Annotated in this window: 53 protein-coding genes and 1 pseudogene (2 of these 54 only partly in view); 34 read left to right on the forward strand and 20 right to left on the reverse strand. The window is 71.0% G+C overall.

From position 1 onward, the window contains the following. Nucleotides 1–3,036, reverse strand: the 5' portion of a protein-coding gene (locus QM772_RS09280) for a carboxyl transferase domain-containing protein (protein WP_415135723.1). It extends 207 nt beyond the left edge of the window; the window shows 3,036 of its 3,243 coding nt (coding positions 1–3,036); the start codon lies at nt 3,034–3,036; the stop codon falls past the left edge of the window. A gap of 358 nt (nt 3,037–3,394) precedes the next feature. Here QM772_RS09280 and QM772_RS09285 point away from each other — a divergent pair, with 358 nt between their 5' ends. From QM772_RS09285 to QM772_RS09310, 6 genes are read left to right on the forward strand one after another with little or no spacing between them, the layout of a single operon-like run. Beyond that, nucleotides 3,395–3,997 (forward strand): TetR/AcrR family transcriptional regulator, encoded by a 603-nt coding sequence (locus tag QM772_RS09285; RefSeq protein ID WP_415135725.1) that lies wholly within the window; start codon nt 3,395–3,397, stop codon nt 3,995–3,997. Continuing rightward, nucleotides 3,994–5,022 carry an ABC transporter ATP-binding protein gene (locus QM772_RS09290; RefSeq protein WP_415135727.1) on the forward strand — a complete coding sequence of 343 codons (1,029 nt, stop codon included), beginning with the start codon at nt 3,994–3,996 and terminating at the stop codon, nt 5,020–5,022. Before QM772_RS09285 ends, QM772_RS09290 begins: the two co-directional genes overlap by 4 nt. Nucleotides 5,023–5,035: 13 nt before the next feature. Then, nucleotides 5,036–6,016 (forward strand): ABC transporter ATP-binding protein, encoded by a 981-nt coding sequence (locus QM772_RS09295; protein WP_415135729.1) that lies wholly within the window; start codon nt 5,036–5,038, stop codon nt 6,014–6,016. A gap of 56 nt (nt 6,017–6,072) precedes the next feature. Further along, on the forward strand, nt 6,073–7,641 hold the full coding sequence (locus QM772_RS09300) for an ABC transporter substrate-binding protein (RefSeq protein WP_415135731.1): 1,569 nt from the start codon (nt 6,073–6,075) through the stop codon (nt 7,639–7,641). A gap of 19 nt (nt 7,642–7,660) precedes the next feature. Next, a complete protein-coding gene (locus tag QM772_RS09305) occupies nt 7,661–8,620 on the forward strand; it encodes an ABC transporter permease (protein ID WP_415135733.1) in 960 nt (319 codons plus the stop codon). A 1-nt stretch (nt 8,621) separates the two neighbouring features. Continuing rightward, nucleotides 8,622–9,485, forward strand: coding sequence for an ABC transporter permease (locus tag QM772_RS09310; RefSeq protein ID WP_415135735.1), 864 nt, complete (start codon nt 8,622–8,624; stop codon nt 9,483–9,485). 86 nt (nt 9,486–9,571) lie between these two features. Here the strand turns inward: QM772_RS09310 and QM772_RS09315 are convergent, their stop codons facing one another. Then, nucleotides 9,572–11,089: a CoA-acylating methylmalonate-semialdehyde dehydrogenase gene (locus tag QM772_RS09315; protein WP_415135737.1), complete on the reverse strand. Its 1,518-nt coding sequence runs from the start codon at nt 11,087–11,089 to the stop codon at nt 9,572–9,574. 69 nt (nt 11,090–11,158) lie between these two features. Further along, nucleotides 11,159–12,520, reverse strand: a complete 1,362-nt coding sequence (locus QM772_RS09320) for an aspartate aminotransferase family protein (RefSeq protein WP_415135739.1) — start codon at nt 12,518–12,520, stop codon at nt 11,159–11,161. Nucleotides 12,521–12,784: 264 nt separating this feature from the next. On the opposite strand from QM772_RS09320, the pseudogene QM772_RS09325 reads away from it, so the two are divergent. Further along, nucleotides 12,785–13,327: pseudogene (locus tag QM772_RS09325) on the forward strand (TonB-dependent receptor domain-containing protein); the annotation flags it as partial. Between the two features lie 145 nt (nt 13,328–13,472). On the opposite strand, the gene QM772_RS09330 reads toward QM772_RS09325, so the two are convergent. The 6 genes from QM772_RS09330 to trpE form a co-directional block, all read right to left on the reverse strand. Continuing rightward, nucleotides 13,473–14,825 (reverse strand): OprD family outer membrane porin, encoded by a 1,353-nt coding sequence (locus QM772_RS09330; protein ID WP_415135741.1) that lies wholly within the window; start codon nt 14,823–14,825, stop codon nt 13,473–13,475. Beyond that, nucleotides 14,807–16,000, reverse strand: coding sequence for a DUF1624 domain-containing protein (locus tag QM772_RS09335; RefSeq protein WP_415135743.1), 1,194 nt, complete (start codon nt 15,998–16,000; stop codon nt 14,807–14,809). The genes QM772_RS09330 and QM772_RS09335 overlap by 19 nt, the downstream gene beginning before the upstream one ends. A gap of 38 nt (nt 16,001–16,038) precedes the next feature. Then, nucleotides 16,039–16,851, reverse strand: a complete 813-nt coding sequence (locus QM772_RS09340) for a metal ABC transporter permease (protein ID WP_415139533.1) — start codon at nt 16,849–16,851, stop codon at nt 16,039–16,041. A gap of 38 nt (nt 16,852–16,889) precedes the next feature. After that, nucleotides 16,890–17,594 (reverse strand): metal ABC transporter ATP-binding protein, encoded by a 705-nt coding sequence (locus QM772_RS09345; RefSeq protein ID WP_415135745.1) that lies wholly within the window; start codon nt 17,592–17,594, stop codon nt 16,890–16,892. Beyond that, nucleotides 17,579–17,716, reverse strand: coding sequence for a hypothetical protein (locus QM772_RS09350; protein WP_415135747.1), 138 nt, complete (start codon nt 17,714–17,716; stop codon nt 17,579–17,581). The genes QM772_RS09345 and QM772_RS09350 overlap by 16 nt, the downstream gene beginning before the upstream one ends. Nucleotides 17,717–17,852: 136 nt before the next feature. Then, nucleotides 17,853–19,352, reverse strand: coding sequence for an anthranilate synthase component I (trpE, locus tag QM772_RS09355; protein WP_415135749.1), 1,500 nt, complete (start codon nt 19,350–19,352; stop codon nt 17,853–17,855). Between the two features lie 771 nt (nt 19,353–20,123). On the opposite strand from trpE, the gene QM772_RS09360 reads away from it, so the two are divergent. Continuing rightward, nucleotides 20,124–20,981, forward strand: a complete 858-nt coding sequence (locus QM772_RS09360; RefSeq protein WP_415135751.1) for a transglutaminase-like domain-containing protein — start codon at nt 20,124–20,126, stop codon at nt 20,979–20,981. 200 nt (nt 20,982–21,181) lie between these two features. After that, entirely contained in the window at nt 21,182–21,811 is a 630-nt protein-coding gene (locus QM772_RS09365; RefSeq protein WP_415135753.1) for a chalcone isomerase family protein, read from the forward strand. A gap of 19 nt (nt 21,812–21,830) precedes the next feature. On the opposite strand, the gene QM772_RS09370 is transcribed toward QM772_RS09365, so the two are convergent. The 3 genes from QM772_RS09370 to rpe all read right to left on the reverse strand — a co-directional run bounded on the left by QM772_RS09370 (nt 21,831) and on the right by rpe (nt 24,399). Continuing rightward, entirely contained in the window at nt 21,831–22,766 is a 936-nt protein-coding gene (locus QM772_RS09370; RefSeq protein ID WP_415139535.1) for a succinylglutamate desuccinylase/aspartoacylase family protein, read from the reverse strand. A gap of 29 nt (nt 22,767–22,795) precedes the next feature. Then, on the reverse strand, nt 22,796–23,518 hold the full coding sequence (gene gph / locus QM772_RS09375) for a phosphoglycolate phosphatase (protein ID WP_415135755.1): 723 nt from the start codon (nt 23,516–23,518) through the stop codon (nt 22,796–22,798). A gap of 197 nt (nt 23,519–23,715) precedes the next feature. After that, entirely contained in the window at nt 23,716–24,399 is a 684-nt protein-coding gene (gene rpe / locus QM772_RS09380) for a ribulose-phosphate 3-epimerase (RefSeq protein ID WP_415135757.1), read from the reverse strand. A 54-nt stretch (nt 24,400–24,453) separates the two neighbouring features. On the opposite strand from rpe, the gene apaG reads away from it, so the two are divergent. From apaG to QM772_RS09490, 22 genes are all read left to right on the forward strand, one after another. Further along, complete coding sequence (gene apaG / locus QM772_RS09385; protein WP_415135759.1) at nt 24,454–24,846, forward strand: Co2+/Mg2+ efflux protein ApaG; 393 nt, start codon at nt 24,454–24,456, stop codon at nt 24,844–24,846. 12 nt (nt 24,847–24,858) lie between these two features. Continuing rightward, a complete protein-coding gene (locus QM772_RS09390; RefSeq protein WP_415135761.1) occupies nt 24,859–26,910 on the forward strand; it encodes a recombinase in 2,052 nt (683 codons plus the stop codon). Between the two features lie 43 nt (nt 26,911–26,953). Beyond that, complete coding sequence (locus tag QM772_RS09395) at nt 26,954–28,213, forward strand: cation:proton antiporter (protein ID WP_415135763.1); 1,260 nt, start codon at nt 26,954–26,956, stop codon at nt 28,211–28,213. Further along, on the forward strand, nt 28,210–29,388 hold the full coding sequence (locus QM772_RS09400) for a YbdK family carboxylate-amine ligase (RefSeq protein WP_415135765.1): 1,179 nt from the start codon (nt 28,210–28,212) through the stop codon (nt 29,386–29,388). Before QM772_RS09395 ends, QM772_RS09400 begins: the two co-directional genes overlap by 4 nt. A 67-nt stretch (nt 29,389–29,455) precedes the next feature. Continuing rightward, entirely contained in the window at nt 29,456–30,286 is an 831-nt protein-coding gene (locus tag QM772_RS09405) for a gamma-glutamyl-gamma-aminobutyrate hydrolase family protein (RefSeq protein ID WP_415135767.1), read from the forward strand. 8 nt (nt 30,287–30,294) lie between these two features. Next, a complete protein-coding gene (gene thiL, locus QM772_RS09410) occupies nt 30,295–31,314 on the forward strand; it encodes a thiamine-phosphate kinase (protein ID WP_415139536.1) in 1,020 nt (339 codons plus the stop codon). A 153-nt stretch (nt 31,315–31,467) separates the two neighbouring features. Then, complete coding sequence (locus tag QM772_RS09415) at nt 31,468–32,247, forward strand: enoyl-CoA hydratase/isomerase family protein (protein ID WP_415135769.1); 780 nt, start codon at nt 31,468–31,470, stop codon at nt 32,245–32,247. Next, a complete protein-coding gene (locus QM772_RS09420) occupies nt 32,244–33,575 on the forward strand; it encodes an AMP-binding protein (protein ID WP_415135771.1) in 1,332 nt (443 codons plus the stop codon). The genes QM772_RS09415 and QM772_RS09420 overlap by 4 nt, the downstream gene beginning before the upstream one ends. After that, complete coding sequence (locus QM772_RS09425) at nt 33,508–33,789, forward strand: AMP-binding enzyme (protein ID WP_415135773.1); 282 nt, start codon at nt 33,508–33,510, stop codon at nt 33,787–33,789. The genes QM772_RS09420 and QM772_RS09425 overlap by 68 nt, the downstream gene beginning before the upstream one ends. Before the next feature lie 2 nt (nt 33,790–33,791). Beyond that, nucleotides 33,792–34,769, forward strand: coding sequence for a tripartite tricarboxylate transporter substrate binding protein (locus QM772_RS09430; protein ID WP_415135774.1), 978 nt, complete (start codon nt 33,792–33,794; stop codon nt 34,767–34,769). 1 nt (nt 34,770) lies between these two features. Next, nucleotides 34,771–35,550: an enoyl-CoA hydratase/isomerase family protein gene (locus QM772_RS09435; protein ID WP_415135776.1), complete on the forward strand. Its 780-nt coding sequence runs from the start codon at nt 34,771–34,773 to the stop codon at nt 35,548–35,550. 5 nt (nt 35,551–35,555) lie between these two features. Further along, the gene (locus QM772_RS09440) at nt 35,556–36,371 is read left to right on the forward strand and encodes an IclR family transcriptional regulator (RefSeq protein ID WP_415135778.1); all 816 of its coding nucleotides are present in this window, start codon (nt 35,556–35,558) and stop codon (nt 36,369–36,371) included. A gap of 53 nt (nt 36,372–36,424) precedes the next feature. Next, nucleotides 36,425–36,901, forward strand: a complete 477-nt coding sequence (locus QM772_RS09445) for a glutathione S-transferase family protein (RefSeq protein WP_415135780.1) — start codon at nt 36,425–36,427, stop codon at nt 36,899–36,901. 2 nt (nt 36,902–36,903) lie between these two features. Beyond that, on the forward strand, nt 36,904–37,143 hold the full coding sequence (locus QM772_RS09450) for a helix-hairpin-helix domain-containing protein (RefSeq protein ID WP_415135782.1): 240 nt from the start codon (nt 36,904–36,906) through the stop codon (nt 37,141–37,143). Between the two features lie 228 nt (nt 37,144–37,371). Then, nucleotides 37,372–38,016 carry a phosphatidylglycerophosphatase A gene (locus tag QM772_RS09455; protein WP_415135784.1) on the forward strand — a complete coding sequence of 215 codons (645 nt, stop codon included), beginning with the start codon at nt 37,372–37,374 and terminating at the stop codon, nt 38,014–38,016. A 34-nt stretch (nt 38,017–38,050) separates the two neighbouring features. Next, the gene (locus tag QM772_RS09460; protein ID WP_415135786.1) at nt 38,051–38,545 is read left to right on the forward strand and encodes a CinA family protein; all 495 of its coding nucleotides are present in this window, start codon (nt 38,051–38,053) and stop codon (nt 38,543–38,545) included. A gap of 69 nt (nt 38,546–38,614) precedes the next feature. Further along, nucleotides 38,615–40,474 (forward strand): FMN-binding glutamate synthase family protein, encoded by a 1,860-nt coding sequence (locus QM772_RS09465; RefSeq protein ID WP_415135788.1) that lies wholly within the window; start codon nt 38,615–38,617, stop codon nt 40,472–40,474. Nucleotides 40,475–40,657: 183 nt separating this feature from the next. Next, nucleotides 40,658–41,431 carry an ABC transporter ATP-binding protein gene (locus tag QM772_RS09470; protein WP_415135790.1) on the forward strand — a complete coding sequence of 258 codons (774 nt, stop codon included), beginning with the start codon at nt 40,658–40,660 and terminating at the stop codon, nt 41,429–41,431. 1 nt (nt 41,432) lies between these two features. Then, the gene (locus QM772_RS09475) at nt 41,433–42,143 is read left to right on the forward strand and encodes an ABC transporter ATP-binding protein (protein WP_415135792.1); all 711 of its coding nucleotides are present in this window, start codon (nt 41,433–41,435) and stop codon (nt 42,141–42,143) included. 37 nt (nt 42,144–42,180) lie between these two features. Next, complete coding sequence (locus QM772_RS09480) at nt 42,181–43,401, forward strand: ABC transporter substrate-binding protein (protein ID WP_415135794.1); 1,221 nt, start codon at nt 42,181–42,183, stop codon at nt 43,399–43,401. 39 nt (nt 43,402–43,440) lie between these two features. Further along, nucleotides 43,441–44,325, forward strand: coding sequence for a branched-chain amino acid ABC transporter permease (locus tag QM772_RS09485; RefSeq protein WP_415135796.1), 885 nt, complete (start codon nt 43,441–43,443; stop codon nt 44,323–44,325). A 3-nt stretch (nt 44,326–44,328) separates the two neighbouring features. Beyond that, nucleotides 44,329–45,273, forward strand: a complete 945-nt coding sequence (locus tag QM772_RS09490; protein WP_415135798.1) for a branched-chain amino acid ABC transporter permease — start codon at nt 44,329–44,331, stop codon at nt 45,271–45,273. A gap of 122 nt (nt 45,274–45,395) precedes the next feature. Here QM772_RS09490 and QM772_RS09495 read toward each other — a convergent pair whose 3' ends face one another. Continuing rightward, a complete protein-coding gene (locus tag QM772_RS09495; protein ID WP_415135800.1) occupies nt 45,396–45,839 on the reverse strand; it encodes a putative toxin-antitoxin system toxin component, PIN family in 444 nt (147 codons plus the stop codon). A 269-nt stretch (nt 45,840–46,108) separates the two neighbouring features. On the opposite strand from QM772_RS09495, the gene QM772_RS09500 reads away from it, so the two are divergent. Both QM772_RS09500 and QM772_RS09505 read left to right on the forward strand, forming a co-directional pair. After that, entirely contained in the window at nt 46,109–46,840 is a 732-nt protein-coding gene (locus QM772_RS09500; protein WP_415135802.1) for a helix-turn-helix transcriptional regulator, read from the forward strand. A gap of 88 nt (nt 46,841–46,928) precedes the next feature. Then, a complete protein-coding gene (locus tag QM772_RS09505) occupies nt 46,929–47,732 on the forward strand; it encodes a hypothetical protein (protein ID WP_415135804.1) in 804 nt (267 codons plus the stop codon). A gap of 105 nt (nt 47,733–47,837) precedes the next feature. On the opposite strand, the gene QM772_RS09510 is transcribed toward QM772_RS09505, so the two are convergent. The 6 genes from QM772_RS09510 to QM772_RS09535 all read right to left on the reverse strand — a co-directional run bounded on the left by QM772_RS09510 (nt 47,838) and on the right by QM772_RS09535 (nt 54,900). Next, nucleotides 47,838–48,821: a Bug family tripartite tricarboxylate transporter substrate binding protein gene (locus QM772_RS09510; protein ID WP_415135805.1), complete on the reverse strand. Its 984-nt coding sequence runs from the start codon at nt 48,819–48,821 to the stop codon at nt 47,838–47,840. Continuing rightward, nucleotides 48,818–50,626: an acyclic terpene utilization AtuA family protein gene (locus QM772_RS09515; protein ID WP_415135807.1), complete on the reverse strand. Its 1,809-nt coding sequence runs from the start codon at nt 50,624–50,626 to the stop codon at nt 48,818–48,820. Before QM772_RS09515 ends, QM772_RS09510 begins: the two co-directional genes overlap by 4 nt. 104 nt (nt 50,627–50,730) lie before the next feature. Continuing rightward, nucleotides 50,731–51,519: an enoyl-CoA hydratase/isomerase family protein gene (locus tag QM772_RS09520; protein ID WP_415135809.1), complete on the reverse strand. Its 789-nt coding sequence runs from the start codon at nt 51,517–51,519 to the stop codon at nt 50,731–50,733. Next, on the reverse strand, nt 51,516–52,763 hold the full coding sequence (locus QM772_RS09525) for a CaiB/BaiF CoA transferase family protein (protein ID WP_415135811.1): 1,248 nt from the start codon (nt 52,761–52,763) through the stop codon (nt 51,516–51,518). The genes QM772_RS09520 and QM772_RS09525 overlap by 4 nt, the downstream gene beginning before the upstream one ends. Next, on the reverse strand, nt 52,760–53,743 hold the full coding sequence (locus QM772_RS09530; protein WP_415135813.1) for a Bug family tripartite tricarboxylate transporter substrate binding protein: 984 nt from the start codon (nt 53,741–53,743) through the stop codon (nt 52,760–52,762). Before QM772_RS09530 ends, QM772_RS09525 begins: the two co-directional genes overlap by 4 nt. After that, nucleotides 53,740–54,900 (reverse strand): CaiB/BaiF CoA transferase family protein, encoded by a 1,161-nt coding sequence (locus QM772_RS09535; protein ID WP_415135815.1) that lies wholly within the window; start codon nt 54,898–54,900, stop codon nt 53,740–53,742. The genes QM772_RS09530 and QM772_RS09535 overlap by 4 nt, the downstream gene beginning before the upstream one ends. Before the next feature lie 350 nt (nt 54,901–55,250). On the opposite strand from QM772_RS09535, the gene QM772_RS09540 reads away from it, so the two are divergent. Then, complete coding sequence (locus QM772_RS09540; RefSeq protein WP_415135817.1) at nt 55,251–56,135, forward strand: LysR family transcriptional regulator; 885 nt, start codon at nt 55,251–55,253, stop codon at nt 56,133–56,135. Here the strand turns inward: QM772_RS09540 and QM772_RS09545 are convergent. Beyond that, a protein-coding gene (locus QM772_RS09545) for a THUMP domain-containing class I SAM-dependent RNA methyltransferase (protein WP_415135819.1) crosses the window boundary here: on the reverse strand, nt 56,124–56,645 show its final stretch. It continues 855 nt past the right edge of the window; the window shows 522 of its 1,377 coding nt (coding positions 856–1,377); its start codon lies beyond the right edge, outside the window; the stop codon is at nt 56,124–56,126. The two genes, QM772_RS09540 and QM772_RS09545, sit on opposite strands and share 12 nt — an antisense overlap.

Genomic DNA, 56,645 nt, shown 5'->3' on the forward strand with positions numbered 1-56,645 from the left:
CTCGATCTCGGCACGGAAGGCCGCCTCGATGCCGCCGCGCGCGGGCAGCGAACCCCAGTCGCCCGAAGGCCAGGCCCAGCCGCGGTTGGCGCGGTGCCGGTTCACGATGCCCGCGCCGCCCACGCCGTAGACGCGCCGCAGGATGATCTCGGCCTGCGGCACGCGCGCCTGGTACACGGCCGCGATCGCGCGCGCGCCAGCGCGGATGGTGGCCTGCCGCTCGGCCGCCGCGCCGATGCTGACCCCGGCCTGGTCGCTCAGGCTGACCAGCGGCAGGTGGAAGGTCTCGCACAGATCGACCAGGCGGCCGATGGCCTGCGCCCCCTGCACCGACATGGCGGCCCCCTTCATCGGGTCGGAGGCGACCACGCCCACCGGATGGCCGTCGAGCCGCGCCAGCGCCGTGAAGGTGCTGTCGCCGTACTCGGCGTAAGGGAAGACCGAGCCGGCATCGAAGATCGCGTCCAGGATCGGCGCCAGCGCGTAGGGCCGGCGCTTGTTGCGCGGGACGGCACCCAGCAGCGCTTCCTCGCGCCGCGCGGCGGGATCGGCGCATGGGCGCACGGGCGGCAGCTCGAAGACACTGCCCGGCAGGTAGCCCAGGAAGTCGCGGATCACGGCCAGCGCGGCGGCCTCGTCGGGCACGATGCGCTCGGCCGAGCCGTTGCTGCGGTGCACGCCGGCGCCGCCCAGTTCCTCCTTGCTCAGCGTCTCGCCGGTGCCGCCGAAGACCACCGGCGGCCCGGCGGTGAACAGCTGCCCCAGCCCTTCCACCAGCACGGCCAGGTGCGACATCACGAAGCGCGCCGCGCCCAGCCCCACGGTGGGGCCCAGCGCCGCCGCCGCGACCGGCACCAGCGACATGTTCTGCACCACCGCGTCCCAGCCCGGGTTGACCGGGATGTAGGTGAAGCCGGCGTCGCGCGCCATCTTGACGCTGCCGCCGCCGCTCTGCCCGTCGAGCAGGCGCACGATGGGCAGGCGCATGTCGCGCGCGTATTCCTCCAGGAAGATCTGCTTGGCATGGATGGCCGCGTCGCCGGAGCCGCCGCGCCGGGTGAAGTCGTCCACCCCCAGCACCACCTTGCGGCCGTCCACGCGCGCCGTGCCGGCGACGAAGTTGGCCGGCAGCACCTCGATGGCATGGCCCCGCGCGTCGCGGTGGGCGAAGCCGGTGAGCGCGCCGATCTCCTGGAAGCTGCCGGCGTCGGCGAAGGCCTCGATGCGCTCGCGCGCCGTCAGCTTGCCCTCGCGGTGCTGGCGCGCCACCTTGTCGGGGCCGCCCATCGCGCAGGCCATGGCGCGGCGGCGCGCGATCTCGGCGACCTCGGCAGACCAATCCTCGTCCTCCGGCAACCGGTCGGCAGTGTCCAGTGCGGCCTCGTCGCCCTGCAGCGGCGTGCCGTGCACCAGCAGCTCGCCCTGCGCCAGGATGTCGCCGACCCGCGCGCCGAGCGCCTCGATGCGCAGCGCCTGCGGCGCGCGGATCAGGTGCTCCATCTTCATGGCTTCCAGCACCGCGACGGTGGCGCCCGCAGCCACCGTGTCGCCCACGGCCACGGCCAGGCTGACCACCACGCCGCTCATCGGCGCGAAGACGCCGCAGGCGCCCTCGGGCAGCGTGGCGCGCGCCTGTCCGTCGTCGGCGGCGGCCGCCGTGGCCGGGCTGGCCGCGCCGGGGCGCCGGTGCGCCAGCAGCGCACCCAGGTGCGTGGCGATGTAGCCCGTGTCGAAGCGGCCCGCCACGAAATCGGCCTCGCTCAGGATGGCGTGCGTCAGGTCCAGGTTGGTGGCGACGCCGCCGATGTCGAACTCGGCCAGCGCCGCGGCGGTGCGCTGCGCGGCGGCGGCGAAGCTGTCGCCCTGCCCGATCACCTTGGCCACCAGCGAGTCGTAGCGCGGGCTGACCCGGTAGCCGGCGTAGCCGTAGGTGTCCACGCGCACGCCGGGGCCGGAAGGCAGCGCGAAGCTGCGGATCGTCCCGGCGCTGGGGCGCGGCGTGCCGTCGGCCTCCAGCGACTCGAGGTTGATGCGCGCCTGGATCGCGAAGCCCCGCGCGGCCGGCGGCTGCGCCAGACCCACCTCTGCCAGCGAGGCCCCGGCCGCGATGCGCAGCTGCGCCGCCACCAGGTCCACGCCCGTGACGGCCTCGGTGATGGTGTGCTCCACCTGCAGCCGCGGGTTGGCCTCCATGAAGAAGAAAGCGTCGCCATCGACCAGGAACTCGAAGGTGCCCAGGCTGCGGTAGTCCAGCGCGCGAGCCATGCGCAGCGTCGCCGCCAGGATGCGGCCGCGCAGGCCGTCCGACAGCGCGGGGCTGGGCGCCACCTCGATCAGCTTCTGGTGGCGGCGCTGCACGCTGCAGTCGCGCTCGCCCAGGTGCTGCACGGCGCTGCCGTCGCCGACGACCTGGATCTCGATGTGCCGGGGCCGCAGGGCCAGCCGCTCGACGTACAGCGCGTCGCTGCCGAAGGCCGCGCGCGCCTCCGAGCGGCAGCGCTCGAAGGCCTCGGGCAGTTCGCGCGGATCGGCCACGGCACGCATGCCGCGCCCGCCGCCGCCGGCCAGGGCCTTGACCATGATCGCGCCGTGCTCGGCGGCGAATGCCTGCGCTGCCGGCAGCGTGGTCGCGCCGGTGGTGCCGGGCATGACCGGCACGCCCTGTTCCACCGCGAAGGCGCGCGCCTGCGCCTTGTCGCCCAGCATGCGCAGCGTGTGCGGCAGGGGCCCGACGAACACCAGGCCGGCATCGATGCAGCGCTGCACGAAGTCGGCGTTCTCGCTCAGGAAGCCATAGCCCGGGTGGATGGCCGAGCAGCCGGTGCGCAGCGCCGCTTCGACGATGGCCGCCGCGTCCAGGTAGGCCGCCACGCCTTCGCCGGACAACTGCACAGCTTCATCGGCGCGGTGTACATGCAAGGCATCGCGATCGTCGGCGGGGTGAATCGCCACCGCCCGCGCGCCCAGTTCACGGATGGCGCGGATCAGCCGGATGGCGATTTCGCCGCGGTTGGCGATCAGGATCTTCTGGAACAAGGGAGCTCCTCTGACTTGTAGGTTCGTTGACGTGTGGGGCATGTATCCGCGAGAGATCGCGGATGCCGCTCCCGGCTCGGGCGCGGTTCAGGTTCGGGGCAATCCAGCTCCTTGGCGCGATCAAGTACCACTGCGTGACGCTTCTCGTTCGTTGTCTCCATGGAGTCATTCCAAGGGTTTGCCCCAACCCCTTGTCCATCAAGCTCTCTTGCCACTATATACCGATCGGTACATACTTGTCAGCAGAGATACGTGTGAGTCGATGAAGCCACGCAACACACCCGCGAAACCACCGTCGCGCCGCACGGCCGCCCCTGCGGCGCGCGCGGTTCGCGCGGCGCCGAGATCGTCTGCCGAGGTGGACAAGGCTCGCGAGGACAAGCGCGAGCGCATCCTCAAGGCCGCCGAGCAGTTGTTCGCGAAACAGGGCTACGCCCACACCACGATGGAGCAGATCGTGGACGCGCTGGGTGTCACCAAGCCCTTCGTCTACCACTACTTCAACAGCAAGCTGGAAATCTTCGAGACCCTGTCCTGGAAGCCGACCGTGGCCTGCTTTTCGGCCATGGACTTCGCACCTGACGACACGCGCCCCGCCCACATCAAGGTGGTCGAGGGGCTCGAGCGGCTGGTGCGCCTCGCGCTAGAGCACAACCCCTCGACCTTCTTCGCCTACCGCGAGCCGCAGGTCTACCGGCCCGAATACATGGCCGCGCAGAAGCGGGTCGCCAATGCCTTCTACGCCAAGCTGTGCGCCCTGCTGGAAGAGGGACGGGCCGACGGCATGCTGGACTTCGAGGACACCAAGGTCACCGCGCTGGCCGCCTGCAGCCTGACGGGCTTCCTCTTCTATTGGTACCGGCCCGATGGCCGCCTCCCGCCGGAGGCCATGATCAAGAAACTGACGGAGGCCTCGTGCCGCGTGATCGGCCTGCGCCGCCGCAGAAGAGCTCAGCGATGAGGGAAACCGCCTTGCCCGATGCCTCGTCCGCTACGCCGCTGCTCGACGTGCGCCACCTGCAGGTCTCGTTCCAGACGCGCCAGGGCGTGCTCGGCATCACGCGCGACGTCTCCTTCTCTGTCATGCCGGGCGAGCGCCTGGGGCTGGTCGGCGAAAGCGGCTGCGGCAAGAGCGTCACCGGCCTGTCGCTGATGCGCCTGCTGCCCGCCGACGTGGCCCGGGTCCAGGGGCAGGTGCTGCTGGAAGGCACCGACCTGATGCGCCTGAGCGAGCGGCAGATGCGCGCCGTGCGCGGGCGCGACGTGGCGATGATCTTCCAGGAGCCCATGAGCGCGCTCGACCCGGTCTTCACCGTCGGCGAGCAGATCGCCGAGGCCTGGCGCGTCCACTTTCCGGCCCGCGCCCGGGAAGCGCGCGAACGCGCGCTGAAGGTGCTCGATCAGGTGGGCATCCCGCTGCCGCAGCAGCGCTACAACGAGTACCCGCACCAGTTGTCCGGCGGCATGCGCCAGCGTGTGATGATCGCGATGGCGCTGATCTGCGAGCCCAAGCTGCTGATCGCCGACGAGCCCACCACCGCACTGGACGTGACCGTGCAGGCGCAGATCCTGCGGCTGCTGCGCGAGCTGAGCGAGCGCACCGGCACGGCCATGCTCTTCATCACCCACGACCTGGGCGTGGTGGCCGAGATCTGCACCCGCATGGTCACCATGTACGCCGGCGAGGTGGTCGAGGACGCGCCCGTGGACGAGGTGCTGCTGCGCCCGCGCCACCCCTACACCTCGGGCCTGCTGCGCTCGCTGCCCCGCTTCAGCCCGCGGCGCGAGCCGCTCGCATTCATCCCGGGCCGCGTGCCCGCGCCGGGCCGCATGCCCGAGGGCTGCCGCTTCAGCCCGCGCTGCGCCCACGCGGCCGACCGCTGCCAGGGCCCGCAGCCGCTGCAGGACCTGGGCCCAAGCGGCCATCGGGTGCGCTGCATCCGCACGCCCGAGCTGCAACTGCCGGGCGTGACGACCCATGACTGAGTCCATCGCATTCATGCCAGCCTCCCAGCCAGACGCCGAGCCCGTGCTGCAGGTGCGCGACCTGCGGGTCGAGTTCCCGCTGCGCCGCCAGCGCAAGACGCTCAAGGCGGTCAATGGCGTGAGCTTCGACGTGCACCGCGGCGAGACCTTCGGCGTGATCGGCGAATCGGGCTCGGGCAAGACCACCCTGGGGCGCACCCTGGTCGGACTGATCGCGCCCAACGGCGGCCAGTTGCTGCAAGGCGGCACCGACCCGGCCACGCTGAGCCGGCGCGCCCTGCGCGAGCACCGGCGCGACTTCCAGATCATGTTCCAGGACCCGAACGCCGCGCTCAATCCGCGCATGCGCATCATCGATTCGGTGATGGAGCCGCTGGAGATCGGCAGGCAGGGCGACCGCACGTCGAACCGCGAGGCGGCGCTGCAGGCGATGGCGCGCGTGGGCCTGCCGCCGGAGTTCGCGCAGCGCTACCCGCACCAGCTCTCGGGCGGGCAGAAGCAGCGCGTCATCATCGCGCGCACGCTCACGCTCAAGCCGCGCCTGATCGTGTGCGACGAGGTGGTGGCGGCGCTCGACGTCTCCATCCGCGGCGAGGTGCTCAACCTGTTCGCCGACCTGCAGCGCGAGTACGGCCTGACCTACGTCTTCATCACCCACGACCTGTCCGTGGTGTCGCACGTCAGCGACCGCATCGCGGTGATGTACCTGGGCTGCCTGATGGAGCTCGGCCCGGCGGACACGCTGGCCGAGCAGCCCCTGCACCCCTACACCCAGGCCCTGCTGTCGGCCGAGCCCATTGCGCTGCCGCTGTCGATGCGCCGGCAGGCGCAGATCGAACTCAAGGGCGAGATCCCGAGCCCGGTCGATCCGCCCTCGGGCTGCGCCTTCCGCACGCGCTGCCTGCATGCCACCGAGCGCTGCGCCGCGCAGCGCCCGGCCTGGGAAGAGCGCCGGCCGGGGCACTGGGTGGCCTGCCACCACCCCCTTGCCTAGCGCTTTCCCGCTTTCCTTCACGTCCTTCCATCGTCAGAACCCAGGAGACCCTCGCCATGAGCACCTTCGAAACACCGTCCTTGCATCCATCGCTGCCCTCGCTGCCGCGCCGGCAGGCCCTGGCCTGGATGGGCGGCCTGGCGATGGGCGCCACCGCGCCGGCCTGGGCCCAGGGTGCGGCAGGCGCCGGCAAGGTGCTGCGCATCGCGGCCCCGACCAACCCCTCCAGCCTCGACCCCGCCACCGGCGGCGCCGGCACCGACCACTCCTTCCTCTGGACGCTCTACGACACGCTGGTGGACTGGGACTACGACACCCTGCGCACGCGCCCCGGCATGGCCGAGTTCCGCTTCAGCGATCCGAAGACGCTGGTGCTCGACATCAAGCCCGGCATCAGCTTCCACGACGGCACGCCCTGCGACGCCGAGGCCGTCAAGTTCAACCTCGACCGCAACCGCCAGGACGCGCGCTCCAACGTCAAGGCCGACCTGGTCGCCGTCGAGTCGGTCGGCGTCACCGGCCCGCTGCAGGTCACCGTCAAGCTCAAGGCCGCGGACGTCACCATTCCCGCCGTGCTGTCCGACCGCGCCGGGATGATGATCTCGCCGAAGGCCGTGAAGGAGCTGGGCAACGACTCCGACCGCAAGCCCGTGGGCACTGGCCCCTGGAAGTTCGTCAGCTGGGCCGACAACCAGAAGCTGGTGGTGGCGCGCCACGAGAAGTACTGGCGCGCCGGGCTGCCGCACATGGACGGCATCGAGTTCTCCATCATCACCGACCAGGCCACCGCGCTGCGCACGGTGACAGCGGGCCAGAACGACTTCGCCTACGCCCTGTCGGCGCGCTACAAGCCGCTGATCGAGCGCGCCAAGAACCTGACGCTGATCACGGCCCCCACCCTGTTCGTCTACCAGCTCTACCTGAACTGGTCGCGCGGCCCGCTGTCGAACCAGAAGATCCGGCAGGCCATGAACTTCGCCATCGACCGCCAGGCCTTCATCAACGCGGGCATGGGCGGCCTGGGCGAGGTCGCCGGCATGCAGCTGCCGAGCAGCCACTGGGCGCACGACAAGGGCGTGGCCTCGATGTACGGCTACGACCCCGAGCGCGCGCGCAAGCTGGTGGCCGAGGCGGGCCTGGGCAGCAGCGTCGAGATCACCGTGTGCGGCTGGAACGACCAGGACAGCCTGCGCCGCAACGAGATCGTCATGGAGCAGCTGGGCAAGGTCGGCATCCGCTGCAAGTTCACGGTGGGCACGGTGCCCGAGGTCTCGGGCCAGTTCTTCGGCAACGAGAAGAAGTTCGACGCGGCGCTGTCGGCCTGGACCGGCCGCCCCGACCCGAGCATGACCTACGCGCTGATGTACGCCAAGGACGCCTACTACAACGCCGGCCGCGCCGACACCACGCCCCAGATCAACGCCCTGCTGGCCGAGAGCCGGCAGAAGACCGCCCTCGAGGAGCGGCGCCAGATCTTCGCCAAGCTCCAGCGCCTGGTGATGGAACAGGCCTACAGCGTGCCGCTGGCCTTCCAGTTCGAGGTCGACGCGGCCGGCCCGAAGATCAAGGGCTACAAGCCGGACCTGCTGGGCAAGCCGAAGTTCATCGACATCGCGCCGGCCTGACGCCCGGCAAGGAGACACCTTGTCCACACCGATGGCAGGCGCCTTCGGCCTGCTGGGCCGGCGGCTGGTGCAGGCCCTGCCCGTGATCCTGCTGGCGACCTTCCTGGCATTCGGCCTGCTCAAGCTCGTGCCCGGGGACATCGCCGTCACGCTCGCGGGCGACAACGCCACCGACGCGCGCATCGCCGAGATCCGCCAGCTCTACGGCCTGGACAAGCCCTTCCTCGTGCAGTACCTGGACTGGCTCTGGCGCGTGGTGCAGGGCGACCTGTCGCGCTCGCTGCTCACCGGCGAGGCGGTGCTGGTCTCCATCGCCCGCTGCCTGCCGCCCACGCTGCTGATCGTGACGATGGCCGTGCTGCTGTCGGTCGCCATCGGCGCGCCGCTGGGCGTGCTGGCGGCCAGCCGCCGCGGCGGCTGGATCGACAGCGCCGTCATGACGCTCGGCTCGCTGGGCATCGCCATTCCCAACTTCTGGCTCGCGATGCTGCTGATCGCCGCGCTGGCGATGGCCAACCCCTGGTTCCCGGTGACGGGCTCGGTGCCCCTGCTGGAAGACCCGCTGGGCGCCATCCACCACGCGGCCCTGCCCGCGCTGGCGCTGGCCGCCGCGGGCGTCGCGGAGATCTCGCGCCAGCTGCGCGGCACGCTGATCGAGCTGCTGTCGTCGCAGCAGGTGTGCACGCTGCGCGCCAAGGGCCTGTCGCCGATGGTGATCCTGTGGAAGCACGGGCTGCGCAACGTCGGCATCGACCTGCTGACGGTGGTCACCCTGCTGGCCAACCGGATGCTCGCGGCCACCGTGGTGATCGAGGCCGTCTTCGCCATCTCCGGCATGGGCAGCCTGATCATCAATGCCGCGCTGCAGCGCGACTTCCCCGTGGTGCAGGGCGTGATCCTGGTCATGGTGCTGATCGTGCTGCTGATCAACCTGAGCGCCGACATGCTGTACGGCTGGATCGACCCGAGGGTGCGTTGACATGGGTGCCACAGACGCCTCCCCGCGCGGCCTGGGCGCCGTGGCCGACTGGCTGCGGCGCGACCGCCGCGCCGCCGTGAGCCTGGCCTTCCTGGTGCTGCTGGTGCTGGTGGCGCTGCTCGCGCCGTGGATCAGCCCGCACGTGCCGTCCGAGCAGAACCTGTCGAACACGCTGGCGTCGCCTTCCGCCGCGCACTGGCTGGGCACCGACGACCTGGGCCGCGACGTGTTCAGCCGCCTGCTGTACGGCGCGCGCGTGGCGATCTACGCCAGCTTCCTGGCCGTGGGCATCGCCCTGTGCCTGGGCGTGCCGGTGGGCATCCTGGCCGGCTTCATGGGCGGCTGGGTGGACGAGGTCTTCGGCCGCGTCATCGACACCCTGCTGTCCTTCCCCGCGATCGTGCTGGCCATCGCCGTGACGGGCGCGCTGGGCATCGGCCTGACCAACGCGATGGTCGCCGTGGGCATCGTCTTCGCGCCCCAGCTGGCGCGGCTGGCGCGTGCCCGCACGCTGGTGGTGCGCCAGCAGCTGTACGTGGACGCCGCCCAGTGCTTCGGCGCCTCCAGCGGCCACATCCTCTGGCGGCACATCCTGCCCAACGCCATCCAGCCGGTGCTGGTGCAGGTCACCATCCTGCTGGCCGGCGCGCTGCTGGCCGAGGCCAGCCTGAGCTTCCTGGGCCTGGGCATCCAGCCGCCCAACCCGAGCTGGGGCGCCATGCTGGCGCGCGCCTACCAGAGCATGGAGATCGCGCCCGAGCAGATGTACGCTCCGGGCGTCGCCATCCTGCTGACGGCGCTGGCCTTCAACAGCGTGGGCGAGTCGCTGCGCCGGGAACTGGATCCGACCAACAAGAGGCTCTGAGAGCGGCTCGTCGGATCGCGGGCGCACCGCCGGACGACATATGGCGCGCACTCCTCGCCGGCGAGGGCGCAGGCCCTCCGGGCCGCTCAGCGGCTGCTCGGAAAGCTGAACACCGCCCCTTCGCGCACGCCCGCCGACGGCCAGCGCTGCGTGATGGTCTTGCGCTTGGTATAGAAGCGCACGGCGTCCGGGCCGTAGGCGTGCAGGTCGCCGAACAGGCTGCGCTTCCAGCCGCCGAACGAGTGGTACGCCACCGGCACGGGCAGCGGCACGTTCACGCCCACCATGCCGACCAGGATGTGGTCGGTAAAGTAGCGCGCCGCCTCGCCGTCGCGGGTGAAGATGCAGGTGCCGTTGCCGTACTCGTGGGCGTTGATGAGGTCCATGCCCTCTTGCAGCGTCTTCACGCGCACGATGCCGAGCACGGGGCCGAAGATCTCCTCCTGGTAGATCTTCATGCCCGGCTTCACGTGGTCGAACAGGCAGGGGCCCAGGAACCAGCCGTCCTCGTGGCCGGGCACCTTCAGGCCGCGGCCGTCCACTAGCAGCTTGGCGCCTTCGGCCACGCCGGCATCGACGTAGCCCTTGACCTTCTCGAAGTGCGGCTGGGTCACCAGCGGGCCCATGTCGTTGCCGTTGTCGGTGCCGGGGCCGACCTTCATCCTGGCGATCTCGGTCTTCAGGCCGGCGATCATCTGCTCGGCCACCTCGTCGCCCACGCAGACGATCAGCGGCACGGCCATGCAGCGCTCGCCGCAAGAGCCGTAGGCGGCGCCCATCATGGCGCTGACGGCGTTGCCGACGTCGGCGTCGGGCATCACGATGGCGTGGTTCTTGGCGCCGCCCAGCGCCTGCACGCGCTTGGCCTGACGGCAGCCTTCCGCATAGATGTACTCGGCGATGGGCGTGGAGCCGACGAAGCTGACGGCCGCCACGCGCGGGTCGGTCAGCAGCGTGTCCACGGCTTCCTTGTCGCCGTTGACCACGTTCAGCACGCCGGGCGGCAGGCCGGCTTCCAGCGCCAGTTGCGCGATGAACAGGGCCGACGACGGATCGCGCTCCGAGGGCTTGAGCACGAAGGTGTTGCCGCAGGCCACGGCCATGGGCCACATCCACAGCGGCACCATGGCCGGGAAGTTGAACGGCGTGATGCCGGCGGTGACGCCCAGCGCCTGGAACTCGCTCCACGAGTCGATGCCGGGGCCGGCGTTGCGTGAGTGCTCGCCCTTGAGCAGCTCGGGCGCGTAGCTGGCGTATTCCACGTTCTCGATGCCGCGTTGCAGCTCGCCGTGCGCGTCGGCCAGCACCTTGCCGTGCTCGGCGGTGATGAGGGCGGCGATCTTGTCGGCGTTCTCTTCCAGCAGCACCTTCAGTTTGCTCATGACCCGCGCGCGCTTGAGCGGCGGCGTGTCGCGCCAGGCGGGGTAGGCCTTGGCGGCGGAGGCGATGGCGGCCTCCACGGTGGCTTTGCCCGCCAGCGCCACGTGCGCGCTGACCTGGCCGGTGGCGGGGTTGAACACGGGCTGGGTGCGCGCCGTGTCGGCGACGAGCCGGCCGTCGATGAGGTGGCCGATGGTCTGGGTGACGGATTGGTCTTTGTGCATGGTGTTTATGAGTTAAATTGGCCGACAACGCCCGTGCAGCAAGCGCCGGCAGCTATTGAATCAGGAGTTTCAGGCCGCTTCCGCCAGCGCGTCGCCCAGCGCGTTCACCAGCCGGTCGATCTCGGCCTTCTCGCTGACGAAGGGCGGCGCGAGCTGGATGGTGTCGCCGCCGTAGCGCACGTAGAAGCCCTTCTTCCAGCACGCCATGGCGATCTCGTACGGGCGCCGGGCCGGCTCGCCCGGCAGCGGCGCGATGGTGAGGCCGGCCGCGAGGCCATAGTTGCGGATGTCGAGCACGTGCCGGGCGCCCTTCAGGCTGTGCACGGCGGCCTCGAAGTGGGGGCTGAGGGCCTTCACGCGGCCGGGGCCGTCCTCCTGGTCCAGCAGGTCCAGCGCGGCCAGGCTGGCGGCGCAGGCCACGGGGTGGGCAGAGTAGGTGTAGCCGTGCGCGAACTCCAGCATGTAGTCCGGCCCGCCGGCGGCCATGAAGGTGGCGTAGATGTCCTTGCCGGCCACCACGCCGCCCAGCGGCTGCACGCCGTTGGTCACCTGCTTGGCGAAGGTCATGATGTCGGGCACGACGCCGAAGGCGTCCGCGCCGGTCATGGCGCCGCAGCGGCCGAAGCCGGTGATCACCTCGTCGAAGATCAGCAGGATGTCGTGCTGGGTGCAGATCTCGCGCAGGCGCTGCAGGTAGCCCACGGGCGGAATCACCACGCCGGCCGAGCCGCTGAAGGGCTCCACGATGACGGCGGCGATGTTGCTGGCGTCGTGCAGCGCGATCAGGTCCAGCAGCCGGTCGGCGAGCAGCACGCCGCCCTCGGCCGGCTGGCCCTTGGCGAAGGTGCCGGCCGGCGGCTGCGTGTGCGGCAGGTGGTCGGCCGCCACGCCGGGGCCGTAGAGCTTGCGGTTGGCCACCATGCCGCCGACCGAGATGCCGCCGAAGTTGACGCCGTGGTAGCCCTTCTCGCGCCCCACCAGCAGCTGCTTGCCGGCCTGGCCCTTCAGGCGCCAGTAGGCGCGCGCCATCTTCAGCGCCGTGTCGGCGGCCTCGGAGCCGCTGGCGGTGAAGAACACGTGGTCCAGCCCGGCCGGCGTGCGCTGCTTGATGGCGTTGGCCAGCTCGAACGACAGCGGGTGGCCGAACTGGAAGGCGGGCGCGTAGTCGAGCTGCGCGGCCTGGCGGCCCACGGCCTCGGCGATCTCGCGGCGGCCGTGGCCCAGGCCCGCGCACCACAGGCCGGAGAGGCCGTCGAACACCTGGCGGCCGTCGGCGTCGGTGTAGTAGGCGCCCTGCGCGGCCACGATCAGGCGCGGGTCGCGCTTGAACTGGCGGTTGGCGGTGAAGGGCATCCAGTGCGCGTCGAGCCAGGCGGCGTCCTGGCGCGGCGCGGCGCGGGTGGTGGCATCGTTGGTGACGGTAAAGGACATGGCGGACTCCTCGGGCGGAAATCGGAATGTAAAGGGGAGATGGAAAGCCCGCATTCTGGCCGGCGGCGTCTTTCTCGAAAAGTATCGGCTGTTCATGCTCACTTGCCGGAATGCGCAAGCGATCGAGGCGCCTGGGAGCGCGCCCCCGCAATTGGAATCCAGAATTGATCTCGTTCTGTCCACCCGATCGCCGGGACGACTGCGGGCTGATCGCCGACCTGGGCGAGCGAACCTTGCTGACGGCGGGTGCGCACCGGCAGACGGATGACACCCATCATTTCTGGTGCGGCATGCCGATCTCGGGGCACCGGCCAGCACCTGAGCCTGCCGCGCCCCACCTTCGTGGGCAACGACTGGGCATACGCCAGGAACCGCGCGACCACCGCTTTCGCCACGCTCGAACTCCGGCTGGGCCTCGACTGGAGGCTGCGGCTGGCCACGCTGCAATCCTGGCGCGACGCCGATCTGCTGGGCGCCGCCACCTATCGCACGTCATCCCGCGACACGAGCAACGTGTTCCATCAGGAGATCCGGGGCGAGAAAAACGTCTACCGCAACGAGAACTGCGAGGTGGGCGTCAAGGGCGAACACTTCGGCGGCGCGCTCAATGCCAGCGTGGCCTACTTCCAGGTGGACCAGACCAACCGCGCGCGCCAGCTCGACGGCCAGAGCGCCTGCCCCACCTACCCCGCGACGGCATGCTCCGAGGCCTCCGGGCTGGTGCGCACCAAAGGCGTCGATCTGGAGATCCAGGGCGCCGCGACACCGCGCTGGCAGATCGGCGCCGGCTACACCTACGCCGATACGCGGCATGTACGCGATACCAGCGCCGCCAGCGCCGGCATCGCGGGGCTGGCCTCGGCGCTGCCCAAGCCGCGGGTTATTGAAGAAATTGGCCGCCAGCGCTTATGGGGCAAGCGCTGGCAGCTATGGTTTTTGATGCTCCGCCGCGCTACCCGCCCAGCGGATACTCGACCGCCAGCCGGATCTGCCGCGCGTTCAGCTCGGCCTGCGCGGCATTGGCGCGGTGCAGGCCGTAGCGCAGCAGCACCGACAGGCCCTTGGCGGCGCCGCCCTGCACGGTGTAGCGCAGCCACAGGTCGCGCTCCCAGTGGCGCCCGCCCTGGCCATAGCCCAACCAGGCATAGCCGCTGCCCGGCGGCATGCGGCTGCCGTCGATGCCCGTGCCGCGGATGTAGGCGGCGCCCAGGTTCAGGCCATTCATGCCCCAGGCGGCGCCGTCGATCTCGTAACGCAACTGCCACGACTGTTCGTGCGGCCCGTTGAAGTCCGACAACTGCGCCGCGTTGCCCAGCCAGATGGCGCCGCGCGTCACATAGTCGAACGGCGTGTCGCCATGCACCTTCTGCCAGCCCAGCCCCAGCCTGTGCGGGCCGGTGCGCCAGGTGCCCATGAGGCTGGCGGTGGTGGTGTCGATGGCGCCGGCCAGCGCACGGCCGGTGTCGCGGCTGCGGTAGACGTGCAGTTCCAGACCCACGCTGTCCTTGCCCTGCAGCGGCTGCGTGTAGCTGGCGCCGAGGTACTGCGTGGCCCAGGTGTCCTTCAGGCGGCCGAGGTAGGCGGAGAGCGACAGCTCCGGCCGCGCCTGCCAGCTTGCGCCGGCGAACTCGAACGCATCGCCGCGCGGCGTGCGCGGGTCGAGGTAGTTGACGATGAGCGGGCCGTTGGTGGCGCGCGCGTTGCGGTCGGTGGAGCCGGTGAAGCGGCCGGCGTGCAGCGTCACGCCGGGGATGTCGCGGCTGGTGACCTGCCAGCCGCGCATCGATTCAGGCAGCAGCCGGCTGTCGGACGAGCTGAAGATGGGGCTCTTCATGCGCTGCTCGCCCACGTGCAGCACGGTGGCGCCCACGCGCGCCTTCAGCGCGATGCCGCCGCGCACGAGCCCACTCTGCGCGTAGCCCTCGGCATCCACCGGCAGCATGCGGATCTTGCCGACGCGGTAGTCGTCGCCGTCGAGGTTCTGCGCCGCATAGAGGAACGCATCGGCGCCGAAACCCACCGGCCCGCGCGTGAAGCCGGAGGTGACGGTGCCCATCAGCCCATAGCCCCATTCCTGCGCGTAGTCGCTGCGCTGGGCGCGCGGCAGCGCGGCGTTGCGCCCGCCGTTGCTGCGGCTGCCATGGGTGTAGTCGCGCCGCTCGAACACGCTGCGGTTCAGCAGGCTCCAGCGCGTGTCCTCCACCAGGCCGCCGCCCTCGGCATCGGCCCCCCAGGCGCCGCCGCACGCCAGCACCAGCGGCAGCAGCGCCGCGCTTTGCAGAGGTTTCACAGGTACTTGAGCCATGCCAGATCCTTGCGCCGCGCCTTGAAGGCCGCGAAGGCCTTGACCGCCGGGTACAGCGCCACCGCCAGCGCCAGCATGCACAGCCACACGCCGCCCATGCCGTCGAAGCCGAAGTACTCGCCGTGGTTGTGGCCCCAGACCGCCTCGGCGCCCAGGTAGAGGAACTTCAGCACGTACAGGTGCAGCACGTAGAAGAACATGGGCGCCGCGCCGAACACCGCCAGCGGCCGCAGCCAGGCCGCGCCGGGCCGGCGGTCGAACGCGCGCAGCAGCAGCAGGCCGATGCCCAGCGTCAGCGCGACGAACAGCAGCGAGGGCGGGTACTTGGTGATGTTGAGGAAGCCCATCAGCGTCTGCAGCGCCGTGTCGCCGGGGGCCCAGGGCTTGTCGCCATAGAAGTTCAACGCCCGCAGCACGATGAAGCCGGCGATCAGACCCAGGCCCCAGCCCAGCAGCCGGCGCTGGCGCTGCGCCGCGCCCACGCCTGGCGAGAACCATGGCCCGGCGGCGTAGCCCAGCGCGATCACGCCGATCCACGGCAGCAGCGGGTACGAGGTGCGCAGGCGCAGCGATTCGGACACCTCGATCCAGCCGCGGTCGTGCAGCACCGCCCAGGGCACGTGCAGGGCGTGGCCGGCGGGGAAATGCAGGCCGTCGAGCAGGTTGTGGCCCGCCACCAGCACCACGCCCACGGCGATCAGCGCGCGGCGCGGCAGCCACAGCAGCGCCGCCAGCGCGATCATCGACAGGCCGATCACCCAGATCACCTGCAGGAACACCTTGGCTGGCGGGAACTGGAAAGTCCAGGCGAAGTTGATGACCGTGACCTCCAGCACCACCAGGAACAGCCCGCGCTTGAACAGGAAGGCCGACGCGGCCGCGCGCCCGTCGCCGTCGTGGCGGCTGCCGTAGAGGAAGGCGGACAGGCCCGTCAGGAAGACGAACACCGGCGCGCACAGGTGCGCCAGCAGGCGGCTGAAGAAGAGATCGGGCGGCGTCTCGGCCACCACCATCGGGTCCGGCACCTGGTGGTGCAGGTAGAAGGTCTCGCGCACGTGGTCGAGCAGCATGAACACGATCACCAGCCCGCGCAGCGCGTCGATGGCGCCCAGGCGGGTGGCGGCGGAAGCGGCGGCCGGGGCGCCGAGGCCGGCCGTGCTGGCGAGTGCTGTCATGGCGATAGACGATATTGATAATTTATTATCGAATCGTATCACGCACCGTGGCGCGCATGCGCCAGCAGGCTGCCGTGCCGGCCCAGCGCCAGCGACAGCGCGTACAGCACGCCCAGCGACAAGGTGATGGCCGCCGAAGGCGCGATGCCCCGGTGGAAAGACGCCACCAGCCCCGCCACGCTGCCCGCCAGCGCCACCGCCGCGGCCAGCGCCATCTGCGGCCCCAGGCCCTTGGCCCAGAAGCGCGCCGCGGCGGCGGGCAGCACCACGAAGGCCACCGCCATCAGCGTGCCGAGCGCGTGGAACCCGCCCACCAGGTTGAGCACCAGCAGCAGCATGAACACGCCGTGCGCCAGCGCACCCTGCCGCCCCATGAGGCGCAAGAAGCCGGGGTCGTAGCACTCCACCGCGAGCGGGCGGTAGACCAGCGCCAGCGCGAACACCGACACCGTGGCGATGCCCGCGCCCAGCAGCAGCGCCGTGTCGTCCAGCGCCAGCACGGAGCCGAACAGCACGTGCAGCAGATCGACGCTGGAGCCGCGCAGCGAGATCAGCAGCACGCCCAGCGCGAGCGAGATCAGGTAGAAGGCCGCGAAGCTGGCGTCCTCGCGCAGCGCCGTCCAGCGCGTGACCAGCCCGGCCAGCGCGGCGACCAGCAGGCCCGCGAGCAGGCCGCCCACCGCCATGGCCGGCAGCGAGAGCCCGAACAGCAGGTAGCCCAGCGCCGCGCCAGGCAGGATGGCGTGCGCCATCGCGTCGCCCACCAGGCTCATGCGCCGCAGCAGCAGGATGGTGCCCAGCGGCGCCGCCCCGACGCTGAGCGCCACGCAGCCGGCCAGCGCGCGCCGCATGAAGCCGTAGTCCGCGAAGGGCGACCAGAGCTCGCCGATCAAGCCGCCACCGCTTCCGTGGCGCCGGTGAGCGCCGCCAGCGCCTGCGCCGTGTCGCCCCAGGCCAGCACGCGGCCGTCCAGCGCCAGGGTCTGCGGGAAATGCGCGCGCACCAGGGCTAGGTCGTGCAACACCGCGATCACGGTCCGGCCCTGCGCGTGCCAGCCGGCGACCAGGCGCAGCAGGTCGGCCTGCGTGGGCGCGTCGATGCCGGCGAACGGCTCGTCGAGCAGCACGATCGGCGCGTCCTGCACCAGCAGCCGCGCGAAGCGCACGCGCTGGAACTGGCCGCCGGAGAGCTCGCCGATCCACGCGCCCTCGCGGCCTTGCAGGCCCACGTCGGCGATGGCGCGCCGCACGCGCTCACCCCCCTGCGGCGACACCGCCCGCAGGCCGCCGACCTGCTGCCACAGCCCCATCGCCACGAAGTCCTCCACCGTCACGGGGAAGCCGCGGTCCACTTCGCTGGCCTGCGCCAGGTAGGCCAGCGACGCGCGCGGGGGCGCGCACTCGATGCGGCCCCGGCGCAGCGGCAGCAGGCCCAGCAGACCTTTGAGCAGGGTCGTCTTGCCGGCGCCGTTGGGCCCCACGACGGCCACCAAACTGCCGGGCGGGAAGCGGCCGGTGACGCCCGTCACCACGTCGCGCCCCCGGTAGCCCAGGCTGACCCCGTGCAAAACGAGGCCGTTCACCGCAGCGCCCACAGCACCACCCCCCAGAGCATGGCCGAGGCGCCGCCCGCCAGGACGCAACGCGTGGTGGCGGACATCCGCATCAGGCTGGCGCCGGTGCTTCTCGCGGGCTCTTCAGGGTGGGGCGAACTCATCCATAGAATGATAATGGATGGTCATTATTGATGGCGGCCGGCGGCACCATCGATGCTACGTTATCCATAGCTTCCAGCGATTGCTGCACGGGCACTGGAGCCACTTTTCACTCAAAATTCCGGGCAGCCGGCGCGCTCACTCCAGCCCATCCTCCACCAGCTCGCTGGCGCGCAGCAGGGCGCGCGCCTTGTGCTCGGTCTCGCGCCATTCCATCTCGGGCACGCTGTCGGCCACCACGCCGGCGGCCGCCTGCACGTGCAGCATCTGGTCCTTGACGATGGCGGTGCGGATGGCGATGGCCAGATCCATGTCGCCGGCGTAGCTGATGTAGCCGCAGGCGCCGCCGTAGATGCCGCGCTTGACGGGCTCCAGCTGGTCGATCAGCTCCATCGCGTGCACCTTGGGCGCGCCGGTCAGCGTGCCGGCGGGGAAGGTGGCCTTGAGCACGTCCATGCCGGTCACGCCGTCCTTCAGGATGCCCTCGACGTTGCTGACGATGTGCATCACGTGGCTGTAGCGCTCCACGGCGAAGGCCTCGGTCACCTTCACGCTGCCGGTCTTGGCGATGCGGCCGATGTCGTTGCGCGCCAGGTCGATCAGCATCACGTGCTCGGCGCGCTCCTTGGGGTCGTTCACCAGCTCCACTTCGGTCGCCTTGTCGGCCTCGGGCGTGGCGCCGCGCGGGCGCGTGCCGGCCAGCGGGCGGATGGTGACCTTCTGGCCCTCGGGCGTGGTCTCCTGCCGCACCAGGATCTCGGGGCTGGCGCTGACCACGTGGAAGTCGCCGAAGTCGTAGTAGATCATGTACGGCGACGGGTTCAGCGAACGCACAGCGCGGTACAGCGACAGCGGCGACTCGGTATAGCGCTTGCTGATGCGCTGGCCCACCTGCACCTGCATGAAGTCGCCGGCGGCGATCAGTTCCTTGGCGCGCAGGACGGCGGCCAGGTAGTCGGCCTTGGCGAAGCTGCGCTCGGCCGGGTAGTTGGTGCTGGGCTTGACCTGCGGCGCGCTGACCGAATAGCGCAGCTGCTCGCGCAGCGTCTTCAGGCGCTTCTTGGCGCGCGCGTAGGCCTCGGGCTGCGCCGGGTCGGCGTAGACGATGAGGTAGAGCTTGCCCGAGAGGTTGTCGATGACCGCCAGCTCCTCGCAGTGCATCAGCAGGATGTCGGGCGTGCCCAGGGTGTCGGGCGGGCAGGTGGCTTCCAGCTTCTTCTCGATGTGGCGCACCGCGTCGTAGCCGAAGTAGCCCGCCAGCCCGCCGCAGAAGCGCGGCAGGCCGGGCCGCAGCGCCACCTTGAAGCGCTGGCGGTAGGCATCGACCACGTCCAGCGGGTTGCCGGCGTACGTCTCCACCACCTGGCCGTCGGTCACTACCTCGGTGCGCGCCGCGTCGCCGAAGCCGCTGGCCCGCACGATGGTGCGCGCCGGCAGGCCGATGAAGCTGTAGCGCCCGAAGCGCTCGCCGCCGATGACGGACTCCAGCAGGAAGCTGTAGCGCCCGCCACCCGGACCGCCGGCCAGTTTGAGGTAGAGCGACAGCGGCGTCTCCAGGTCGGCGAACGCCTCGATCATGAGGGGGATGCGGTTGTAGCCCTGGCCGGCCAGGCTCTTGAATTCCAGTTCGGTGATCATGGTGTGCACTCGGACGGGGCTGGCGATTGAAAAAGCGCCCCGTGGTTCGTCTTATGCGGGTGCGGCGGCGGCGCTGGCCGCCACGCTGGGCGCCCCTTGCGGGCGCGGTCACAAGTCAGCGCGCTGGCTTGCGCCAGGGCCATGCCCCCTGGGCGGTGGCACCCAGCGGCGAAGCGACGTTGTGCGGAGCGAACATGCGCGGCAGTGTAGCAAATGAAATGCGCCCGGGGGCGCGCCGCTTCCACAGGACCCATGCCGGGAGATCGTCGAGCGGCGCCTCGCATCGCTCCGCGCCCAGCTCGCCAAGCTGGCGGCGGCGCAAGAGCGGCTGGCAGCCGTCCTGCGCGAAGGGCGCCCAGCGCAGCCGGAAGGCGCGTGCGCGCGCCTGGAAGCCTGGGGCGGCTGATATTTTGATAGCTGCTCGCGCGCGGCCCGCCTGCGTTTCAGATACTTTTGACTGGAAACCTCGCTGATCCGGCTGCGGGCGTCAGGGCGCGTCTCACGGTGCCAAGCTCTTGAGTCCCGGCTCGGCGACGAGGGCGTGAGTTCGGGGCGGCGGCCAGCCGCGAAGCCGATGCGCCCCGCCGTCCACCTCGTGCGAGGCACGGCAGGCCGGCGCCCGCGGGGAAGCGCGGCAGATGCGCCCTCCGCCCACATCCGGCATGGCATTTGTCCGGCACGCGCGCGGGCGCCGGCAAGGTGCAATCGGGCTTCACCCCGACGGCGGCCCATCCGCCCACCCGGCCCGCCCCCGCTGACAAGGAAACTCCCATGCTGATCCGCATCGGCTACGACATCGAACTGGCGCTGAACAGCCCCACCACCCTGCTCGGCGCGCTGCACGTGCACCCGTCGCGCGCGCACGACCTGCAGGCGCCGGAGGCGTTCACCGCCGACCCGCCGCTGCCGGCTCGGACCTACCGGGACGACTTCGACAACACCATCACCCGCATCGACGTGCCGGCCGGCGTCGCCAGCCTGCGCCTGCGCAGCCACGCGCTGGTGGCCGACAGCGGCCAGCCCGACCCGGTGCGGCCCGGCGCTCGCCAGCACGCGCTGCACGAGCTGTCACCCGATCTGTTCCGCTTCCTGCTGCCCAGCCGCTACTGCGAAGTGGACAGCGCGCTGATGGCCTTCGCCTGGGGGCGCTTCGGCAACGTCCCCGAAGGCTGGGCGCGCGTGCAGGCCATCTGCGACTACGTGCACGGCCACCTGCGATTCGACTACCAGCAGGCGCGCGCCAACCGCACCGCGCTGGAAGGCTGGCGCGAGGGCGTGGGCGTGTGCCGCGACTTCGCCCACCTGGCCGTCACGCTGTGCCGGTGCATGAACATCCCGGCGCGCTACGCCACGGGCTACCTGGGCGACATCGGCATCGCGCCGCTGCCCGACCCGATGGATTTTTCGGCCTGGTTCGAAGCCTGGCTCGACGGCGGCTGGCGCACCTTCGACGCCCGCCACAACGTGCCGCGCATCGGCCGCGTGGTGATGGCGCGCGGCCGTGACGCCGCCGACGTGCCGATCACCATGGTGTTCGGCTGGCACCAGCTGAAGAGCTTCGAGGTGGTGACCGAGGAGTTGCCGGCGCCCGTCGCCGCCCCCGATCGACTGGCCCGCCTGGCGGCCTAGTCAACAGCGCTTGGCCGCACGGGACTGCGCATTGCTCCACGCTTTCGCCAGCCTGCAAAGCCGCAACGAGGCGGGTCGCGTCCGAATGTGAAAAACCCCATGGACAGGGAGTGTCCCCGGGGCGGACACTCCGGCGCTCCAAACGAACGGTCGTCCTATTTTTGCGGGCAGGCCGTTTTTCCACATTCCGGAGATTCCACATGACCCGTTCCCCAGCGATCGATCGCCGCCGCCGCGCCCTCGCCTTCGCGGCCCTGGCCGGCCTGGCCGGCACCCCGCTGCTGCCGCGCACGGCCCGGGCCGCCACGGCGGGCGGCGTGGATTTCGCCGAGCAGATCAAGCTCGGGCCGCATGCCCTGGTGCTGAACGGCGCCGGCATCCGCTACAAGACGGTGTTCAAGGTGTATGCCGCCGGCCTCTACCTGACGCAGAAAAGCAGCAGCGCCGAGGACGTGCTGGCCGCCCCCCAGGCCAAGCGAATGCACATGGTGCTGCTGCGCGACATCGACGCCGACGACATCGGCAAGCTCTTCGTGCGCGGGCTGCAGGAGAACATGCCCAAGGGTGTCTCGGCGCAGCTGGTGCCGAGCATCCTGCGCGTGAGCCAGGTGTTCTCGGAGTACCGGCGCCTGCACGAGGGCGACACCATCATCAGCGACTGGGTGCCGGGCACCGGCACGGTGGTGACGGTGCGCGGGCAGTCGACCGGGGCGCCGATCCCCGAGCCCGCCTTCTACCGCGCGTTCCTCTCGATCTGGCTGGGCGCCAAGCCGGCCGACTGGACGCTGAAGGACCAGCTCCTGGGCAAGTCGCCCAACGCGGCGGCCTGAGCCTGCGCCGGCCGGCTCCTCAGCCGGCCTGGGCCTGCGGCTCCTCGGTCGCCAGGTAGAACCACTCGCGGCCGACCTCCGCCTCGGGGTAGGGGAACAGCACGCAGCCCGCCCGCGGCGCGGCCACGGGGCGGCCGTCGGCGCGCACGCCGATGACGTCGCCCGCCTCCACGGCGTCGAAGCTGTGCCAGTCGCGCGCCAGCCGGTCGCCGGGCGATTCGCGCAGCACCACGTCCCGCAGCCGCGTCGAAGGGCCGGTGAAGGGCGCCGGCGCCTCCACGTGCGCCAGCCCCAGCGCGGCCAGCGCGCCGTGCAGCGCGCGCTCGGCCACCTCGATGGCCTCCGGGTCCGCGTGCTGGCCGCATTCCAGCGTCACGGCATAGCCGCCCTGGCTGCGCATGTACTCGTTGGTGCCGATGCCTTCCTCGTCCGGCGGTTCGCCGCGCGCGCGGGCGGCGCGGTCGTACACCTCCAGCCAGCCCTCGACCACGCGCGGCGCGCCCAGGGCGCGCGCCAGCGCCATCTCCTCGCGGGCGCGGGCGAAGGGCTCGCGCGGGCCGCTGTTGTCGCGCGGGCCGACCATGGCGAAAGGGTCGCCGGGCGTGTGGAAGGAATGCAGGTCCAGCAGCGCGTCGTGCGCGGCCAGCACGGGCGCGAGCTGGCGCGTGACGCGGTCTTCGTAGTCGCGCGGGTCGCTCCGGGGCACGAAGCGGCGGTTCAGGTTGCGCTCGCCCTCGCGCGTGTTCCGCCGGAAGGCCAGCGGGTTGGCCACCGGCACCAGCGTCAGCCGGCCGCGCGCCAGCACCAGGCGGCCGTGCAGCAGGTCGTCGAAGGCGCGCGCGATGGCGTGCGCGCCGCACACTTCGTTGCCGTGCACGGCGCCCATGACCACCAGCGCCGGGCCGGGGGCCAGCGCCGTCCAGGTGTGCCATTGCAGCACCTCGGGGTTGTGCATGGCCCGCTGGAGCAGTTCGTGTCCCGCGTTCACGTCGATCCGACCTCCTGCATCGCGCCATTGTGCAGCCATGCCGCCGCTTCGGCCATGCTGTCGAAGCAGGCGTCGGCGCCCGCCCCCTCCACCGGCTCGCCGTGGTTGTAGCCGTGGCGCAGCAGCACCACCGGGCAGCCGGCGGCGCGGGCGGCGGCGGCGTCATTGCTGGAGTCGCCCACCATCAGCGTGCGCGGCGGCGCGGTGCCCAGCGCCTTGCAGGTCTCCAGCAGCGGCAGGGGGTCGGGCTTCCTGCGGGCGAAGCTGTCGCCGCCGAACACGTGGCCGAAGAAGCCGTCCAGCCCCTTGGCGGCCAGCAGCGGCCGGGCGAAGGCCAGCGGCTTGTTGGTGAGGCAGGCCAGCGGCAGGCCCCGGTCCCGCAGGGCGCGCAGGCCCCGCACGGCACCGGGATAGACGGTGCTGTGGCGGCCGTTGACGCGCAGGTAGGCGCGCTGGTACAGCGGCCAGGCGCGCGCCAGCGCGGCTTCGTCGGGCGCGCCGGCCTGGCCCAGCGCCAGCACGGCGCCGATCAGGTGCTCCGAGCCCTTGCCCACCAGCCGGGCGATCTGGGCGCGCGGGACGGGCGGGCGGCCGAGCGCGGCCAGCATCTCGCCCAGCGCCGCCTCGAAGTCGCCCAGGGTGTCCACCAGGGTGCCGTCGAGGTCGATGATGCAGGCGTCGATGGGCTGCGGCAGGGTCATGCGGAACGGTGCTTTCATGAAATGCGAAACCGATACTGTAGGCGCCTGTCGCCATGCGCGCGCATGCCGGCGCGCGGGTGTGCCTGCCGGCGGCGGTGAGCGCGCGGGCTGGACGTGGGCGCGATGGGGAAGACCACCATCGTGCTGAGGCGGCGCGCCTGGGTTTTTTACGTCAAATTGGGCTTTAGAGCCCGCCCAGCAAGCGCCGACAGCTACTATTTCAATAGCTCCCGCCGCATCTCCGCGATGACGGCGGCATAGTCCTTCTGCCCGAAGATCGCGCTGCCCGCCACGAAGGTGTCTGCCCCCGCATCCGCCACCCGGCGGATGTTGCCGGCCTTGATGCCGCCGTCCACCTCCAGCCGGATGTCCTTGCCCGAGGCGTCGATGCGCCGGCGCACCTGCTCGGTCTTGCGCAGCGCGCTGTCGATGAAGCTCTGCCCGCCGAAGCCGGGGTTCACGCTCATGACCAGCACCAGGTCGATGTCGTCGATCAGCCAGTCCAGCACATCCAGCGGCGCGGCCGGGTTGAACACCAGCCCCGCCTGGCAGCCGGCCGCCTTGATGGCCTGCACGCTGCGGTGCGCGTGCGGGCTGGCGTCGGGGTGGAAGCTGATCAGGTCCGCGCCGGCCTGGGCAAAAGCCTGGGCCAGCGCATCGACCGGCTGCACCATCATGTGCACGTCCAGCGGCACCGGGCGGCCGTCGGGCGTCCTGGCGTGCGGCTTGATGGCCTGGCAGATCATCGGCCCGAAGGTCAGGTTGGGCACGTAGTGGTTGTCCATCACGTCGAAGTGGATCCAGTCGGCGCCGGCGGCGATGACCTGGGCCACCTCCTCGCCCAGCCGCGCGAAGTCGGCCGACAGGATGGAGGGGGCGATGCGGTAGGAGGTGCTCATGGCCGGCGATTTTCGCCGACGCGCGCGGCACCGGCCGGCCGCTACCATTGCGCCATGCCCAAATACCAGTTCAGCGTGGAAGTGGAGCCGCAGTTCCTGCCCGAGCAGTCGGAGCCGGACGGCGGGGTCTGGGGCTTCGCCTACACCATCACCGTGCGCAACACGGGCGAGGTGGCGGCGCAGCTGGTGTCGCGCCACTGGATCATCAGCGACGCGCGCGGCCACACCGAGGAGGTGAAGGGCCTGGGCGTGGTCGGCCAGCAGCCGCTGCTGAAGCCCGGCGAGGCGTTCCAGTACACCAGCGGCTGCCGCCTGCGCACGGCGAGCGGCACCATGCACGGCAGCTACTTCTGCGTCGCCGAGGACGGCGAGCGCTTCGAGGCGCCGATCCCCATGTTCGTGCTCGACGCCGGCGGCCTGGGCGGCAGCACCCGCGTGCTGCACTGACGGGCGGGCACGGTGGCCGGCGCCCAGATCGACCTGGCGGAGCTGCTGCGGGCGCTCGACCCGCAGGCGCCGCTGCCCGAGCGCAACCTGTGGCTGGCGCGCCTGCTGGCCTGGGTGCGCGGCGACGCTGGAGACCCCGAGGCCGCGGTGGCGCGCGTGCGCGCGCTGCTGGACGCGGCCGAGGTGCGCCCCGAGTGGCTGGCGAACTGGCGCCGCTGGTGGCAGGCATTCCTCACCTCGATGGACGCCACGCCGCTGCTGGCCGACCTGGGCTTCGCCCCGCGCGCCTCGCTGCCCAGCGAGGCGGCGCACCGCCTGCGGCGCAAGCTGCTGCCGGTGGCGCCGGACACCACCAACCTGGGCGAGCTGTTCACCCTGCTGCTGCCCACCGAGTTCGACGCCCGCTGGCTGCGCGCGCTCGACGAGCCGACGCTGCGCCGCCTGCGCGCGGTGCTGTTCCCCCCGACGACCGACGCGCACGGCCCGGACTACGCGCTGCGCACGCTGCTGGACGCCACGGCCTTCGCCGTCAGCCAGATCAGCGCCGTCGGGCAGTCGGCCGACATCCGCACCCGCATGTCCAGCGAGGAGCGCTACCAGCGCGCCTTCCCCGAGCTGCCGATGGTGTTCGAGACGGTGCGCCAGGCGGCGCTGGCCAGCGGCCGGCAGGGCGCGCCGGCGCTGATCGCCATCGCCCGGCTGCGCGAGCAGCTCGAACTCTGCCGCTCCGCCGCCTCCACGGTCTACGCGCACCTGCAGGAGCACGGCATCTCGGTGCACATCGAGTTCCAGCTGCGGCAACTGCGCCAGCGCATCGTGCGCGTCAAGGCGCTGCTGCTGTGCCTGGAGACGGACGCGCCGGCCCAGGCCACGGCGCAGCTGCTGTCGCACCTGGTGCGGGTCAGCCGCGACAGCGCCAGCCTGCGCGCGCTGCTGGCCTCCAGCACCGAGCTGCTGGCCAGCCGCGTGACCGAGCGCAACGCCGAGACGGGCGAGCACTACATCGCCCGCAGCCCGCGCGAATACGCGCAGCTGCTGGGCGCCGCGGCGGGCGGCGGCGCGGTGCTGGCCTTCACCACCTGGACCAAGCTGATGCTGGGCGCGCTGGCGCTGTCGGCCTTCTGGGGCGGCTTCGCGGCCGGCGCCAACTACGCGCTGTCGTTCGTCGTCATCATGCTGCTGCACTGGACCGTGGCGACCAAGCAGCCGGCCATGACGGCGCCGGCCATGGCCGCGCGGCTGAAAGACATGAGCGCCGCCCGGCCGCCCGAAGGCGCTCGCACCGAAGCCCGCGAGGGCGAAGGTGTTTCAGGGTACTCGCCCGGCGCGGTGGCGGACTTCGTGGACGAGGTCACCTACCTGCTGCGCTCGCAGTTCGTGTCCATCGTGGGCAACGTGGGGCTGGTGGTGCCGGTGGTGCTGCTGCTCTCCGCCCTGCTCGGCCTGGCGGGCTGGGACGGCGTGATGACACCGGCCAAGGCCGAGGGCATCCTGGCGCACCACCACCTGCTCGGTCCGACGGCGCTGTTCGCCGCCGCCACCGGCGTGCTGCTGTTTCTCTCCAGCCTGATCGCCGGCTGGGTGGAGAACTGGTTCGTGTTCCAGCGGCTCGACGCCGTGATCGCCTACCACCCGCGCGTAACGCGGCGGCTGGGCGCCGGGCGCGCGCGGCGCTGGGCCGCCTACTGGCGCGGCCACGTCTCCGGCTGGGCGGCCAACGTCTCGCTCGGCCTGATGCTGGGGCTGGTGCCGCCGGTGCTGGGCTTCTTCGGCATCCCGTTCGAGGTGCGCCACGTCACCCTGGTGGCCGGGCAGCTCGCCGCCACCGCGCACGAACTGGGCACCGGTGTACTTCACCGCCCGGAATGGTGGTGGGCGGTGGGCGGCATGGCCGCCTGCGGCCTGTTGAACGTGGCGGTGAGCTTCACGCTGGCCTTCCGCCTGGCGCTGGCGGCGCAGAACGTGCGCGGCGTGAGCCGCCGGCGCGTCTACGCGGCCCTGGGGCGGCGCCTGCTGCGCCAGCCCCTGGCCTTCGTGCTGCCGGTGGCGCCGCGTCATCGATAGGGGTTAGCATCCCTCTTGACCCCCTGTCTGAAGGATTCGAGATTTGACCGATGCATCGCCGGCCGGATGGGCCGGCAAACTCAGCCTGCTGCCCGGGTCGCTGGCCCTGGAATGGGCCCTGCTGCTGGCGCTGGCGGCGCTGGCCGGACACCTGGTGCAGCGCACCACGAAGCTGCCCAAGATCATCGGCCACGCCGCGGTCGGCGCCGCGGCCGGCTGGCTGGGCCTGGCGGGCGCGGCCTGGCCGCTGGGCGGCATCGGCCTGTTCCTGCTGGAGATGGGCATCGCCGTGGTGCTGTTCGAATGCGGCGCGCGGCTGTCGCTGCGCTGGCTGGGTCACAACCCGATGGTGCTGGTGCAGAGCCTGGCCGAGTCGGTGCTGACCTTCGCCGCCGTCTATCTGTCGCTGCGCGCGCTGGGGCTGGAGGTGCCGGCGGTGCGCGCGCTGTCGGTGATCGCCGTGGCGGCCTCGCCAGCGGTGCTGATGCGGGTGATGCTCGACCTGCGCGCCAACGGCCCGGTGACCGACCGCGCGCTCGCGCTGGCGACGCTGAACACGCTCTACGCGCTGACCCTCGGCACCGCCCTGCTGCGCACCATCGACCGCGGCGACGGCACGATGCTGGCCTCGGTCGGCTCGTCGGTGGCGGTGCTGGGCGTCTCGCTGCTGTGCGGCGCGGTGCTGGCCGGCCTGCTGATCGCCGCGCTGCGCGTGCTGAACCCGACCAGCCAGGACACCGCCATCGTGGTGCTGGCGCTGCTGGCCGTGTGCGCCGGCGTCACCACGCCGCTGGGCGGCTCGGCGCCGCTGGCGGCGCTGCTGGGCGGCATCCTGCTCAAGCGCCTGTACCCGAGGCCGTGGGTGTGGCCGCGCCAGCTCGGCACGGCGGCGGCCATGCTGAACATCCTGATGCTCGTGCTGGTGTCCGCCACGGCGGCGCGGGCCGGCTGGAGCGGCGCCGTCCTCTGGGCCGCCCTGGCGCTGGTGGGCGCGCGGTTGCTGGCCAAGGCGGCCTGCATCGCGGCCACCGGCGTGGGCAGCGGCATGGCGCTGAAGAAGTCGTTCTGGGTCGGCATCGCCATGGTGCCGATGTCGGCGGTGGCGCTGCTGCTCACCTCGCAGTTCGTGGCCGCCTCGCACGGCGTCGGCGCGCAGGTGGCGGCCATCGCGCTGCCGGTGATCCTGTTGACGGAGCTGCTCGGCGCCGCGCTGGCCACCCTCGCCTTCCGGCGCAGCGGCGAGGCCGCGCCGCCCACGCGCGGCAGGCGCATCCCGTCCTTCGGGGAGGATACGCGGCCATGAACGCAGAGAGCAAAGCACTGGGCGAATCCACCCTGCCGCCGAGCGACGATCCGCCGCCCAGCCTGGCGCCTTTCGGCCAGTCCGAGGCGCTGACCATCGGCGTGGAGCTGGAGCTCCAGCTCGTCAACACCAACGACTACGACCTGGCGCACTACGCCGACGACATGCTGCGCCTGATGGCGCGCCGCGACCTGCCCGGCAGCGTGGTGCCGGAGATGACGGCCGGCATGATCGAGATCTCCACCGACGTCTGCCGCACGGCCGACGAGGCGCTGGGCCAGCTCACGCGGATCCGCGACGCGCTGGTGCACAGCGCCGACACGCTGAACATCGCCGTCGTCGGCGGCGGCACGCACCCGTTCCAGCAGTGGCACCAGCAGCGCATCTACGACAAGCCGCGCTTCCACCAGCTCTCGCAGCTGTACGGCTACCTCAGCCAGCAGTTCACCATCTTCGGCCAGCATGTGCACGTGGGCTGCCCCGACGCCGACACCGCGCTCTACACGCTGCACTGCATGTCGCGCTACATCCCGCACTTCATCGCGCTGGCCGCCTCCAGCCCCTACGTGCAGGGGCAGGACACGGCGTTCGACTCGGCGCGGCTGAACTCGGTGTTCGCCTTCCCGCTGTCGGGCCGCGCGCCCTGCGTGCTGACCTGGGACGACTTCGGCCGCTACTTCGACAAGATGACGCACACCGGCGTCGTCAAGAGCATGAAGGACTTCTACTGGGACATCCGCCCCAAGCCCGAGTACGGCACCATCGAGGTGCGCGTGTTCGACACCCCGCTCACGGTGGAGCGCGCCGCCGCCCTGGCCGGCTACGTGCAGAGCCTGGCGGCCTGGTTCCAGAACGAGCGCCCCTTCGCCCCCATCGAGGACGACTACCTCGTCTACGCCTACAACCGCTTCCAGGCCTGCCGCTTCGGGCTGGACGCGGTGTACGTCGATCCCGTCACCGGCCGCCACCTGCCGCTGCGCGAGCACCTGCTGGAGACGATGGAGCGCCTGCGCCCCTTCGCCGAGGGCTGCCAGGCCGGCGGCGCGCTGGCCGCGCTGCGCCAGGAGGTGCTGGACAACCGCAACGACGCCCGCTGGCTGCGCGAGCGCCAGGGCCGCGAGCAGCTGCTGGGCGAGGTCATCCGCCAGGCCGCGCTGCGCTTTCGCGGCGCGTGACATCTGACGCACCTGATACACGCCGCACCCGTGCAGGCGGCGCGCCGATGCCCCAGAATCCGCTCCCATGACCCTGCGCATCGGCATCTCGGCCCGCCTGCTGCACAACCCGGCGCCCGGCCTGGGCCTGCCCAGCAAGCGCATGCAATTCCTCGAAAGCGGCATGGCCCAGTGGATCATGTCGCACGGCGTGGTGGCGCTGATGATCCCCTTCATCGACGAGGCCCTGCCCCGCCTGTACAAGCGCCCGCCGCTGCACGACCTGGTGGACCAGCTCGACGGCCTGGTGCTGCAGGGCGGCATCGACATCAGCCCCGCCACCTACGGCGAGAAGCCCTGGCAGGACAAGGCCGAATACGACCCCCTGCGCGACGAGTACGAGCTGGACCTGCTGCGCGGCTTCATCGACGCCGACAAGCCCGTGCTGGGCATCTGCCGCGGCTGCCAGCTGCTCAACGTGTACTTCGGCGGCACGCTGATCCAGGACATCCCCAGCCAGTGGCCCGGCGCCATCCGCCACGTGGACACCGAGCGCTACGACCGCCTGGTGCACGAGGTGCACTTCATGCCCGGCTCGCGCCTGGGCGCCATCTACGGCCACGAGCCGCGCCGCATCACCAGCATCCACCACCAGTGCGCCGGCCGCCTGGGCAAGGGCGTGGCGCTGGAGGCGCGCAGCCCCATCGACCTGGTGCCCGAGGGCCTGCGCCACACCGGCCACCCCTTCGTCATGGGCGTGCAGTGGCACCCCGAATTCCACTTCAACGGCGGCGCCGGCGACGGCGTGCTGGACAGCGGGCCGCTGATGATGGCCTTCCTCAAGGCCGCCGCGCGCCGCGCCGGCCGCATCCGCCAGTTCGCCGACGGCGTGGCGCGCGTCAGGGACAGGATTCTGTGACGCGCGGCCTGGGCGAGTTCGAGCTGATCGAGCAATTTTTCAAGCCGAATCGACCTCCAGCGCCCGCCAGTCAAGCGCCAGCAGCTCCTGAATCCATAGTGCTCGGCATCGGCGACGACTGCGCGCTGCTGCAACCCGCGCCCGGCATGCAGCTGGCCGTCAGCAGCGACATGCTGGTCGAGGGCCGGCATTTCTTCGCCGACGCAGACCCCGCCGCGCTCGGCCACAAGGCGCTGGCCGTCAACCTGAGCGACCTGGCAGCCATGGGCGCCGAGCCGCTCGCCTGCACCCTGGCGCTGGCCCTGCCGCCCGAGCGCGCGCGCGACGAGGCATGGCTGGCCGCCTTCGCCGGCGGCCTGCGCGCGCTGGCCGACGCGCACGCCTGCCCGCTGGTCGGCGGCGACACCACCGCCGGCCCGCTCAACCTCTGCATCACCGTGCTCGGCCAGGTGCCCGCCGGCCAGGCGCTGCGGCGAGGCGGCGCGCGCCCCGGCGACGAGCTGTGGGTCAGCGGCACCCTGGGCGACGCGCGCCTCGCCTTGCTGGCGCTGCGCGGCGACATCGCCCTGCCGCCGCCCGCGCTGGCCGCCGCCCGCCAGCGGCTGGAGCGCCCCACGCCGCGTCTGCCCCTGGGCCGCGGCCTGCGCGGCATCGCCAGCAGCTGCATCGACCTGAGCGACGGGCTGGCGGGCGACGTCGGCCACCTCCTCGCCGCCTCCGGCGTGGGCGCCGTCATCGACGCCGACGCCGCTGCAAACTTGATAGCTGTCATCGCTTTCCTGTCGGGCGCTGGAGGCACTTTCGACCTGAATTTCCGGCGGAGCACCGTACTGACCGGCGGCGACGACTACGAACTGGCCTTCACCGCCCCGCCCGGCGCCCGCGCCGCCGTCGAGCGCGCCGGCGAAAAGGCCGCCACGCCGGTCACCCGCATCGGCCGCATCGAGGCCGCGCCCGGCCTGCGCCTGATCGATGCCGCCGGCCGCCCCGTCGAGGACGGCTTCCGCTCGTTCGACCACTTCGCCTGAAGGTCCGGGCAGCCCAGCCGCCCGCCCTTGCCCCGCCTCCCATCGATCTTCGTGCGCGCCAGCGTGCCTGGGTGCATGCAGAGGAGAGGCACTTGTGCGGCAGCTCCGATTCGAATATATTGAATAAAAATTCAATATATTGGAGTGCAATAAATGGATGCTGTTCTTTTGGAGCGCCGTGGCCGCACGGGACTCATCACATTGAACAAGCCGGCCAAGCTCAATGCATGGGATCAACCGATGCGTGATGCCATCGTGGCAGCGCTGCGCGTTTATGACGCCGACCCAGCAATCGGCGCCGTGGTAATGACCGGCGCGGGCGAACGCGCTTTCTCCGCCGGCCAGGACTTCGCCGAGGCGCACGACTTCGACGCCGAACGGGCGGAGAGCTGGATCCGCGAGTGGGAAACCTTTTACGGCACGCTGCGGCGCCTGACCAAGCCCATCGTGGCCGCGCTCAACGGCACGGCGGCGGGCTCGGCCTTCCAGGTAGCGCTGCTGTGCGACATCCGCGTGGGCCACGCCGAGGTGAAGATGGGCCAGCCCGAGATCAACTCCGGCATCGCCAGCATCACCGGGCCGTGGATCATGAAGGAGATCCTGGGCATGTCGCGCACCATCGAGCTGACGCTCACCGGCCGCATGATGGAGGCGCAGGAGTGCCGCGAGATCGGCCTCATCCACAACTTGGTGCCGCGCGAGCAGGTGCTGCCCAAGGCGCTGGAGATCGCCGAACAGCTCGCCGCCAAGGCCCCGCTGGCCATGCGCCTGGACCGCGCCTGGTTCGCCGACATGACCGAGGCGGGCTTCCGCCAGACGATCGATGCCGCCATCCGCTCGCACCGCGAGTCCTACGCATCGGGCGAGCCCGCCCGCAAGATGGAGCGCTTCATGGCCGAGCGCGGCCACGCGCTGGGAGGGGCCCGGCCATGATCGAGATGCCGCCGGTCGGCGACGAGACGCTGCGCCGCATCATGGACCGCCGGGCCAAGGAAGACCCGGGCCACGTGCTGCTGAAGTTCCAGGACCGCGACCACACCTTCGGCGCGATCGACGCCCAGGTGAACCGCGTCGCCAACGCGCTGCTGGCGCGGGGCCTGCAGCCCGGCGACCGCGTGGCGCTGATGCTGCCCAGCCACCCGGACCACCTGGTGGCGATCCTTGCGCTCGCCAAGGTCGGGCTGGTGCGCGTGCCCATCAACACCAGCTTCAAGGGCGCGTCGCTGGCCCACCCGTTCGAGGCCTTCGCGCCGCGCGCGCTGATCGCCGACGCCGCCCACGCCGAGGTGCTGGCCGAGGCGCTGCCTGCTGGCGCGGTGGAAATGCTGTTCTGGCGCGGCGGCGCGCAGGACGGCTTCGCCGCGCTGCTGGCCCACGCCGACAGCGCCCCGCCCGCCGTGGAGCCGGGGCCGGACGACATCATTGCCCTCACGCCCAGCTCGGGCACCACGGGCGCGCCCAAGGGCGTGAACAAGTCCGACCGCACGCTGCGCGCCGGCCCCATGGGCACGCTGCGCCTCACCGGCGCGCAGCCGGGCGACGTGTTCCTGCTGTGGGAGTCGCTGCACCACGGCGCTGGCGTGGCCGTGTGCATCGCCGCCATCCTGCAAAAGCTCACGCTGGCGATGGTGGAGAAGTTCAGCGCCTCGCAGTTCTGGGAGCAGTGCCGCCGCAACGGCGTCACGCACATCCACTACCTGGGCGGCGTGCTGCCCATGCTGCTCAAGCAGCCGCCGAAGGACAACGACCGCGACCACACGGTGCGCATCGCCTGGGGCGGCGGCTGCCCGCCCGAGGTGTGGGACGTGTTCTCCGAGCGCTTCGGCGTGGAGATGCGCGAGGGCTACGGCCTGTCGGAGATGATCACCTTCGTCACCGTCAACCCGCAGGGCCCCAAGTTCTCCATCGGCCAGCCGCTGTCGTATTTCGACCTCCAGCTCACCGACGACGAGGGCAACGAGGTGCCCGTGGGCCAGCCGGGCGAGATTCTGCGTGCGCTCGCGCGTGCCGGGCCTGCAGTTCCTGGGCTACTTCCGCAACGAGGCCGCCACCGAGGCCGCGCGGCGCGGCGAGTGGTTCTGCAGCGGCGACCTGGCGCGGCGCGACGAGGCGGGGTACTACTACTTTGCGGGCCGCAAGAAGGACACGGTGCGCCGGCGCGGCATCAACATCTCGGCCTGGGAGGTCGAGCGCGTGATCGGCGAGCACCCCGCCGTCGCCGAATGCGCGGTGGTCGGCGTGCCCAGCGAACTGGGCGATGAAGAGTTGAAGCTTTTCGTGCGCCTGGCCGAAGGCGCGGAACTCGCGCCGCAAGCGCTCGTGGACTGGTGCAAGCCGCGCATGCCGGCCTTCCAGGTGCCGCGCTTCGTCGCCTTCATCGGCGAATTCCCCAAGACCCCGACGCAGCGCATCCGCAAGAACGAGCTGCCCCGCGACCTCATCGGCGCATGGGACGCCGAACAACCCAGGAGTTAACCATGATGAAGAAGTACCTCAAGCACTGTCTGGCCGCCTGCGTGGCGGCGCTGGCCTGCACGGCATCGTTCGCCCAGGACTACCCTTCGCGTCAGGTGACGGTGGTCGTGGGCTACGCCGCCGGCGGCGCGGTGGATGCTGTCGCGCGCCTCATGTCGCAGAAGCTCGGTGATGCGCTGGGCAAGCCCTTCGTGGTGGACAACAAGGCCGGTGCGTCCGGCAACATCGGCGCGCAATTCGTGGCCAAGGCGCCGGCCGACGGCTACACCCTGCTGATGGCACCGGTCACCACCTACGCCATGAACTCACTGCTGTACCCAGCCACCACGGGCTACCACCTCGCCAAGGACTTCACCGGCGTTTCGCTCGTCGGTTACCTGCCGCTGGTACTGGTCGTCAACGAAGCTTTGCCCGTGCGGTCAGTGGCCGACCTGGTGAAGACAGCCAAGGCCAAACCCGGCGGCATGGACTACGGCTCTTCCGGCAACGGCTCCATCGAGCACGTGGCGAGCGAGATGTTCAAGAAGCAGGCAGGCGTAAGCATGGTGCACATCCCCTACCGCGGCGCCGCACCGGCCATCACCGACGTGATGGCAGGGCAGTTGCAGCTGATGTTCGCCACCGTGCCCACTGCCGTGGCCAATCTCAAGACCGGCAAGCTGCGTCCGCTGGCTGTGACCACGCCCAAGCGCATCTCCGCGCTGAACGACGTGCCTACCGCGCACGAGGCCGGCTACCCGGGCTTCGAGGTTGCATCGACCTATGCCATCCTCGCCCCGGCGGCCACGCCCCGGCCCGTGGTAGAGCGACTGAACCAGGAAGTCACCAGGATCCTGGAGATGCCCGACGTGCAGGCCCGCTTCCAGGCCCTGGGTATCGAACGGGCCGGCTCCACGCCCGAAGAAGCCACGCAGCGCCTGGGCCAGGAACTGGGCAAATGGGACAAGGCGATCAAGGAAAGCGCCATCAAGGTGGACTGACGTGGCTTCCGACATCCAGGTCGAGCACCGCGGCGAGGGCCGCGCCCTCGTCACCATCGCCCGGCCGCACCGGCGCAACGCCTGCGACTTCGCAGCCTGGACCGACCTGAAGGCCGCGTTCGAGACGCTGGGCGCGGATCCGGCCGTCAAGCTCATCGTGCTCACCGGCGCGGGCGGCCACTTCTGCGCGGGCGACGACGTGGTGGCCTTCTCCGCCGTCACGGATGAAGCGGAGAAGGACGTGTGGCGCGCGCGCATCCAGGCGTGCTACGCCGCGCTGCAGTCCGCGCCCAAGCCGGTCATCGCCGCCGTCTCCGGCGTGTGCGTGGGCGGCGGCTGCAGCCTGGCCATGTGCTGCGACTTCCGCGTGGGCGACGCCACGGCGCGCGTGGGCGTGCCCGTCGCCAAGCTCGGGCTGGTCTATCCCACCATCCAGTTGCAGCGCTTGGCATGGCTCATCGGCGCGTCGAACGCGCGGCGCTGGGTGTACGAAGCGGCGTTGTACGACGCCGCTGAATCGCATCGCGTGGGCTACCTGGACGCGCTCGCGCCCGGTGATGCGGTGGAGGCAGCCTTCGCCTTTGGTGCCGGCATGGCACAGGCCGCGCCGCTGTCCATCGCTGGCTCCAAAGCGCAGCTCAATGCCGTGCTAGCCGGTCGGTTGGAGCCGGAGCGCGAGCAGCTCGATGCCATGGTGCTGCGCGCGGACCGCAGCGAGGATTTCCGCGAGGCTGCGCGAGCCTTCGCCGAGAAGCGCCGCCCGGTCTTTCGCGGACAATAGGGAGAATGACCGCCAAGAGAGCCCCGGCCCGCCCCGACGCCGATTCGCCGCTGTACGTGCAGTCGGTAGCCAAGGCGATGAAAGTGCTGACGGCCTTCGACGGCTCCAAACGGCAGCTCTCCCTCACAGAAATCGCTGCGCTCGCCGACCTGGACAACAGCGCCGCGCAGCGCTTCACCCACACGCTCTCGGCGCTGGGCTACCTCGTCAAGGATCCGGACACGCGCAAGTACGAGCTGTCGGTGCGGCTGCTCGACTTCACCTACCACTACCTCGCCTCCAACGAGCTGCTGCACCGAGCGACTCCAGTGCTGCGCGAGCTGGCGCAGGAGACCGAGGAAGCCTGCAACCTCACAGTGCCAGACGGACCGGACATCGTGGTCGTCTCGCGCATCATCAGCCGCAACGTCATCCACCCCAACGTAATTGTCGGCACCCGCCTGCCCGCCTTCTGTACGGCGCCCGGCCTGGCCATTCTGTCCACCTGGCCGCCGGACAAGGTGGACGCCGTGCTGGCCGCCAGCCGGCTCGAGAAATACACGCCCCACACCATGACCGATCCGCGCCGCATCAAGGCCCGGCTGCTCAAATGCGCCGCCGCCGGCTATGCGCACACGCAGAACGAGTTGTTTCCCGACGACATCTCCACCGCCGCGCCGGTGCTGGACGCCCACGGACGAGCCATTGGAGCGCTGAACATCGCCATGTCCAGCGCGCGCTGGGTCGCCGAGCATTCGGAAGAGCGGATCGCACACCTGCTGCGGGCGGCTGCGGCGTCCGTGTCGGTCCCGCAACTGCCTTCACGCCGCTTGCGCGCTTGATCGGCGGCGCCAGTGATCGCGCCGCATTCGCCCTGGATATGGAAGAACCGATCATGAGCTTCACCCTCTACACCCACCCCCAGTCCCGCGGCCGCCTGGCGCGCTGGATGCTGGAGGAATGCGGCGCCGACTACAGCGTGCGGGTGCTGCACTACGGCGCCAGCATGAAGGCGCCCGAATACACCGCGCTCAACCCCATGGGCAAGGTGCCCGCCATCCGCCACGGCGACCTGGTGGTGACCGAGAACGCCGCCATCTGCGCCTACCTGGCTGATCGGTTCCCCGCCCAGCGGCTTGCCCCGCCGGTAGATTCGCCCGAGCGCGGCACCTACTACCGCTGGCTGTTCTTCGCCGCCGGCCCCATGGAAGCCGCCGTCACCGCCAGGGCGCTGAACCTGCTGGCGCCGCCCGAGCGCCGCGCGGCCACCGGCTACGGCAGCTACGAGGACGTGATCACCACCGCCGAATTCGCCGTGCGCGCCAACGCGCTGGACGACGCGCTGGCGCGGCAGTTGCAGTCCCAGGGTTGACCATGCCCTTCCCGCTGGACGAACGCCGCGTGCTGCTGGCCGTCAAGGGCGTCGGCCCCACGGTGGTGGCGCGGCTGGAGCAGATGGGCATCGAATCGCTGGCGCATCTGCGGCACGAGAACTCCGCCGACATCCTGGCGCGCGGCGCGCGCCTGACCGGCTCGAGCTGCTGGAAGAACAGCCCGCAGGCGCGCGCCGCCGTGGCCGGGGCGATCGAGGCGGCGCAGCGGCACCGGCCGTGAAGCCCCTCTCCCCTCGCGGGAGAGGGGTTGGGGAGAGGGGGAGGTTCAGCGCCACGCAATTGCCGGCCTGCACCGCCACCCCCTCTCCCCGGCCCTCTCCCGCGAGGGGAGAGGGAGTGGCCCGCGCTGGATGGAACGCTTCTCTTTTCATAGCTTCCAGCGCTTGACTGTCGGGCGCTAGAGGCCAATTTCATGCTCAAACCATTGGGGGCTGCTAGCATTGCCGCCATGGGTTTGGCCGACACGCCCCGCGATGAAGTCAGCGACGTGCAGCCGCGCGATCTGCCTGCGGGCGGCCGCGCGGCGCGCGCAGGCGCGCCGCAGCCCACGACGCTGGAGCCGCTGGCCGCCGGCGACGGCCCGCCGCCCGCCGGCGCCGTGCGGCCCAGCGCCCGCGTGATGCGCGCGCACCTGGCGCACTGGGTGGCGTTCGGCTTCGGCAGCGGCCTGTCGCCCGTCGCGCCGGGCACCGTGGGCACGCTGTGGGCCTGGCTGGCCTGGGCGCTGCTGGCCCACTGGCTGACGCCCGCGCAGCTCGGCGGGCTGCTGGCGGCGTCCCTGCCCGTGGCCTGGTGGGCCAGCACCGTCACCGCGCGCCACCTGCGCATGGCCGACCCGAGCGCCATCGTCGCCGACGAGATCGTCGCCTTCTGGCTGGTGCTGTGGCTGCTGCTGCCGGCCGGCTTCTGGGCGCAGTTCGCCGCCTTCCTGCTGTTCCGCTTCTTCGACGCCGCCAAGCCCGGCCCGGTGGGCTGGGCCGACCGCCTGCTGCACGGCCAGGGCGGCTGGCGCGGCGGCTTCGGCATATTGCTGGACGACCTGGTGGCCGCCTTCTGCACGCTGCTGGTGATCGCGCTGTGGCGCGCCTGGTAGTCGATTACTACATTTTTCATAGCTGCTACCGCACGTGGATCAAGCGCTGGAGCCCGATTTGATTCAGAACCTGGCCGATGCCCTGCAACGCCGCGGCTGGATGATGGCGACGGCCGAAAGCTGCACCGGCGGGCTGATCGCCGGCGCCTGCACCGACCTCGCGGGCTCGTCGGCGTGGTTCGAGCGCGGCTTCGTCACCTACAGCAACGCCGCCAAGACCGAGCTGCTGGGCGTGCCGGCGGCGCTGATCGCCGCGCACGGCGCCGTCAGCGAGCCGGTGGCGCGCGCCATGGCCGAAGGCGCCGTCGCCCGCTCGCACGCGCGGGCCGCCGTGGCCGTGACCGGCGTGGCCGGCCCCACCGGCGGCAGCGCCGACAAGCCGGTGGGCACCGTGTGGTTCGGCTGGTGCGTGGACGGCCGCGCGAGCACCGAGCTGCGCCGCTTCGGCGGCGACCGCGCCGCCGTGCGGGCGCAGACCGTGGCGCACGCGCTGCGCCAGCTGCTGGCGCTGCTCGGCGCGCCGCCCTGAAAGCGCGCCATCCCAGGCCACTAAGATGGCCGCGCGCCGCACCCATGAACAAGACCAGGAGACACCCGCATGAGCACGCCGCAGATCACCTTCAGCAGTACCGTCCGCTACAGCACGCTGGCCCTGTGCGTGGTGGGGCTGGTGCTGAGCCTGTTCACCATGATCGCGTTCGAGCGCGGCCTGCCGTGGTTCCTGCTGTTCGGCGCGCTGGTGGCGCTGGGCGTGCACGACCTGCGGCAGACGCGCCACGCCATCCTGCGCAACTACCCGATCCTGGGGCACCTGCGCTTCGCGCAGGAGTTCATCCGGCCCGAGATCCGCCAGTACTTCATCGAGGGCGACATGGAGGCGCAGCCCTTCTCGCGCGCGCAGCGCTCGGTGGTGTACCAGCGCGCCAAGGGCATGCCGGACAACCGGCCCTTCGGCACGCAGCTCGACGTCGGCGCCGAGGGCTACGAGTGGATCAACCACTCGCTGCACCCCACCAAGATCGAGTCGCACGACTTCCGCATCTGGATCGGCGGCAGCCCCGGCGCGCCGCTGCCCGGCGTGTCGCCCTGCACCCAGCCCTACAGCGCCAGCGTGTTCAACATCTCGGCCATGAGCTTCGGCGCGCTGTCGGCCAACGCCGTGCTGGCGCTGAACCAGGGCGCCAGGCTGGGCGGCTTCGCGCACGACACGGGCGAGGGCTCCATCAGCCGCTACCACCGCGAGCACGGGGGCGATCTGATCTGGGAGATCGGCTCCGGCTACTTCGGCTGCCGCAACGCCGACGGCACCTTCAGCCCCGAGCGCTTCGCCGAGCAGGCGCAGGACCCGCAGGTGAAGATGATCGAGATCAAGCTCAGCCAGGGCGCCAAGCCCGGCCACGGCGGCGTGCTGCCGGGCGCCAAGGTCACGCCCGAGATCGCCGCCGCGCGCGGCGTGCCGGTGGGGGTGGCGTGCATCTCGCCCTCGGGGCACAGCGCGTTCTCCACGCCGGTGGAGCTGCTGCGCTTCGTGGCGCAGTTGCGTGAGCTGTCGGGCGGCAAACCGACCGGCTTCAAGCTGTGCATCGGCCACCCGTGGGAATGGTTCGGCATCGTCAAGGCCATGCTGGAGACCGGCATCACGCCCGACTTCATCGTGGTGGACGGCGCCGAGGGCGGCACCGGCGCCGCGCCGGTGGAGTTCACCGACCACGTGGGCACGCCGCTGCAGGAGGGCCTGCGCCTGGTGCACAACACGCTGCGCGGCGTGAACCTGCGCGAGCGCGTCAAGATCGGCTGCGCGGGCAAGGTCATCACCTCGTTCGACATCGCGCGCATGCTGGCGCTGGGCGCCGACTGGTGCAACTCGGCGCGCGGCTTCATGATGGCCGTGGGCTGCCTGCAGGCGCAGACCTGCCACACCGGCCACTGCCCCACCGGCGTGACCACGCAGGACCCGATCCGCCAGCGCGCGCTGGTGGTGGGCGACAAGGCGCCGCGCGTGGCGCAGTACCACGCCAACACGCTGCATGCGCTGAAGGAGCTGCTGCAGGCCGCCGGCCTGACGCACACCGACCAGGTCACCTCGCACCACATCGTGCGCCGCATCGACGACACGCAGGTGCGCCAGCTGTCGGGGCTGATGCCCTCGATGCCGCGCGGCGCGCTGCTGGGCGAGGTGTCCGCCCTGCCCGCCGTCTTCCGCCTGTTCTGGCCGCTGGCCAGCGCGCGCAGCTTCGCGCCCCAGCTGCCCGAGCCCGGCGACACGGCCAGGCCAGCGGCGGCGCAGGAGGTGGCGCAGCAGCTGCGCGACGCGCCGCCGCCCGAGCCGGCGCCGGTCGCGCACCTCGTGCCCGAGCAGGCGGTGCCGCCGGCGGCGGCGCCCGCATCGCCCACGCAGGTGCCACAGAGCTGGCGCGCCTCCGACCCCGTGAACGGCCGCGATCCAGCCGCGCGGTGAATCGGTGACGCTCTGTTTTTAGGAGCGACTTACACAATCCTTACGCCGTTCGCGCGAGCATCGGCCTCGTCGGCGGCACGCGCCGCACGCTGATCGCGCCGGGTGAAAACCCCTAACGACCAGGTGCCTGCACGCGGCCATAATCCGCTCGTTTTTGTGGTCACAGAGGCGTCAGCCAGTCGCATGAGTTCGGACATCATTCTGGAAACACGAGGGCTCGTGAAGGAGTTCAAGGGCTTCGTGGCGGTCAACGATGTCAACCTGAAGGTGCGCCGCGGCAGCATCCACGCCCTCATCGGCCCCAACGGCGCCGGCAAGACCACCTGCTTCAACCTGCTGACCAAGTTCCTGGAGCCCACGCGCGGGCAGATCCTGTTCGACGGGCACGACATCACGCGCGAGAAGCCCGCGCAGATCGCACGCCGCGGCGTGGTGCGCTCGTTCCAGATCTCCTCCACCTTCCCGCACATGACGGTGCTGGAGAACGTGCGCGTGGCCTTGCAGCAGAAGCTGGGCACGGCCTTCAACTTCTGGCAGTCCGAGCGCTCGCTGAACCAGCTCAACGACCGCTGCCTCGAATTGCTGGACCACGTCGGCCTGATCGAATTCGCCCCGCTCACCGCCATCGAGCTGCCCTACGGCCGCAAGCGCGCGCTGGAGATCGCCACCACGCTGGCCATGGAGCCGCAGCTCATGCTGCTGGACGAGCCCACCCAGGGCATGGGCCACGAGGACGTGGACATGGTCACCCAGCTCATCAAGAAGGTGGCCGCCAACCGCACCATCCTGATGGTGGAGCACAACATGGGCGTGGTCGGCAGCATCGCCGACATGATCACCGTGCTGCAATTCGGCCAGGTCATCGCCGAAGGCCCCTACGCCGAGGTGTCGCGCAACCCGCAGGTGCTGGAGGCCTACATGGGCAGCGCCGACGAGGCCCTGCAGGGGGCACATTGACATGAGCAGTTCCACGCCCGCCATCCAGATCCGCGACCTGCACACCTGGTACGGCGAGTCGCACATCCTGCACGGCATCAACATCGACGTGATGCCGGGCGAGGTGGTCACCCTGCTGGGCCGCAACGGCGCCGGCCGCACCACCACGCTGCGCGCCATCATGGGCCTGACGGGCAAGCGCACCGGTTCGATCCAGGCCGGCGGCCAGGAGACCATCGGCATGCCGCCGCACCAGATCGCGCGTCTGGGGATCGGCTACTGCCCGGAAGAGCGCGGCATCATGACCTCGCTCACCTGCGAGGAGAACCTGATGCTGCCGCCCAAGGTGGCCGAGGGCGGCATGGGCATCGACGAGATCTACGAGATGTTCCCCAACCTGAAGGCGCGCCGGGGCAGCCCGGGCGGGCGCCTGTCGGGCGGCGAGCAGCAGATGCTGGCGGTGGCGCGCATCCTGCGCACCGGCGCCAAGGTGCTGCTGCTGGACGAAATCTCCGAGGGCCTGGCCCCGGTCATCGTGCAGGCGCTGGCGCGCATGATCCGCGAGCTGCGCTCGCGCGGCTTCACGGTGCTGATGGTGGAGCAGAACTTCCGCTTCGCCGCGCCGCTGGCCGACCGCTTCTACATCGTCGAGCGCGGCCTGGTCGTGCGCGAGTTCACCGCCGCCGAGCTGCCGGGCACCATGGACATGTTGCGCGACTACCTCGGCGTCTAGTTTTTTTGGCAGTCCACTACTCACAAGGAGAGGTTCGATGAAACGCAAACTGCTCTGCACGCTGCTGGCCGGCATGGGCCTGGGTCTGGCGGGCCTGGCCCAGGCCCAGGTCTCCGACAACCTGGTCAAGATCGGCGTGCTGACCGACATGTCCGGCCTCTACGCCGACCTGTCCGGCTCCGGCTCGGTGACCGCGGCCAGGATGGCGGTGGACGACTACACCAAGGCCAGCGGCTCGAAGCTGAAGGTCGAGATCGTGTCGGCCGACCACCAGAACAAGGCCGACGTGGGCTCCAGCGTGGCCCGCAAGTGGTTCGACAGCGAGCAGGTGGACGCCATCGTCGACGTGCCCACCTCGTCGGTCGCGCTGGCCGTGCACGAAGTCGCGCGCGAGAAGGGCAAGGTGATGCTGAACTCCGGCGCCGCCTCGTCCGACCTGACCGGCAAGCTGTGCTCGCCCAACACCGTGCACTGGACCTACGACACCTGGATGCTGGCGAACAGCACCGGCGGCGCGATGGTGAAGAACGGTGGCGACACCTGGTTCTTCCTGACCGCTGACTACGCCTTCGGCCACGCGCTGGAGCGCGACACCTCCGAGGTGGTCAAGGCCGCCGGCGGCAAGGTGCTGGGCAGCGTGAAGGTGCCGCTGGCCACGCAGGACTTCTCCTCCTTCCTGCTGCAGGCGCAGTCGTCCAAGGCCAAGATCATCGGCCTGGCCAACGCCGGCGGCGACACCATCAACTCGATCAAGCAGGCATCGGAGTTCGGCATCACCAAGGGCGGCCAGAACCTGGCCGGCCTGCTGGTGTTCCTGAGCGACGTGCACGGCCTGGGCCTGCAGACCGCCCAGGGCCTGATCCTGACCGAGACCTTCTACTGGGACCTGAACGACGGCACCCGCGCCTGGTCCAAGCGCTTCGCGTCGGCCAACGGCGGCAAGTACCCGACCATGGTGCAGGCCGGCGTGTACTCGGCCGTGACGCACTACCTGAAGGCCATCGACGCCGGCAAGACCGACGACGGCACCAAGACCGTGGCGAAGATGAAGGAACTGCCCACCGACGACCCGCTGTTCGGCAAGGGCACCATCCGCGCCGACGGCCGCAAGATCCACCCGGCCTACCTGCTGGAAGTGAAGAAGCCCGCCGAGTCGAAAGGCCCCTACGACTACTACAAGATCCGCGCCACGATCCCGGCCGACAAGGCGTTCCGCCCCGTCGACCAGGGCAGCTGCCCGCTGGTCGCCAAGAAGTAAGCCGCGCACGCGACGGCAAGGCACAGACACGACGACGCCATGGACATCTTCGGCATCCCGATCCAGGCCATGATGGGGCAGTTGCTCATCGGCCTCATCAATGGCTCGTTCTACGCCCTGCTCTCGCTCGGGCTGGCCGTGATCTTCGGCCTGCTGAACATCATCAACTTCGCCCACGGCGCGCAGTACATGCTGGGCGCCTTCGGCGCCTACCTGCTGCTGAACAAGCTGGGGCTGGGCTACTGGTGGTCGCTGCTGCTGGTGCCGGTCATCGTCGGCGCCACCGGCGTCGTCATCGAGCGCACCATGCTCCAGCGCCTGTACAAGCTGGACCACCTCTACGGCCTGCTCCTCACCTTCGGCCTGGCGCTGATCATCCAGGGCCTGTTCCGCAACGAATACGGCTCCACCGGCCTGCCCTACGCCATCCCCGAGCAGCTCTCGGGCGGGCGCAACCTGGGCTTCATGTTCCTGCCCAACTACCGCGCCTGGGTCATCGTCGCCTCGGCGGTGGTGTGCGTGGGCACCTGGTTCGTGATCGAGCGCACCCGCCTGGGCGGCTACCTGCGCGCGGCCACCGAGAACCCGCAGCTGGTGCAGGCCTTCGGCATCAACGTGCCGCGCATGATCACGCTCACCTACGGCTTCGGCGTGGCGCTGGCCGCGCTGGCCGGCGTGATGGCCGCGCCCATCTACCAGGTCAGCCCGCAGATGGGCGCCGACCTCATCATCGTGGTGTTCGCCGTGGTGGTGATCGGCGGCATGGGCTCCATCATGGGCGCCATCGTCACCGGCTTCGGCCTGGGCCTGATCGAGGGGCTGACCAAGGTGTTCTACCCCGAAGCCTCGACCACCGTCATCTTCATCATCATGACCATCGTGCTGCTGATCCGTCCGGCCGGTCTGTTCGGAACGCAGAAGTAAGCCATGGCCAACACGCCCAACCCCGCGCGCGCGCACCGCGTCGCCTTCGCCCTCATGGCGGCAATCTTCATCCTGGCGCCGCTGCTGGGGGTGTATCCGATCTTCATGATGAAGGTGATGTGCTTCGCGCTGTTCGCCTGCGCCTTCAACCTGCTGCTGGGCTTCGGCGGGCTGCTGTCGTTCGGCCACGCCATGTTCCTGGGCGGCGCCGGCTACGTGTCGGCGCACGCTGCCAAGGTGTGGGGCCTGACGCCCGAGCTGGCGATCCTGACGGCCACGCTGTGCGCGGCGGCGCTGGGCTGGGTGGCCGGGCTGCTGGCGATCCGCCGCCAGGGCATCTACTTCGCCATGATCACGCTGGCGCTGGCGCAGATGATCTTCTTCTTCAGCCTGCAAGCGCCCTTCACCGGCGGCGAGGACGGCATCCAGGCGGTGCCGCGCGGCAGGCTGTTCGGCCTCATCGACCTGTCGCAGCCGATGGCGATGTACGCCCTGGTGCTGGTCATCTTCCTGGGCGGCTTCGCGCTGATCTACCGCATCATCCACTCGCCGTTCGGCCAGGTGCTGAAGGCGATCCGCGAGAACGAGCCGCGCGCCATCTCGCTGGGCTACGACGCCGACAGGTTCAAGCACCGCGCCTTCGTGCTGTCGGCCGCGCTGGCGGGGCTGGCCGGCGCGACCAAGGCGCTGGTGTTCCAGCTGGCCTCGCTGACCGACGTGTACTGGAGCATGTCGGGCGAGGTGGTGCTGATGACGCTGGTGGGCGGGCTGGGCACCATCTTCGGCCCGGTGGTGGGCGCGGCGGTGATCGTGACCATGCAGAACTACCTGGCGCAGCTGGGCGCCTGGGTCACCGTGGTGCAGGGCGTGATCTTCGTGCTGTGCGTGCTGCTGTTCCGGCGCGGCATCGTGGGCGAGATCGGCCACCTGCTGAAGAAGTCGCTGTAGGGCCGGGCGCTTCGGCCGCGGGCGACCTGGGCGGGCCATTCGGCCCGCTCGCCGCTTCAGGACCGCCGTTTCAAGCCAAATCGGCCTCCAGCGCCCGCCGGACATGCGCTGGCAGCTATCTTTTAAGAAGCACCCCAAACCCGCCGCACCTGCACGCCCAGCGGCGCCAGCCGGCGCGCCAGGCCCAGCACGCGGGCGTCCTTGCTGAGCAGCGTGGCGCGCCAGGCCACCGCCAGGTCGATGAAGGGCTGGTCGTCCGGGTCGCGGCAGCGCACCGGCGTGGGCGCCGCCGGCGGCACCCGCTCGGCGCGGGCGTCGAAGGCGGCCAGCACGGCCTGCGGCGCCGGGCCGGCGGGCGCCAGGCGCGGCGCGATGCGCGGGTAGGCCAGCACGCGCGCCAGCTCATCGCGCATGCCGGCGGTGGCCAGCCAGCGCAGCGCGCCGCCCTCCAGCGCAGCGCGCAGCGGCCGCGCGGCGGGGTCGTCGAACACCCACAGGTCGAGCACGCAGTTGGTGTCGATCACCACCGGCATGCCGCGCCCGATCGAGCCGGTCGTGATGTGCATGTCGGCGATTATTCCGGTTCGGGCGAACGGAGCGTGCGCCCCGCTCGCCGTCACCCTCATGGCCCGGCGGCCCGGTCAGCAACCTCTGCTCTGACGATCCGGGGAAAGCTCGGCGGGGGCGCAAGCCAAGTCGCGTCGGGCGCTGCGGCAGCATTGATCTTCATCCGCCCCAATCCCCCGGTGTGCAAGACTGCATGCCGAAAACGGCTTCAACACCCTGCCAGATCTGCCAGGTGCCAACCGCGATGCGATGGGATAGAACACACGCCATGCTCACGCTGCCCCGCTACCTCCACACGCTCGAGCAGTTCGGCACCGTGAGCACGGCCCAGGAGTTGACGCGACTCCTGTCGGGCCTGGGCCAGGCGCTGGGCTTTCACGGCATCGTGCATGGCCTGCAAAGCTACTCTCGCCAGAGCGGGCTGCATGTGGATTCCACCTCGGTGATTTCCGACCGCTGGCACAGCCACTACATGCAGCAGGCGTACTACCAGATCGATCCGCGCGTGCACCACTGCGCGCGCCACACCACCCCGTTGACGTGGAGCAGCATCGGGCCCTGCGAGAACCCACGCGCCACGCAGATGATGCGCGAGGCCCACGACTTCGGCCTGCGCGCGGGCATCTACGCCCCCGTGCACAGCATGGACGGGCGCTTCAGCCTGACCTGCGTGAGCCTGCGCGACGTGCCGCAGGCCGAGGCGCTGGACCTGGTTCGCCACGCCGCGCCGCTGCTGCCGGCGCTGGCGGCCCACGCGCACGAGGCGGCGCTGCGCCTGCTACCCGGCGGCCAGCGGCCCGAGGTCGCTCTCACGCAGCGCGAACGCGAGTGCCTGCAATGGGCGGCCGCGGGCAAGACCTCGTGGGAAATCGGCCTGGTGCTGAGCATCGCGGAGCGGACGGTGAACTTCCACCTGAAAAACGCCATGGCCAAGCTGGGGTGCCACAGCCGGCAGCACGCCATCGCCAAGGCCCTGATGCAGGGGCTGATCGGCCTGTAAGAACGGGCAGTTCAATCCCGGGCACCCGTGCGCTGCAATCGCTCCCACTTCATGCGCTGTGCGTGAAGCATCCATCGGGAGTTTCATCGTGCACCTTGCATCCGCCGCCATCCGCTTCACGCCACGCCTGACCTTGGCTGCCTGCCTTGCTGCCCTGCTCACCGCCTGCGGGGGCGACGATGGCGATGCCGCTGGCAGCACGCCCTACGCCATCGGCGGTACCGTGGCCGGGCTGGCCGAAGGCGCCGCGCTCGTGCTCAGCAACAACGGCGGCGACGCGCTGCGTGTGACGGCCAACGGCGCGTTCACGTTCGCCCAGCCTGCGTCCGGCTACCGGATCGAAGTCGCCACCCAGCCGAGCGGGCAGAACTGCACGGTCGCCAACGGCAGCGGCACCGCCGCCGCGCCGGTGACCGATGTCCAGGTAAGCTGCGCCGCCGGCGACGGCGGAGGCGGCACGGGCCCAGTCATCACCGCAGGGATCCCCGGCATCCTGGGCGAGTGGCAGCAGGGCACCTGCGTGGCCGCGGGCCCCGGGCGGTGGGCCCGCAACTACCTGCGCCCGGTGCAGGTGAACGAGACCACCATCGCGCACGTCCAGGGCCTGCGGCTTTTCGCCGACAGCCAGTGCGCGGGCGCAGCCAGCGTGCTGGGCGGCACGGCCATGGGGCAGGTGACGTTCTCGCGTTCCGAATCCAACGCCAGCGTGGCCGCCAACTGGGGGACGTTCAAGCAGATCACCGGCCTCGCCAGCCAGGCCATCTGGGCCAAGCGGGGCGAAAACACCCTGTGCCTGCTGGGGGACGAGAACCCGTCCATCCTGCCGACGCTGGCCCGGGTGGCCGCCGCGCTGGAAACGCTGCCGGCATCGGCCTGCTACACAAGGCTGTAAGCGCCCCTGCGCGCGCCGCAGGCCCAAGGCGCTGAGCCAAGGGAGCCTCGGACTGCAAACGGCCCCGACGGCCACCTGGGCGGCTGGGCGGGCCGGGGCGCCGGCTCAGCCCATGTCCAGCTTCAGGCTGCGCACGAAGGGCACCCAGCGGGCGCGCTCCTTCTGGCCGAAGGCGTCGGCCTGGGCGGGGGTGGAGGGGTTCAGCGGCTCGGAGCCGGTCTGCGCGAACCGCTCCTGCATGGCGGGCAGCGCCAGCACCTGGTTCAGCGCCGCGTTCAGGCGGGCGACCTCGGCCTCGGGCGTCTTGGCCGGCGCGAACAGGTTGTTCCACGAATAGGCCTCGTAGTCGCGCAGGCCCTGCTCGGCGAAGGTCGGCAGGTCGGGGGCCAGCGGGCTGCGCTTGGCGCCGCTGTAGGCCAGCAGACGCACGCGCCCCTGCTTGGCCAGCGGCTGGGACGTGATGAGGCCGTCGAACACCAGATCGACGTGCCCGCCGGAGAGGTCCGCCATGGCGGCCGCATTGCCCTTGTAGGGCACGTGGTTGAGCTTGACGTCGGCCGCGCGGGCGAACGCCTCGCCGACGATGTGGCTGATCGAGCCGTTGCCGGCGGAGGCGTAGGTCAGCTGCCCGGGCTGCGCCCTGGCCTTGGCGATCAGCTCCTTGAGCGTCTTGGGGCCGTCGGCCTTGCCGGCCAGCACCATGGGTCCGCGGCTGATCAGGCCGACGCTGCGCAGGTCGCGGTCCACGTCGAACGGGAGCTTGGAGAACAGCGCCACGTTCATCACCAGCTGCGAGCTGGTGCCCAGGCCGAGGGTGAGGCCGTCGGGCGCGGCCTTGGCCACGTGGTCGGTGCCCAGCGAGCCGCCGGCGCCGGGCTTGTTCTCCACCACCACGGGCTGGCCGAGGATCTCGGCCAGGTAGCGCGCCACCTCGCGCGCCGTGAGATCGTTGACGCTGCCGGGGCCGAAGCCCACGATGATGCGGATGGGCCGCGCCTGGGCCCACGCGGCCGGGCCGACGCTCAGGCCGAGCAGGGGCAGCGACAGGACGCTGCGGCGCGACAGCAGGGAAAGGACGGTGTGCTTCATGAGGTCTCCTTGGTTTCTTGGGGGAGCAGGCCGGCGGGCACCTGCACGGGCATCGCCAGCAGGATCTGGCCCATGCCCTTGCCGAGCGCGTCGTTGCGCAGCGAGGCCATGCCGCCGCCGCCCAGCGCCTGCTGGCAGACGAAGTTGAAGGCGTGGATGCCGGGCACCTCGTGGCGCACGACCGGCCCCGCGACCAGGTGCGCCAGGTACGCGCGCACGCGCTCGGGCGTGAGCTGCGCGCGCAGCAGCGGCAGCCATTCGGGCCGGCGTGCGATGACGCCGATGTTGGACGTGTCGCCTTTGTCGCCCGAGCGCGCCCAGGCCAGGCGGATCAGCGGCACCTCGACGGCGCCGGCACCGGGCGCTTCTTCTGCCGCAGGGATGGATGCTACGTTTTCAGGAGCTGTCGGCGCTTGTACAGCAAGCGCTGGAGGCCGATTTGGCACCGAAACCGCAGCACCGTCCAGCGCCACGGCGGGCACCAGGCGCGCCTTGTCAAGCAGGAAGGCGTACTGCCGGATCAGCGGCGAGACGCCCGCGCGCCCGCCGGCGCCGGTGGTACCGGGTGCCCACGAGGTGCCGGCCGGCGCGACCTCGCGCGCCAGCAGCTCCAGCGCGGCCTTGTCGGGGTGGCGCGCGGCGAGGCGCAGCACGGCCTCGCGCACCTGGGCCGCGGCGGGCTGGGCGTGCGGGCCGTAGGGGCTCTCGCTGCCCAGCACCTCGACGTGCGTGGCGCTGAAGGGCGCCAGGCCGCGCGCGGCCAGCAGGTCGCCCACGCGCTCCAGGATCGCTTCGCCGGTGCGGCGCGCCTTGGCCACGGCGTCGAAGCCGACGATGGTGAGCTGCGCCGAGGTCTTGAAGCCGTCCACGTAGGTGGCGCAGACCTTGTAGCTGCCGGTGGGCGCGCGGCCGCGCGCGCCGTGCACGCGCACCCGGTCGGGGCCGGTGGTCTCCATGCGCACCTGGGTGAAGTCGCACGCCACGTCGGGCAGCAGGTAGGCCGCCGGGTCGTGGATCTCGTACAGCATCTGCTCGGCCACCACCTGCGGCGCCACCAGGCCGCCGGTGCCCGCGGGCTTGGTGGTGGTGAAGCTGCCGTCGGCCGCGCACTCGACGATGGGGTAGCCGATGTGCGCCCAGTCGGGCACGTCCTGCCAGTCGGTGTGCAGGCCGCCGGTGGCCTGGGCGCCGCATTCGATGATGTGGCCGGCCAGGCTGCCGCCGGCGAGCTGGTCGTGGTCGGTGGGCTGCCAGCCGAACTCGTACATCAGCACGCCCAGCGTCACAGCCGAATCGACACAACGGCCGGTGACGACGACCTGCGCGCCCGCGTCCAGCGCCGCCTTCACGGGCAGCGCGCCGAGGTAGGCGTTGGCGGTGACCACCTTGGCCGGCAGCGGCGCGCCGCTTTGCAGCTCGGCCACGGGCGGCTGGGCCTGGCGCAGCTCGGGAAGCAGCGGCATCACGTCGTCGCCGGTGACGACGGCGATCTTCACCGGCACGCCGAGTTCATCCGCCAGCGCGCGCAGCGCGTCGGCGCAGCCCTGCGGATTGACGCCACCGGCGTTGCTGACCACGCGGATGCCCTGGGCTACCACGTCCTTCAGCACCGCGCGCATCGCCACGGTGACGAAGTCGGTGGCGTAGCCCAGCTCGGGCTTCTTCAGCCGCGCGGCGGCCAGGATGGACATGGTGAGTTCGGCCAGGTAGTCGAATACCAGGTAGTCGATCTGGCCGCTGTTCACCAGCTGCGGCGCGCCGACGCTGGAGTCGCCCCAGAAGCCGGAGGCGCCGCCGATGCGCACGATCTTTTTGCCTTGCTGCCGCCGGGCCGCTCCCAAGGCAGCAACGGCCCCCTCGGGGGGCAGCGCACCTTGCGCAGCAGGGGAGCGTGGGGGCTGTTTTTTGTTCATCGCCCACTCCATTGCGGTTTGCGTTTCTCACGGAAGGCGGCCTGCCCTTCGGCCGCGTCCTCGGTCAGCGCGAACAGGCCGATCTGGCTCTCGGTGAAGGCCATCGATTCCTCGAAGGACATGGCGCCGAGGCGCTTCATCAGGTACAGGCCGCGCCGGATGGCGGCGGGCGACTTGTCGAGGAAGCGCGCCAGCAGCGCGTGCACGCCGGCGTCCAGGTCCCCGCTGACGCGGTTGACCAGGCCCAGCGCCAGCGCCTCCTGCGCCGTGATGGGTTCGCCGGTGATGCACAGCTCGGTCAGCGCGCGCGGGCCGATCAGGCCGTTCAGCACCGCCAGCACCTGGGCCGGGAACACACCGACCTTCACCTCCGGCAGGCCGAACTGCGCGTGCGGCGCCGCCACCACCAGGTCGCACATCGCCATCAGGCCCATGCCGCCGGCCATGCAGGCGCCGTTGACGCGCGCCACCAGCGGCACGTTGAGCTGGCGCGCCACACGGAACAGGTTGGCGAAGCCCTGCGTGGGTTCCGAATAGTCGAATTTGAAGGACTGGCCGGTCTGCAAGTCGGCACCGGCGCAGAATGCCTTGTCGCCCGCGCCCGTGAGCACGATGGCGCGCACGCCGCGGTCGGCGTTGGCGCGCGTCAGCGCCTCGGCCAGCCCGGCCATCACGGCGGGGCTGATGGCGTTGCGGCGCGCCTCGCGGTTGATGGTGAGCCAGAGCACGCCGTCCTGCTGGCGGCTCAGAAGCTCGGGCGCGGGACTGGAAGTTTCAGCGGTCACGTGGGGTTCTCCTGTTTTGCGCCGCGCGCGGCGCCGGCGGCCATCAAAGTGTCGATTTCGGTCTGGCTGTAGCCGGCCTCGCGCAGTACTTCGGCGGTGTGCTGGCCCAGAAGCGGCACCGGCATGGGCGGGCCCGGCGGCGTGCCCGACCATTCGCTGGGCACCGCCGTCTCCAGCACCGTGCCGACCACGGGGTGCTCGGTCTTCTGGAAGAAGCCGGTGGCGGCCAGGTGCTCGTCCTCCAGCAGCGACGCGAAGGTGTGCATGGGGAAGATCGGGATGTCGGCCTCGGGCAGCAGCGCGCGCCATTCGGCGGTGGTGCGCTGCGCCAATTCATCGGACACCAGCTGGTACAGCGCGTCGATGGCCTGGGTGCGCGCGCGGATGGTCCTGAAGCGCGGATCGGTGCGCCACAGCTCGCCCTTGCCGATGGCGTCCAGGAACACCTGCCAGTGCCGGTCGGTGTAGATCAGGCAGCAGACGTAGCCGTCCTTGGTCTTGTAGGGGCGGCGGTGCGGCGTCATCAGGCGCGGGTAGCCGAAGCCGCCCTTCTCGGGCACGAAGGTGTGGCCGTAGAGGTGGTCGCCCAGGATGTAGGGAATCATGGTCTCGAACATCGGGATCTCGATGCTCTGGCCTTGGCCCGTCTGGCTGCGCGCATAGAGCGCCGCGCTGATCACGCCGAAGGCGTACAGCCCCACCGAGCGGTCGGCGATGGTGATGGGCAGGTAGCGCGGCTCGCCGCCCGCCGCCTCGCCCACCGCGGCCGCCAGGCCGGTGGCAGCCTGAATCATGTCGTCGAAGGCTGCCTTGGCCCCATAGGGCCCGCGCTGCGAGAAACCGACCATGCTGGCGTAGATCAGACGCGGATTGACTTCCGCCAGTTGCTCGTAGCCCAGCCCCAGCCGCCGCATGGCCGCCGGGCGCACGTTGGTGGCGAACACGTCGGCGTCCCGCGTCAGGCGCAGCAGCGCCTGCACACCCTCGGGCTGCTTGAGGTCGAGCACCACGCTGCGCTTGTTGCGGTTCAGGCCCATGAACAGCGGCCCCAGGCCCTGGTCGCCGCAGGGGCCGATGGTGCGCACCGAGTCGCCGCCGGGCGCCTCGATCTTGATCACGTCGGCGCCCAAGTCGCCCATGAGCTGGGTCGCGGACGGCCCCATGAAGACGGTGGTCAGGTCCAGCACGCGCACGCCGTGCAGCGGGCCGGCCGGCGCGGCCGGGCTCGATGCGGTGGCGCTCATTGCGGCTCGATCCCCGCGGCGCGGATCACCTGCTCCCACTTCTTCATGTCGGCGGCCTGGAACTGCGCCAGCGCCTCGGGCGTGCCGAAGGCCACCTCGCCGCTGGTCTTGGCCTGGAAGGCCTTGACCTCCGGCGTCTCCGACGCCTTGCCGAAGGCGTCGTTCAGGCGCTTGACCACGCCGGCGGGCAGGTTGGCCGGGCCATAGACGGCGAACCAGAAACTCATGTCGTAGCCCTTCACCCCGGCCTCGGCGACGGTCGGCACGTCGGGCGTGGCCGCCAGGCGCTTGGCGCCGCTGGCGGCCAGCGCGCGCAGCTTGCCGCCCTGCACCTGCGGCACGGCGGTGGGCGCGTCGGCGAACATGAACTCGAACTGCCCGCCGATCAGGTCGGTGATGGCCTGCGGGTTGCTCTTGTAGGGCACGTTGGTGATATCGACGTGGGCCATTTGCTTGAGCAGCTCACCCGCCACCTGGCTGGACGAGGAGCCGCTGCCGAAGTTGAGCTTGCCCGGGGACTTCTTCGCCGCGGCCAGCAGGTCGGCCAGGGTCTTGTGGGGCGAATCCGGCCGCACCAGCAGCAGCATCTGGCCTTTGGCGAGCAGCGCGATGGGCGTGAAGTCCTTGACCGGGTCGTAGGGCACTTTCTTGAACAGGAAGGGGTTGGCCACCTGCGTGGTGTTGGTGGTCATGAAGATGGTGTAGCCGTCGGGCGGCGCCTTGGCGACCTGCTGGGCGGCGATGAAACCGCTGGCGCCGCCCTTGTTGTCGACGATCACGGGCACCTTCAGAACCTCCGACACGGCCTGCCCGTAGATGCGCGCCGACTGGTCGGTGCCGCTGCCGGCGGCGAAGGGCACCACGATGGTGATGGGCTTGCTGGGGTAGTCCTGGGCCTGGGCGGCAGGCGCCACCAGCGCCAGCGCGGCGGCGCTCAGCAGTGCGGTGGTGGCGAATCGGCGGGAAGGGCGGAAGGTCATGGTGTCTCCGGTGGTTGTGTGGTGGTGGGCTGGGGCACCTCGTGGCGGGTGTTGTGTTCTCCCAGGCGCGGCGCGATGCCGCGCGCCAGCGGCCGTTCGCCGTCGATGCGCAGGGGCATGGCGGTGAGCGCGAAGTCGGTGCCGGGCACCGGCGCCAGGATGCCGAGCGCCTGCACCTGCGGGTGCGCCAGCGCCTCGGGCACCGAATGCACGGGCGCGCAGGGCACGCCGGCGGCCTCGAAGCGCTCGATCCACTCGGCCCGCGTGCGCGCGCGCAGCAGCGGCGTCAGCTGCTCGAACAGCACGGCCTTGTGTGCCAGGCGCGCGCGGTTGGTGGCAAAGCGCTCTTCGCCGATCCAGCCCGGCTGCCCCAGCACTTGGGCCAGCTTGGCGAACAGGCGATCGTTGCCGCAGCAGATCAAGAGCGGCCCGTCGGCGGTGTCGAAGGCCTCGTAGGGCACGAAGCCGGGGTGGCCGGAGCGGTGGCGCTCCGGCAGGCTGCCTTCGTTGGCGTAGGCGTCGCTCTTCTGCGCGTTCCAGGCCAGGGCGGTCTCCAGCAGCGAAGCGGTCAGCAGGCCGCCGCGGCCGGTGCGCTCGCGGCGGTGCAGCAGCGCCAGCGCGCCGATCACCAGCCACATGCCCGAGCCCTGGTCGCACACCGAGGCGCCCGAGCGCATGGGCGGGTCGCCCTCCCCGCCGTTGGTGCTGGACAGGCCGCTGAAGGCTTGCAGCAGCGGCTCGTAGCCGGGCCGCATGGCCATCGGGCCAAGGGGGCCGAAGGCCGAGATCTCGCCGTAGATCAGGCGCGGGTGGCGCGCGCACAGGGTCTCGCCGTCGATGCCCAGTGCCTTCGGCACGCCGGGCCGCAGGTTGTGGATGAAGATGTCGGCCTGCGCCGCCAGCCGGTCGAGGTGCGCGCGCCCGGCCTCGCTTTTGAGGTCCAGCGCGACCGACTGCTTGCCGCGGTTGAAGACCTGGAAGTTGAGCGCGTCGCCGTTGCGAAAGGCCGGCCCCATGCGACGCGCGTCGTCGCCGCCTTCGATGCGCTCGACCTTGACGACCTCGGCACCCAGGTCGGCCAGGATCGCGCCGGCGAACGGCGCGGCCAGCACCTGGCCCAGTTCCAGCACGCGCACGCCGTCAAGCACGCCGGCCATTGCGGTCACCCATGGTTGTCTCCTGATGTTCTGCGCGCAGTCTAGGCAGCGCGCACTGATTTGGATAGCGCTACATTCCTATTTCTGTGATAACTCGACTCGATCAATGGCCCTGGAAACAGCAGTTGACCGCTTGCCATCTTCACGAGAGCCGCATGGACATTGAATTCCGCTGTTTCGCTCACCTCCACCTACGAGGTGACAACGCTACGCACTCACCAGCACCGCGCTCGCCGCGCCATGCGGCGTTGCTCGTCCTTGCAGGCATGAGCCTGTCGCGTCCTCGCGCCTTGCCTGGCACGCCGATCACGGCACTGGCGAGCGCGTTCAACTGCCGTTTCTAGGACGACATGCGCATCGACCTCAGCCTGCGGCAGCTGGAAGCCTTCGTGCAGGTCGCCACCAGCGGCAGCTTTCGCCAGGCGGCGCTGCAACTCGGGCAATCGCAGCCGGCGCTCAGCAGCGCCATCCGGCGCGCCGAGCAGACGCTGGGCGCGCGCCTGTTCGACCGCGACACGCGCCAGGTGCGCATCACGGCCACGGGGCAGGAGCTGCTGCCGGTGGCGCGCCGCATCCTGCGCGACTTCGACCACGCGCTGGGCGACCTGGGCGAGTTCATGGCCGGCCGCAGCGGCCGCGTGACGGTGGTGGCGCTGCCGTCCACCAGCGTGGCGCTGCTGCCGCGCGCCGTGGCCGCGTTCTCGCGCACGCACCCGCAGGTGGCGTTCTCGCTGATCGAGGCGGCGGCCGACGCGCTGCTGGCGATGGTGGAGGAAGGCCGCGCCGACTTCGGCCTGAGCGTGCGGCCCGCGCCGCATCAGCGCCTGCAGTACCGCCACCTGCACGACGACCCGATGGTGCTGGTCTGCCGCCGCGACGACCCGCTGGCCGCGCGCGCTTCGGCGCCCTGGTCGGTGTTCGCCACGCGCCCCTGCATCGTGAGCGCGCCGCACAGCAGCATCCGGCCAATCACCGACGCCGTGTTCATGCGCCTGCGCACCCCCGTGCGGCCCGTGCTGGAGTTCCCCGGCGTGGCCGCCTGCGGCGCGATGGTGGCGGCCGGCCTGGGCATCACCGCCCTGCCGGTGCTGGCGCTGGAGCTGGTGAACATGGCGGAGCTGGCCACGGTGCCGCTCGCGCGGCCGGCGGTGACGCGGCCGATCGGCCTGGTCACGCGCATCGGCCGCTCGCTGCCGCCCGTCACGCGGACCTTCATGGACAGCCTACGGGTCTGAGCCCGGCGCCGGCGCCCGCCGCGCCGTGAGGTCGAAGCGGAACAGCCGGCACTCGATCGGGCCGTTCCACAGCGGCACGCGGCGCGTCTCCTTCAGGCGCAGGCGGCCGGGCAGCTTGAGGTCGGGCGTCAGCAGCCAGGCAGCCCAGCCGGCGTAGTGGCTCTTCCAGTGCGTGGCCAGGCGGGCGAAGAATTCATCGCCAGCGTTGAAATGTTGGCCCCCACGCTCCCCCGCTTCGCGTGGTCCGCTGCCCCCCGAGGGGGCTCGTTCATCTTGGGGCGGCCCGGCGATGAACGCGGCGCCATCGCCCTGGAACGCCTCGCGCCCGCGCGCTTTGCTCCCAGCAAAGCCGGCGGCGGCGATGCGCTCGCCGTAGGGCGGGTTCATCAGCAGCACGCCGGGTTGCGCCGTGGGCGGCATGCGCTGCAAGGCATCGCCGCCGCGCAGCTGCACGGCGCGGGCCACGCCGGCACGCTCGGCGTTGCGTTGGGCGAAGTCCACCATGCGGTG

This window comes from Ottowia sp. (assembly GCF_047601385.1).
Lineage (GTDB): Bacteria > Pseudomonadota > Gammaproteobacteria > Burkholderiales > Burkholderiaceae_C > Ottowia.

Bases quoted from the DNA above. Each gene is read 5' to 3' on its own strand.
- apaG (WP_415135759.1), top strand. From the start codon at position 24,454: ATGCCCAAATACCAGTTCAGCGTGGAAGTGGAGCCGCAGTTCCTGCCC.
- QM772_RS09340 (WP_415139533.1), bottom strand. From the start codon at position 16,851: ATGCGGCGCGCGCTGGCCGGCTGCGTGGCGCTCAGCGTCGGGGCGGCG.
- QM772_RS09310 (WP_415135735.1), top strand. From the start codon at position 8,622: ATGGGTGCCACAGACGCCTCCCCGCGCGGCCTGGGCGCCGTGGCCGAC.
- QM772_RS09420 (WP_415135771.1), top strand. From the start codon at position 32,244: ATGATCGAGATGCCGCCGGTCGGCGACGAGACGCTGCGCCGCATCATG.
- QM772_RS09440 (WP_415135778.1), top strand. From the start codon at position 35,556: ATGACCGCCAAGAGAGCCCCGGCCCGCCCCGACGCCGATTCGCCGCTG.
- QM772_RS09495 (WP_415135800.1), bottom strand. From the start codon at position 45,839: ATGCACATCACGACCGGCTCGATCGGGCGCGGCATGCCGGTGGTGATC.
- QM772_RS09455 (WP_415135784.1), top strand. From the start codon at position 37,372: ATGGGTTTGGCCGACACGCCCCGCGATGAAGTCAGCGACGTGCAGCCG.
- QM772_RS09370 (WP_415139535.1), bottom strand. From the start codon at position 22,766: ATGCACAACCCCGAGGTGCTGCAATGGCACACCTGGACGGCGCTGGCC.
- QM772_RS09365 (WP_415135753.1), top strand. From the start codon at position 21,182: ATGACCCGTTCCCCAGCGATCGATCGCCGCCGCCGCGCCCTCGCCTTC.
- QM772_RS09415 (WP_415135769.1), top strand. From the start codon at position 31,468: ATGGATGCTGTTCTTTTGGAGCGCCGTGGCCGCACGGGACTCATCACA.
- QM772_RS09530 (WP_415135813.1), bottom strand. From the start codon at position 53,743: ATGACCTTCCGCCCTTCCCGCCGATTCGCCACCACCGCACTGCTGAGC.
- QM772_RS09360 (WP_415135751.1), top strand. From the start codon at position 20,124: ATGCTGATCCGCATCGGCTACGACATCGAACTGGCGCTGAACAGCCCC.
- QM772_RS09465 (WP_415135788.1), top strand. From the start codon at position 38,615: ATGAGCACGCCGCAGATCACCTTCAGCAGTACCGTCCGCTACAGCACG.
- trpE (WP_415135749.1), bottom strand. From the start codon at position 19,352: ATGATCACCGAACTGGAATTCAAGAGCCTGGCCGGCCAGGGCTACAAC.
- QM772_RS09490 (WP_415135798.1), top strand. From the start codon at position 44,329: ATGGCCAACACGCCCAACCCCGCGCGCGCGCACCGCGTCGCCTTCGCC.
- QM772_RS09535 (WP_415135815.1), bottom strand. From the start codon at position 54,900: ATGGCCGGCGTGCTTGACGGCGTGCGCGTGCTGGAACTGGGCCAGGTG.
- QM772_RS09320 (WP_415135739.1), bottom strand. From the start codon at position 12,520: ATGTCCTTTACCGTCACCAACGATGCCACCACCCGCGCCGCGCCGCGC.
- QM772_RS09330 (WP_415135741.1), bottom strand. From the start codon at position 14,825: ATGGCTCAAGTACCTGTGAAACCTCTGCAAAGCGCGGCGCTGCTGCCG.
- QM772_RS09450 (WP_415135782.1), top strand. From the start codon at position 36,904: ATGCCCTTCCCGCTGGACGAACGCCGCGTGCTGCTGGCCGTCAAGGGC.
- QM772_RS09400 (WP_415135765.1), top strand. From the start codon at position 28,210: ATGAACGCAGAGAGCAAAGCACTGGGCGAATCCACCCTGCCGCCGAGC.
- QM772_RS09350 (WP_415135747.1), bottom strand. From the start codon at position 17,716: ATGAGTTCGCCCCACCCTGAAGAGCCCGCGAGAAGCACCGGCGCCAGC.
- QM772_RS09485 (WP_415135796.1), top strand. From the start codon at position 43,441: ATGGACATCTTCGGCATCCCGATCCAGGCCATGATGGGGCAGTTGCTC.
- QM772_RS09315 (WP_415135737.1), bottom strand. From the start codon at position 11,089: ATGCACAAAGACCAATCCGTCACCCAGACCATCGGCCACCTCATCGAC.
- QM772_RS09300 (WP_415135731.1), top strand. From the start codon at position 6,073: ATGAGCACCTTCGAAACACCGTCCTTGCATCCATCGCTGCCCTCGCTG.
- QM772_RS09475 (WP_415135792.1), top strand. From the start codon at position 41,433: ATGAGCAGTTCCACGCCCGCCATCCAGATCCGCGACCTGCACACCTGG.
- QM772_RS09525 (WP_415135811.1), bottom strand. From the start codon at position 52,763: ATGAGCGCCACCGCATCGAGCCCGGCCGCGCCGGCCGGCCCGCTGCAC.
- gph (WP_415135755.1), bottom strand. From the start codon at position 23,518: ATGAAAGCACCGTTCCGCATGACCCTGCCGCAGCCCATCGACGCCTGC.
- QM772_RS09470 (WP_415135790.1), top strand. From the start codon at position 40,658: ATGAGTTCGGACATCATTCTGGAAACACGAGGGCTCGTGAAGGAGTTC.
- QM772_RS09335 (WP_415135743.1), bottom strand. From the start codon at position 16,000: ATGACAGCACTCGCCAGCACGGCCGGCCTCGGCGCCCCGGCCGCCGCT.
- QM772_RS09540 (WP_415135817.1), top strand. From the start codon at position 55,251: ATGCGCATCGACCTCAGCCTGCGGCAGCTGGAAGCCTTCGTGCAGGTC.
- QM772_RS09500 (WP_415135802.1), top strand. From the start codon at position 46,109: ATGCTCACGCTGCCCCGCTACCTCCACACGCTCGAGCAGTTCGGCACC.
- QM772_RS09290 (WP_415135727.1), top strand. From the start codon at position 3,994: ATGAGGGAAACCGCCTTGCCCGATGCCTCGTCCGCTACGCCGCTGCTC.
- rpe (WP_415135757.1), bottom strand. From the start codon at position 24,399: ATGAGCACCTCCTACCGCATCGCCCCCTCCATCCTGTCGGCCGACTTC.
- QM772_RS09405 (WP_415135767.1), top strand. From the start codon at position 29,456: ATGACCCTGCGCATCGGCATCTCGGCCCGCCTGCTGCACAACCCGGCG.
- QM772_RS09295 (WP_415135729.1), top strand. From the start codon at position 5,036: ATGCCAGCCTCCCAGCCAGACGCCGAGCCCGTGCTGCAGGTGCGCGAC.
- QM772_RS09445 (WP_415135780.1), top strand. From the start codon at position 36,425: ATGAGCTTCACCCTCTACACCCACCCCCAGTCCCGCGGCCGCCTGGCG.
- QM772_RS09430 (WP_415135774.1), top strand. From the start codon at position 33,792: ATGATGAAGAAGTACCTCAAGCACTGTCTGGCCGCCTGCGTGGCGGCG.
- QM772_RS09510 (WP_415135805.1), bottom strand. From the start codon at position 48,821: ATGAAGCACACCGTCCTTTCCCTGCTGTCGCGCCGCAGCGTCCTGTCG.
- QM772_RS09480 (WP_415135794.1), top strand. From the start codon at position 42,181: ATGAAACGCAAACTGCTCTGCACGCTGCTGGCCGGCATGGGCCTGGGT.